General features: G+C 52.2%; 54 protein-coding genes (1 of these 54 running past the window's edge). 30 read left to right on the plus strand and 24 right to left on the minus strand.

Annotated elements, in window-relative coordinates; genetic code table 11:
- Window positions 1-228: 228 nt before the first annotated feature.
- Window positions 229-924 (minus strand): alpha/beta fold hydrolase, encoded by a 696-nt coding sequence (locus AC2FD9_RS16365; protein WP_496837888.1) that lies wholly within the window; start codon window positions 922-924, stop codon window positions 229-231.
- A gap of 381 nt (window positions 925-1,305) precedes the next feature.
- On the opposite strand from AC2FD9_RS16365, the gene AC2FD9_RS16370 reads away from it, so the two are divergent.
- Together AC2FD9_RS16370 and AC2FD9_RS16375 are read left to right on the plus strand one after the other, a co-directional pair.
- On the plus strand, window positions 1,306-2,778 hold the full coding sequence (locus tag AC2FD9_RS16370; protein ID WP_496837891.1) for a L,D-transpeptidase family protein: 1,473 nt from the start codon (window positions 1,306-1,308) through the stop codon (window positions 2,776-2,778).
- Between the two features lie 112 nt (window positions 2,779-2,890).
- On the plus strand, window positions 2,891-5,635 hold the full coding sequence (locus tag AC2FD9_RS16375; protein WP_496837893.1) for an AsmA family protein: 2,745 nt from the start codon (window positions 2,891-2,893) through the stop codon (window positions 5,633-5,635).
- A gap of 11 nt (window positions 5,636-5,646) precedes the next feature.
- On the opposite strand, the gene AC2FD9_RS16380 is transcribed toward AC2FD9_RS16375, so the two are convergent.
- The 7 genes from AC2FD9_RS16380 to AC2FD9_RS16410 form a co-directional block, all read right to left on the minus strand.
- Window positions 5,647-6,147, minus strand: coding sequence for a hypothetical protein (locus AC2FD9_RS16380; RefSeq protein ID WP_496837894.1), 501 nt, complete (start codon window positions 6,145-6,147; stop codon window positions 5,647-5,649).
- 124 nt (window positions 6,148-6,271) lie between these two features.
- Entirely contained in the window at window positions 6,272-7,885 is a 1,614-nt protein-coding gene (locus tag AC2FD9_RS16385) for a mechanosensitive ion channel family protein (RefSeq protein ID WP_282121340.1), read from the minus strand.
- On the minus strand, window positions 7,882-9,204 hold the full coding sequence (locus tag AC2FD9_RS16390) for a mechanosensitive ion channel family protein (protein ID WP_496837897.1): 1,323 nt from the start codon (window positions 9,202-9,204) through the stop codon (window positions 7,882-7,884). Before AC2FD9_RS16390 ends, AC2FD9_RS16385 begins: the two co-directional genes overlap by 4 nt.
- Before the next feature lie 151 nt (window positions 9,205-9,355).
- Window positions 9,356-10,579: a carbohydrate porin gene (locus AC2FD9_RS16395; protein ID WP_282022549.1), complete on the minus strand. Its 1,224-nt coding sequence runs from the start codon at window positions 10,577-10,579 to the stop codon at window positions 9,356-9,358.
- Window positions 10,580-10,641: 62 nt separating this feature from the next.
- Window positions 10,642-11,043, minus strand: coding sequence for a hypothetical protein (locus AC2FD9_RS16400; protein ID WP_282022548.1), 402 nt, complete (start codon window positions 11,041-11,043; stop codon window positions 10,642-10,644).
- 72 nt (window positions 11,044-11,115) lie between these two features.
- On the minus strand, window positions 11,116-12,468 hold the full coding sequence (locus AC2FD9_RS16405) for a metal-dependent hydrolase family protein (protein ID WP_282171050.1): 1,353 nt from the start codon (window positions 12,466-12,468) through the stop codon (window positions 11,116-11,118).
- A gap of 62 nt (window positions 12,469-12,530) precedes the next feature.
- Entirely contained in the window at window positions 12,531-13,922 is a 1,392-nt protein-coding gene (locus AC2FD9_RS16410) for a metal-dependent hydrolase family protein (RefSeq protein ID WP_496705788.1), read from the minus strand.
- Between the two features lie 180 nt (window positions 13,923-14,102).
- Here AC2FD9_RS16410 and AC2FD9_RS16415 point away from each other — a divergent pair, with 180 nt between their 5' ends.
- The 5 genes from AC2FD9_RS16415 to AC2FD9_RS16435 all read left to right on the plus strand — a co-directional run bounded on the left by AC2FD9_RS16415 (window position 14,103) and on the right by AC2FD9_RS16435 (window position 19,028).
- Window positions 14,103-15,128 (plus strand): helix-turn-helix domain-containing protein, encoded by a 1,026-nt coding sequence (locus AC2FD9_RS16415; RefSeq protein WP_496837900.1) that lies wholly within the window; start codon window positions 14,103-14,105, stop codon window positions 15,126-15,128.
- Entirely contained in the window at window positions 15,077-15,496 is a 420-nt protein-coding gene (locus AC2FD9_RS16420; protein ID WP_282022544.1) for a DoxX family protein, read from the plus strand. The genes AC2FD9_RS16415 and AC2FD9_RS16420 overlap by 52 nt, the downstream gene beginning before the upstream one ends.
- Window positions 15,497-15,938: 442 nt before the next feature.
- Window positions 15,939-16,193, plus strand: a complete 255-nt coding sequence (locus AC2FD9_RS16425) for a hypothetical protein (RefSeq protein ID WP_496837901.1) — start codon at window positions 15,939-15,941, stop codon at window positions 16,191-16,193.
- A 67-nt stretch (window positions 16,194-16,260) separates the two neighbouring features.
- Window positions 16,261-17,100: an SDR family NAD(P)-dependent oxidoreductase gene (locus tag AC2FD9_RS16430; RefSeq protein WP_496837903.1), complete on the plus strand. Its 840-nt coding sequence runs from the start codon at window positions 16,261-16,263 to the stop codon at window positions 17,098-17,100.
- Between the two features lie 224 nt (window positions 17,101-17,324).
- Window positions 17,325-19,028: an alkaline phosphatase family protein gene (locus tag AC2FD9_RS16435; protein WP_496837905.1), complete on the plus strand. Its 1,704-nt coding sequence runs from the start codon at window positions 17,325-17,327 to the stop codon at window positions 19,026-19,028.
- Window positions 19,029-19,182: 154 nt separating this feature from the next.
- Here the strand turns inward: AC2FD9_RS16435 and AC2FD9_RS16440 are convergent, their stop codons facing one another.
- Complete coding sequence (locus AC2FD9_RS16440; protein WP_496837907.1) at window positions 19,183-19,599, minus strand: cytochrome c; 417 nt, start codon at window positions 19,597-19,599, stop codon at window positions 19,183-19,185.
- A gap of 419 nt (window positions 19,600-20,018) precedes the next feature.
- Complete coding sequence (locus AC2FD9_RS16445) at window positions 20,019-20,447, minus strand: c-type cytochrome (RefSeq protein ID WP_496837909.1); 429 nt, start codon at window positions 20,445-20,447, stop codon at window positions 20,019-20,021.
- Between the two features lie 229 nt (window positions 20,448-20,676).
- Between AC2FD9_RS16445 and AC2FD9_RS16450 the strand changes: the two genes are divergently transcribed.
- The 6 genes from AC2FD9_RS16450 to AC2FD9_RS16475 all read left to right on the plus strand — a co-directional run bounded on the left by AC2FD9_RS16450 (window position 20,677) and on the right by AC2FD9_RS16475 (window position 26,285).
- The gene (locus AC2FD9_RS16450) at window positions 20,677-21,216 is read left to right on the plus strand and encodes a DUF6512 family protein (protein ID WP_496837911.1); all 540 of its coding nucleotides are present in this window, start codon (window positions 20,677-20,679) and stop codon (window positions 21,214-21,216) included.
- 103 nt (window positions 21,217-21,319) lie between these two features.
- The gene (locus tag AC2FD9_RS16455) at window positions 21,320-22,360 is read left to right on the plus strand and encodes a PLP-dependent cysteine synthase family protein (protein WP_496837912.1); all 1,041 of its coding nucleotides are present in this window, start codon (window positions 21,320-21,322) and stop codon (window positions 22,358-22,360) included.
- 20 nt (window positions 22,361-22,380) lie between these two features.
- Complete coding sequence (locus AC2FD9_RS16460; RefSeq protein ID WP_299641617.1) at window positions 22,381-22,860, plus strand: hypothetical protein; 480 nt, start codon at window positions 22,381-22,383, stop codon at window positions 22,858-22,860.
- Window positions 22,861-23,128: 268 nt separating this feature from the next.
- Window positions 23,129-23,410 carry a hypothetical protein gene (locus tag AC2FD9_RS16465; RefSeq protein ID WP_496837914.1) on the plus strand — a complete coding sequence of 94 codons (282 nt, stop codon included), beginning with the start codon at window positions 23,129-23,131 and terminating at the stop codon, window positions 23,408-23,410.
- A gap of 142 nt (window positions 23,411-23,552) precedes the next feature.
- Entirely contained in the window at window positions 23,553-24,383 is an 831-nt protein-coding gene (locus AC2FD9_RS16470) for a class I SAM-dependent methyltransferase (protein WP_299641613.1), read from the plus strand.
- Between the two features lie 186 nt (window positions 24,384-24,569).
- On the plus strand, window positions 24,570-26,285 hold the full coding sequence (locus tag AC2FD9_RS16475) for an adenylate/guanylate cyclase domain-containing protein (protein WP_496837916.1): 1,716 nt from the start codon (window positions 24,570-24,572) through the stop codon (window positions 26,283-26,285).
- A gap of 244 nt (window positions 26,286-26,529) precedes the next feature.
- Here AC2FD9_RS16475 and AC2FD9_RS16480 read toward each other — a convergent pair whose 3' ends face one another.
- Window positions 26,530-26,724, minus strand: coding sequence for a DUF1059 domain-containing protein (locus AC2FD9_RS16480; protein ID WP_299641609.1), 195 nt, complete (start codon window positions 26,722-26,724; stop codon window positions 26,530-26,532).
- 31 nt (window positions 26,725-26,755) lie between these two features.
- A complete protein-coding gene (locus AC2FD9_RS16485) occupies window positions 26,756-27,187 on the minus strand; it encodes a GFA family protein (protein ID WP_496837918.1) in 432 nt (143 codons plus the stop codon).
- Window positions 27,188-27,349: 162 nt separating this feature from the next.
- Here AC2FD9_RS16485 and AC2FD9_RS16490 point away from each other — a divergent pair, with 162 nt between their 5' ends.
- The gene (locus tag AC2FD9_RS16490; RefSeq protein WP_282170807.1) at window positions 27,350-28,222 is read left to right on the plus strand and encodes a LysR family transcriptional regulator; all 873 of its coding nucleotides are present in this window, start codon (window positions 27,350-27,352) and stop codon (window positions 28,220-28,222) included.
- A gap of 57 nt (window positions 28,223-28,279) precedes the next feature.
- Here the strand turns inward: AC2FD9_RS16490 and AC2FD9_RS16495 are convergent, their stop codons facing one another.
- From AC2FD9_RS16495 to AC2FD9_RS16505, 3 genes are all read right to left on the minus strand, one after another.
- The gene (locus tag AC2FD9_RS16495) at window positions 28,280-28,675 is read right to left on the minus strand and encodes a rhodanese-like domain-containing protein (protein WP_170594474.1); all 396 of its coding nucleotides are present in this window, start codon (window positions 28,673-28,675) and stop codon (window positions 28,280-28,282) included.
- Between the two features lie 186 nt (window positions 28,676-28,861).
- Window positions 28,862-30,508, minus strand: coding sequence for a hypothetical protein (locus AC2FD9_RS16500; RefSeq protein WP_299641601.1), 1,647 nt, complete (start codon window positions 30,506-30,508; stop codon window positions 28,862-28,864).
- A gap of 385 nt (window positions 30,509-30,893) precedes the next feature.
- Window positions 30,894-32,174, minus strand: coding sequence for a tetratricopeptide repeat protein (locus tag AC2FD9_RS16505; RefSeq protein ID WP_496837920.1), 1,281 nt, complete (start codon window positions 32,172-32,174; stop codon window positions 30,894-30,896).
- Window positions 32,175-32,440: 266 nt separating this feature from the next.
- Between AC2FD9_RS16505 and AC2FD9_RS16510 the strand changes: the two genes are divergently transcribed.
- From AC2FD9_RS16510 to AC2FD9_RS16520, 3 genes are all read left to right on the plus strand, one after another.
- Window positions 32,441-33,361 carry a sulfurtransferase gene (locus AC2FD9_RS16510; protein ID WP_496699541.1) on the plus strand — a complete coding sequence of 307 codons (921 nt, stop codon included), beginning with the start codon at window positions 32,441-32,443 and terminating at the stop codon, window positions 33,359-33,361.
- Window positions 33,362-33,425: 64 nt separating this feature from the next.
- Window positions 33,426-34,217, plus strand: a complete 792-nt coding sequence (locus tag AC2FD9_RS16515; RefSeq protein WP_299641593.1) for a class I SAM-dependent methyltransferase — start codon at window positions 33,426-33,428, stop codon at window positions 34,215-34,217.
- A 66-nt stretch (window positions 34,218-34,283) separates the two neighbouring features.
- Window positions 34,284-34,793 (plus strand): MaoC family dehydratase, encoded by a 510-nt coding sequence (locus AC2FD9_RS16520; RefSeq protein ID WP_353390967.1) that lies wholly within the window; start codon window positions 34,284-34,286, stop codon window positions 34,791-34,793.
- A 164-nt stretch (window positions 34,794-34,957) separates the two neighbouring features.
- On the opposite strand, the gene AC2FD9_RS16525 is transcribed toward AC2FD9_RS16520, so the two are convergent.
- The 3 genes from AC2FD9_RS16525 to AC2FD9_RS16535 form a co-directional block, all read right to left on the minus strand.
- Window positions 34,958-35,971 (minus strand): LysR family transcriptional regulator, encoded by a 1,014-nt coding sequence (locus AC2FD9_RS16525; RefSeq protein WP_299902368.1) that lies wholly within the window; start codon window positions 35,969-35,971, stop codon window positions 34,958-34,960.
- 489 nt (window positions 35,972-36,460) lie between these two features.
- Entirely contained in the window at window positions 36,461-37,246 is a 786-nt protein-coding gene (locus AC2FD9_RS16530) for a hypothetical protein (RefSeq protein WP_299637035.1), read from the minus strand.
- Window positions 37,247-37,437: 191 nt separating this feature from the next.
- Window positions 37,438-39,279 carry an adenylate/guanylate cyclase domain-containing protein gene (locus AC2FD9_RS16535; protein WP_496837923.1) on the minus strand — a complete coding sequence of 614 codons (1,842 nt, stop codon included), beginning with the start codon at window positions 39,277-39,279 and terminating at the stop codon, window positions 37,438-37,440.
- Between the two features lie 212 nt (window positions 39,280-39,491).
- On the opposite strand from AC2FD9_RS16535, the gene AC2FD9_RS16540 reads away from it, so the two are divergent.
- Together AC2FD9_RS16540 and AC2FD9_RS16545 are read left to right on the plus strand one after the other, a co-directional pair.
- Complete coding sequence (locus AC2FD9_RS16540) at window positions 39,492-40,346, plus strand: CE1 family esterase (protein WP_299637033.1); 855 nt, start codon at window positions 39,492-39,494, stop codon at window positions 40,344-40,346.
- A 251-nt stretch (window positions 40,347-40,597) separates the two neighbouring features.
- Window positions 40,598-40,765 carry an SAM-dependent methyltransferase gene (locus tag AC2FD9_RS16545; RefSeq protein WP_353390963.1) on the plus strand — a complete coding sequence of 56 codons (168 nt, stop codon included), beginning with the start codon at window positions 40,598-40,600 and terminating at the stop codon, window positions 40,763-40,765.
- A gap of 12 nt (window positions 40,766-40,777) precedes the next feature.
- Here AC2FD9_RS16545 and AC2FD9_RS16550 read toward each other — a convergent pair whose 3' ends face one another.
- From AC2FD9_RS16550 to AC2FD9_RS16565, 4 genes are all read right to left on the minus strand, one after another.
- Window positions 40,778-41,350, minus strand: a complete 573-nt coding sequence (locus AC2FD9_RS16550; protein ID WP_496837926.1) for a carboxymuconolactone decarboxylase family protein — start codon at window positions 41,348-41,350, stop codon at window positions 40,778-40,780.
- Between the two features lie 187 nt (window positions 41,351-41,537).
- On the minus strand, window positions 41,538-42,074 hold the full coding sequence (locus AC2FD9_RS16555; RefSeq protein ID WP_299637031.1) for a hypothetical protein: 537 nt from the start codon (window positions 42,072-42,074) through the stop codon (window positions 41,538-41,540).
- The gene (locus AC2FD9_RS16560; RefSeq protein WP_496837928.1) at window positions 42,058-42,828 is read right to left on the minus strand and encodes a hypothetical protein; all 771 of its coding nucleotides are present in this window, start codon (window positions 42,826-42,828) and stop codon (window positions 42,058-42,060) included. Before AC2FD9_RS16560 ends, AC2FD9_RS16555 begins: the two co-directional genes overlap by 17 nt.
- 72 nt (window positions 42,829-42,900) lie before the next feature.
- The gene (locus AC2FD9_RS16565; RefSeq protein WP_496837930.1) at window positions 42,901-43,416 is read right to left on the minus strand and encodes a DUF805 domain-containing protein; all 516 of its coding nucleotides are present in this window, start codon (window positions 43,414-43,416) and stop codon (window positions 42,901-42,903) included.
- A 549-nt stretch (window positions 43,417-43,965) separates the two neighbouring features.
- Between AC2FD9_RS16565 and AC2FD9_RS16570 the strand changes: the two genes are divergently transcribed.
- The 6 genes from AC2FD9_RS16570 (at window position 43,966) to AC2FD9_RS16595 (ending at window position 49,322) form a co-directional block, all read left to right on the plus strand.
- Window positions 43,966-44,265: a hypothetical protein gene (locus AC2FD9_RS16570; RefSeq protein ID WP_496837932.1), complete on the plus strand. Its 300-nt coding sequence runs from the start codon at window positions 43,966-43,968 to the stop codon at window positions 44,263-44,265.
- A 202-nt stretch (window positions 44,266-44,467) separates the two neighbouring features.
- Complete coding sequence (locus tag AC2FD9_RS16575; protein WP_496837934.1) at window positions 44,468-44,929, plus strand: hypothetical protein; 462 nt, start codon at window positions 44,468-44,470, stop codon at window positions 44,927-44,929.
- Between the two features lie 55 nt (window positions 44,930-44,984).
- The gene (locus tag AC2FD9_RS16580; RefSeq protein ID WP_281996018.1) at window positions 44,985-45,599 is read left to right on the plus strand and encodes a hypothetical protein; all 615 of its coding nucleotides are present in this window, start codon (window positions 44,985-44,987) and stop codon (window positions 45,597-45,599) included.
- Window positions 45,600-45,999: 400 nt separating this feature from the next.
- Complete coding sequence (locus AC2FD9_RS16585) at window positions 46,000-46,173, plus strand: hypothetical protein (protein ID WP_157054209.1); 174 nt, start codon at window positions 46,000-46,002, stop codon at window positions 46,171-46,173.
- A gap of 784 nt (window positions 46,174-46,957) precedes the next feature.
- Window positions 46,958-48,391 carry a hypothetical protein gene (locus AC2FD9_RS16590; RefSeq protein ID WP_299637027.1) on the plus strand — a complete coding sequence of 478 codons (1,434 nt, stop codon included), beginning with the start codon at window positions 46,958-46,960 and terminating at the stop codon, window positions 48,389-48,391.
- A complete protein-coding gene (locus tag AC2FD9_RS16595; protein ID WP_496837936.1) occupies window positions 48,381-49,322 on the plus strand; it encodes a metallophosphoesterase family protein in 942 nt (313 codons plus the stop codon). The genes AC2FD9_RS16590 and AC2FD9_RS16595 overlap by 11 nt, the downstream gene beginning before the upstream one ends.
- Here AC2FD9_RS16595 and AC2FD9_RS16600 read toward each other — a convergent pair whose 3' ends face one another.
- Entirely contained in the window at window positions 49,323-50,081 is a 759-nt protein-coding gene (locus AC2FD9_RS16600) for a DUF4956 domain-containing protein (protein ID WP_496837938.1), read from the minus strand.
- 182 nt (window positions 50,082-50,263) lie between these two features.
- On the opposite strand from AC2FD9_RS16600, the gene AC2FD9_RS16605 reads away from it, so the two are divergent.
- The 5 genes from AC2FD9_RS16605 (at window position 50,264) to AC2FD9_RS16625 (ending at window position 56,756) form a co-directional block, all read left to right on the plus strand.
- A complete protein-coding gene (locus tag AC2FD9_RS16605) occupies window positions 50,264-51,196 on the plus strand; it encodes an SdiA-regulated domain-containing protein (protein WP_260024130.1) in 933 nt (310 codons plus the stop codon).
- 219 nt (window positions 51,197-51,415) lie between these two features.
- A complete protein-coding gene (locus AC2FD9_RS16610) occupies window positions 51,416-52,960 on the plus strand; it encodes a ShlB/FhaC/HecB family hemolysin secretion/activation protein (RefSeq protein WP_496837940.1) in 1,545 nt (514 codons plus the stop codon).
- A 922-nt stretch (window positions 52,961-53,882) separates the two neighbouring features.
- The gene (locus AC2FD9_RS16615; protein WP_282121536.1) at window positions 53,883-54,179 is read left to right on the plus strand and encodes a hypothetical protein; all 297 of its coding nucleotides are present in this window, start codon (window positions 53,883-53,885) and stop codon (window positions 54,177-54,179) included.
- 219 nt (window positions 54,180-54,398) lie between these two features.
- A complete protein-coding gene (locus AC2FD9_RS16620) occupies window positions 54,399-55,175 on the plus strand; it encodes a 2-keto-4-pentenoate hydratase (protein WP_271952844.1) in 777 nt (258 codons plus the stop codon).
- A 408-nt stretch (window positions 55,176-55,583) separates the two neighbouring features.
- A complete protein-coding gene (locus AC2FD9_RS16625) occupies window positions 55,584-56,756 on the plus strand; it encodes a DUF2779 domain-containing protein (RefSeq protein WP_282121535.1) in 1,173 nt (390 codons plus the stop codon).
- 85 nt (window positions 56,757-56,841) lie between these two features.
- Here AC2FD9_RS16625 and AC2FD9_RS16630 read toward each other — a convergent pair whose 3' ends face one another.
- On the minus strand, window positions 56,842-57,671 hold the 3' portion of the coding sequence (locus AC2FD9_RS16630) for an adenylate/guanylate cyclase domain-containing protein (RefSeq protein ID WP_282121534.1). 145 nt of this gene lie beyond the right edge of the window; the window shows 830 of its 975 coding nt (coding positions 146-975); its start codon lies beyond the right edge, outside the window; its stop codon occupies window positions 56,842-56,844.

A 57,671-nucleotide genomic window follows, 5' to 3' on the forward strand; every position in this document is an offset into this window, starting at 1 on the left:
GAGCATCCGAAAGTGACGGCGCCGAGATCGGTTGCCTGCCATTGAAGCTGAAGCTTCGGTTTGAGATCAATGCCAGCTGATCAGTCGAGACGCGGATTCACTTGCAGAGCTACGGCGCATCTCGCCCGAAGCGCTGATTGAAGTAGGACAATCGGGATAGAAGCAATAACTATTCCTATGCGGGCGATTTCGCTGTCCGCGCGCTCGTGCAGGATCCGGCGGCCAAATTCAAATCGCGGACATTAGCATTCGGGCCAAGTCGTCAGGCTTGTCGATCATCACGTAGTGCCCGAATGGCACCGAAATCGCCGTCCACCCCGACTGATACTGGTATCGCTCAAAAAACGGTTGGCCAAGCCCAGGGACCCAGCCGGTGGCATAGATGTAGGTCCGCTTTACCACCTCGGCTCCGCCGCTCACCAGTTGCATCGGTTGCTCAAATGTCTTGAGTGGTTGCGCGACATTTCGGCGGTCCACCCACGCACAGTTTGCTCCATTCACCGAAAAAGCCTCCGCTGGGCCCGGCGCGACTTTACCATCGGCGGCACTATCACGAAGCCCTGCCGCGATATCCGCAGGCAAAACATCCAAGGCCGCCTGCCCATCGCCCGGTACGAGCGCATCGAGGTACACAAGTGAGCGAATGTGGTCGGGCGCTCTATCCGCCACTCCGGTGACAACCATGCCGCCATAGCTATGACCGCACAAAACAATGTCAGAGAGTTCTTCGCACGTGATTACCCCTAGGACATCCTCGATATGCATGGCCAGATCGGTTTCGTCACTAACGAGGTGAGCACGTTCACCCAACCCTGTCAGTGTCGGGGTGAAAACGTCGTGGCCGTCCCTGCGCAGAAGGGCGGCTACGCGAGCCCAACACCATCCCCCTTGCCACGCTCCGTGGACCAATACAAATGTCGCCATAACCCGCCCAACTCCGTCGATACTGCAATGACAGTAGATTCAACAGGGCCGCCTCGTCCACAGGATCGTTTGGACGTTCAGCGTCAATCCCCTGCATATACACACAGCACTCGAACCCTCCAATCAAATGGCCATACTAAAATCATAAATTACGATTTGATTATACATTATGTATGAGTATCCTCCCACATAGAGACAGCATATAGCGCGAAGCCGCAGGAGGTATTGGTGGGTCACGTTAAGTCGTTAGTCGCGATTTCGCTAACTGCATTGGTAACAATATTCCCCAACCCCAGTGTCGCAAACGAGATATCAGAGCAGATTGCTTCTCTACTCGGTGCCAAGTTGGACGTGAGTAGCACGCTACCTGACAGAAAGAGCTTGGATGCTGAAATCCTAGTGCCGCGTTTCTACGAAGAGAGGGGCTTCACTCCTGCGTGGACACGCGATGAATTGGCAGACGAACTCTTGGAGGAGTTGGATGGCGCTATAGAACAGGGCTTCAGACCGGAAGATTTTGACTTAGCGGAGCTTCAAGCCGCATTTAAGGCCGCCCAAACTGGCGATGTTTCTAATCAAGCATTGTTCGATATTCTGGCAACGGACGCTGCGGTGAAACTGGTTCATCATTTGGTGTTTGGGAAAGTCGACCCAAATGCACTGGACGATGATTGGAACTTCTCAAAACCGGTAATTCAACAAGACCCAGCCGTTGCCCTGAATCAGTTTCTTCAAGGTGAAGGTTTTAGCGCGTTAATCGAACGCATCGATATCGACAATGCGCAGTATACGATGCTTGTCGAAGCACTGAGTAAGTATAGGGCCATTGCTTTACAGGGCGGTTGGACCAATGTTCCGGATGAAACCGTTCTTAAACCAGAGATGGTGGACCCTGCTGTCGCTAAGCTGCGCGAAAGGCTGGCGGCAGAAGGCTTCGTTGAAACAAGCGGTTCTTCTGAAGATGGTGAAAACGGCATAAACACAGCTTGGGTTTACGACGATAACTTGGTGAAATTAGTCAAATCTTTTCAGAGTCGGCATGGATTAGAAGCCGATGGGGTCATTGGCGGTAAGACGTTCGCATCGCTAAACAAACCGGTGGAAGATCGAATTAACAAGCTGCGTCTCAGCTTGGAACGTGGCCGCTGGCTTATGCGGGAAGTCGACGACGAATTCGTGCTGGTGAACATTGCAGGAGCCCGCACATATTTGGTCACATCGGATGGCACGCTTTGGACCACTAGATCAATCACAGGGTCAGCCTATCGAAAGACGCCAGTGTTCCGAGACGAAATCAAGTACATGGAATTCAATCCCACCTGGACCGTTCCCGCCTCGATTTTTCGTAAAGACAAACTTTCGCGCATCCGCAAGGATCCAGCCTATCTGACACGCAACAATTATGTCGTTCGGAACAAGGATGGCCAGACAATCCCAGCAAACGCTGTAAACTGGGGGGCGAAGAACCCCGGCGTGACCCTGGTTCAGCAACCGGGCCCAGACAATGCGCTGGGTTTGGTTAAGTTCATGTTTCCAAACAAATACGCTGTATACTTGCACGACACAAACGACAAAACTCTTTTTGACCGAAACGAGAGAAATCTCAGTTCCGGCTGCGTCCGCCTTGAGTATCCGTTCGAGTTCGCGAGCCTTCTGATGGAGGGAGAGCCAGATTGGAGCCGAAAGAAGATGCAGTCTATTTTGGATAGCGGAAAGACGACGCGCGTTGATCTACCTGAGCCAATGCCAGTTCTTTTGACATACTGGACAGCGTGGGTCGAAGACGGGGTCGTTCATTTCCGCGAGGACCCATACGAACGGGATGCCCGTATCCTGGCGGCTTTGGACCGATGAGCACGAAATGCGCGGCGCGCGCGAACCGAATTATGTGCCCATCTAGTCCAGCAGATTGGCGAACGCCGAATTGAACATAGAAAAAACGGCGTAGGCGACGACAGGGGGATGCATGAGGACTTGGCTGTTTAGAACAATTGGGATTGTCGTACTACTTGTGTTTGCAACAATCACACTTGTTTGGTTGCTACTTGCTGCGCCGCTATTCTCGGAGATGCGACGTGACCTAGTCGAAAAAGTCCTTTCTGAACAAATCGGACAACCGATTGTAGTCAACGACGATGTAAGTGTCGCGCTTGGACGCATTACCCGCATTTACGTCGGTGGTGTGGTTATCCCGAGCCAAACAATGCCGGAAACATCTCTTGCAGAATTGAACCTTCTGGAACTGGAATTGGATGTCGCTGCTTTGGCCAATCGACGTCTGCACTTTGACAACCTCGTCGTTGACGGTCTCCAGGCGAATTTCCTTACAGATGCTGACGGCACTACAAGTTGGCGAAAAGGCCGACCGACGCCAAAACCTGAACCTGAAAACGCCACGGAAGAAGACAATCAAGAGGCTATAACTGAGACAGGCGGGTCCAATGAGGGCGACCCAGAAGGTAGCGGGATCCTCTCATTCCTGAGCGACAAGAATGTAGCTTTCACATCCATTGGGTTGAACATTGATGATCAAACCTCTGGCTTTTCTTTCGTGTTTGACCTCCAGTCTCTCGCTCTGGAACAGGTAGAAGAAGGGCAAAGAACAAAGGTATCGGGGACCGGCTCCGTCAACGGTCAAAGTTTCGAAATCGAGGGAGACTATCCTCATAGTGCACCGTTTACGACGCGCGCCAATTTTGGCGAAATGACGGTGAGCTATGACGGCGAACCATTTTCGGAAAGCGAGGGAGGTGGCTATCGTGCTGTCTTGCAGATGGACACTGGTGAATTCGGTGACTTTCTTGAAGTCATTGGGCTGGAGCGAGTTCTGGAAGGGAATGGCCAGTTGCAAGCAGAGCTTGTTTCTCAGGATGCTCTGAAAATCGAGACCTTTACGACCACCGTAAACCTTGAGGACGGACAGCAACTTACAGCAGAAGGATCGATAGAAGACCTCTACACAGCTCGGGGCGTTGATCTGCTATTCGACGCGCGGCTTTATCCTGAGGGGCAGCCGCCGAACGCAGCAAAGAGTTTCCAGGAGCTGAAGTTCACAGCCTTTGAAATGCACATGATAGGATCACTTGCGTCTTTCGAGTTCGAGAAACTTCTGTTCCAAACTAACGCATTTGATCAAGGCCTGGACGTGATCGGGCCAGCCTCTATCGAACGCATTCGCCGCATGCCCGATGGTCGGCTTGCGATGCTGGGCATCGCCTTACAGGCTGGACCCGTAGAGGACCCAATTCTAAAGGCCGACGGCGAAATTCTCGACCTGCTTCAGCTTCAGGACGTGACTTTCGAAGGCACACTCAACGGGCCGGCCAAATTGATTTTGCCAAATATGGATGAAGATTTTGTCGATCAGCTCGGTGGCATAAATGCCGACTTCAGCTTGTCCAATGAAGGAGGGCCTGTTTCGCTCAACAGGTTTAATGCAACCACCTATGGCACAGATATTTGGGCGCTTGACCTCGCGCTATCGGTCAGCGAATTGAAAGGGCTGTCAGGCCTTGATTTTAACGTGGAACTGGATGTCAGCGACGGAGCTAGTTTTCTGACTGCGCTTAAATTGCAACCTGTCGAGATTGGCGCACTTGCCGTCGATGCAGTGACGTCGAAGCAGGGCGAGGACTTCACTGCCTCAATCGAGTTTGAAGCCGGTTCGACACACCTTCTGGCCGCTTTGGATGCAAAATTTCCCGAGGGCGCTTCTGTAATTCGCGGAAACGTTGCGAGTAAAAGGCTCGATTTAAACGATCTAAAAAACCTGACCGCTACGCTGGACCAGCTTAAAAGCTTGGTAGGCGACGCTTCAAAAGATCCTGAAACCGACGTACAGCCCTTGCTTCTACCGAAGGAAACCAACGTACAGCCCCTGGTTTTACCAAAGGAGAAAGGAAAGCCAGCCGATCTTCTGGATGTGCAGCGCGTACTGAGAGAGGCAGACGTCGAGGTACAGATCGACTTTAAGGAGATTGTTGGCCAACAAGGCGTAACTTCTGTTTCCAGCCAATTGTCTGCAAAAGAAGGGACCGTAGATTTTGGCCCGCTCCAGATGGCTTATGGCGGTGGAAACTTCAGCCTACGGGCAGTGATGGATCTGATTGACTCACCTGATTGGCTCTCCTTGTCGGGGTCAACCTCAGGATGGGAATTCGGAGAGATTCTCGATGAACTGGGTATCGGGATAGATGCCTATGGACGTTTGAGTGGTGAGTTTAACGTTTCAGGCAATACCGCGTCTGGCAAAGCGTTTGTGAATTCCATGCGCGGCACTGCTTCTTTATCGATGTCACAAGGCTATGTCAGCACCAGCCTTCTGGAGTTGGCAGGGCTTGGTATTTTCCCATGGCTGTTTTCAGAGGAACTCCGTCAAGGTTACACGGACATAACATGCGTTGTGGCACCAATTAGCATCGAAGCCGGCCGGGTAAGCTCAGACTCCATCGTGGTTGAAACGGGTTCTGTTCAATTGGTGGCCAAGGGCCAAGTGGATTGGGTCAAAGATACTATTGCGATCAGGGCAGAACCTCGTCGAGTTGGCAAACCGCTATCCCGTAGCGCGTGGCCGTTTGACGTGACTGGCCAACTTTCGTCACCGAAGTTCAAGTTGGATGTAGGTGGATCCAGAAACAAGGCTCCGGAAGGTGCTGATGCGATGCCAGCAGACAGGCAACCGTGCGTGCCAGACATGAATCAGCTTCAATAGTCGGTCACGACCTAGTTCTTTAGTGGTTCAGGCTGTTCTGCCTGGCATGCCAAAACGGCCTCGATGGCTTTTGAGGACCCACTTAGATCAAGTTCTACTTCGGCTCCACTTTCACCAATAATCGTGACGCTTTGGCGCTTGCCGAATTCGGTTACAAACGCAGGGTTGTCGAAAAAGGCGTAACCCCCGGGGACGCCATTTTTAAAAACACCTACGGCTTCGCCTTCAAACTTTGCGTCACCGAAATCGAAGTTCACGATACCGGTTGATCCGTCCTCAATCTGAACCCAGGCCGGATTGTAGGCGGCAAAGAAACCGCCAGCCTGATTGGGTGCGACACCAATTTCAACTGTCATGTCGTCTTCGAAGGGCTTCCACGCGAGGCAGCCGTTTCCTTTCTCGAGGTCGATCAAAATTGTCCAGTCGCCAGACTCACCCCACCGCTCCATACCAGCGGCAAGAGCGCCACTCGCGAGAAGCGTTACTATTGCGGTAAATGTCCAATTGATCATCTGGAACCCCAAAACGTTCTGAAAACTATTGCATTAATCCTACCCATTGCTCTGGATCAATCAAACTAATCCGACAACCTGCAAGGGCGGGGTTTAGTAGACCCAGAGTGGACTTGGTATTCTTTTACTCCGCTATATGAGCAAGCTTTCCATCCCATTCCTCAGTGGGAATCTTAGGACTTGGCGGGTCGGCCATGTAGGACGGTGTCATAATTTGCGTACCGTTCTCGTTGAACACTTCCACGATGTTTTGGTGTAGATCAGACAGAATCTTAGGCAAACTCGATCCTCGAGATGTGTATGCGTTAATTTCGTAATTGATGGCATAGTCAGCCAACTGTGTCCAAAGTACAAAGGGCTCCGGGTTTTTCTTCAAACTCTGTGTGCGATGAGCCGCCTCTATCAACATTGCCGTGATTTTTTTTGGCGGCTCCTCGTACCCGATCCCGACCGTCGTGTGCACGAGAAGGCCTCGACCATCGACTTTGCGCGAATAATTCACGACCTCTGAGTTCAACAACTGAGCGTTTGGAATACTGATCATTTCGTTTTTGATGGATTTGATAAGTGTTTCCATAAGCTTGATTTCGGTTACGTCCCCTATCTTGTCGCCAACCATTATTCGATCACCAACATTCGTGCTGCGCCGATAGATGACAAACAGACCTGCCATCATGTTCGATACAACTGTGTTAGATCCCAACGAGACCATGATACCGGCAAGAATTGTCAGGCCTTGAAACGCCCGGGAACCTGAGCCCGGAATGTATGGGTAGGCGAACACCAGTGCGATCACGATGATCAAAGCCCTGAACAGCATGTTCGTTGGCGCGATCCAGTGCGCCTCGAAATCTTTGATTTCGAATGCACCGTTCTCCAGGTTGTCAAAGAACAGATCGAGGCCGCGGATCGCAAATCGACATAAGGCTGCAATAATCACCAGCATGATCAGGTTTGGGATGTACCCAACGACAGCCAGCACAACATTTATCAATGGCTCACTAACGTACTTTAGAAGAACTTGAGCGATGGCCTGGGTTTCCGCGAAAGACAGCAAAACCAAGGACAGGTAGTAATAGAGAAAAAACAGAAACAGCACCCACATCAAAGCATGAATTGAATAAACGATGATAGACGCGATTGCCCTGCTTCGTAGGATTGACTTTGTAGCTTCCTCGACGCTTTCCGCTCTCTTTTCCAAGTTGTTTCTGACGTAGCCCAGAAACTTCTTCCGTTTGGCAAAGAAGAAGTATGACACCAGTGCAAACAACGCCGTCCAAGCGACAGCGGCCAAGGCGCTGTCAACGCGGCCTTCGCTGGATCGCGCTTCCCGGTACTTTAAAATGGCATTTTCGATGGCCTCTGCTTGCAGCCCGGCCAGAACTTCAATGTCCATCTGTTCGTGGTCGGCATCAGCCTGAGTGGTAATGGTGACCATATGGCCGTCGACGCGTACGAGTTGTCCAAATTCAGCCCGGGAGATTTGGATGTCGACCGTTTTGCTCTCTGATCTATCCGCGACTTGAGCAATTCTTTCTTCAATCTTTGCGGCCCTGTCCGTTGCGGGCAATGCGCTGGATCCGCGGACGACAAAAAGCTCATCCCCGTCGACAATGACCGGTGCTATGAATTCGGGATCTTCTCGCTCTTGCTGCGGCAGCAGTATTTCTTCTGACTGGGCCGAGGCTACACTGCAAAGAAGCAGAAAGGACATCATCCATATTACTAATGCTCTCATGTCTTTACTCCTTCCACTGGGATCAGGTGAACATCGCGCTGCGGGAACGGTATTGATATTCCCTCTTGGTCAAACCGCTCCTTGGCTTGTCCTGTGAGGTCCCAATAGACAGTCCAATAGTCGTCAGACTTGGACCACGGTCGACAAAAGATATTGACTGAATTGTCGCCAAGTTCACCAACAAATATTTCTGGATCAGGCGACTTCAGGCATAGTTCATGTCTTGCGACCAATTCCTTCAGAACATCGATTGCGTGAGCAGCGTTGTCTGAATACGCGATCCCAAAAACCAGATCGACGCGACGCTCATCAGATGCGCTGACATTTGTGATTACGTCACCCCAGATCTTACTATTCGGCACAATGATGATCTGGTTGTCGAAGGTTCGGATTTTTGTCGAAACGACCGACATCTCGTCAACAAAACCAGATGACCCGCCAACCTGAATATAGTCTCCGGTATCGAATGGCTTTAAAACCATGATCATCAGACCGCTGGCGAGATTGCCTAGCGTTTCCTGAAGCGCAAAGCCAAGAATGAAAGACAAACCACCAAATATTGCAAACAAAGGAGTGACGTTCACACCGAACAAGGCAAGTACAACCAGAATGCCGAGAATAAAGACCGCCCAAAACACTGCGGTCGCAATGAATTTCTTAAGCATCCGCGATATTGTTGGTATCTTTTCAAGACCGCGCTCAGTTAAACGACGCACCATTTTGGCTACAAACATCATAACCCAAACAGCAGCCAAAACACCCAACCCAGCCAATAGAAGACCAGCACCTCCCTCCCAGGAAACCAACCATTGGAGAGCGTTGTGAAATAAAGTCTGTAAATCCGTTGTTTTAAGCACGCCAGTTTTGAGCGCTAAAAGATAGTCGGTATGCGGTTTCAGGTCTTCTTCGGCGGCACCCTTTAGGGCCCATTCGTTCAAGATCAGTGTGTAATTATCCAAAATTACAGTGCCAGTGTCGTTTATCAAAGAAAGCTGTGATCTCAGGTCATCTTCTTGCGCTTCGTTTCCGTCCTGAAGGCTAAGATTGATACGGGCAATTTCTTCAAGTTGGTTGCGAACATGGTCTTGCCAGGCAACAGCAATTTCTGAAAGCTCATCAGTCGTCAGCGGAACAAGCAGTATCTCCAGGTCACCGGCAGAAATTGATTTGTCGGCAACCTGAGTTAAGAGATCTTCTTGCTGTACCTCGGCAGGTTCCTGTTCACTCGCCGCGTTCTGTGCGTACGCTGGAACAGCGTTTGACGTCGAAACCGCCGCAGCAAAGAGCAAAATAACCAAACCGTAGATGTATCGCGTCATGACACTAAAGCTCCCACATAAAGACTGAAGAGATCATAAGGAGACCGAAAAGGTCTGCCATCAAAAATAGTTGGGGGCGACCCACTCACTTGCCGCCCCCGCCCGTTCCGGCCAAAATGAAGCCCGAACGGAAACTGCTACCCGGCATTCATCAAAGATTGACCCTCAGTCTCAGTCCCAAGACCAGCGGGTCGTTCGAGTTTGATCCGGGATTTTTCAGGTATTGCACGTCTGCCGTCAGTGCCAGATTGTCGGCCAAGTCCAAACGGTAGAAAGCTTCAAGTGTCGTTTGATTGGGCAATCCTGGTGTCGTCAGGTCGGCAACAGTGGCCGCTATGCCAAGGAGATCATCATAGGGGCCAGGTCGCCACATCAAGCCTGCGTTGACTGCACGCTTGGCCAACGCACCGCCGCCATTGGACCATCCCAGCCGTCCGAAGATCATCAGTTGGTTGTCGAATGTATGGTTGGCAGAAAGTGTGGCTCCATATGTTTCCGGTACGCCAACTTGTTGGCGCGCATCCGTGTGAAACATCCCCAGATGAACGTTTGTCAGAAATCGTTTTGATTTTTCGGGCGTCCAGCCGATCTCGGCGTATTTGTAGAATTCGCTACCCCCGGAAAACCACTCAATGTCTGTGAGAGACCCATTGGCATCGCTGACCACCCCTAACGCATAAATTTGATCCGTCAGGTAGCCGCCGACCGTGACACCAAAACCGGGATCGGGGATTGGCAGCACCGGGCTAAACAGGATTGAATAGTTCGAAAAGGTCGTCCTTGGGTTCACGTAACCCAGAATGTCAGAGTAGTCGCCCGGATCGATCCGACCCGCCACCACTCCTCCTCGTCCGTTTGCGAAGGCTTGTTGCCAGTAAGCTACCGACAAGGTCGTGTTTGTGTCCCCAAACGTGACCGCGGTTGCCCCTTGATATCCAATTTGCGCAGGCAGTGCTGAGGGTGCAATGGACTGGCCCAACCGGTGTCGGTTCTCCAGAATAAAGACAAGGCTACCCGGGTTTTCACCACCCCGGTTTGCCAATTCCCACGTCCCAATCATCCTGAGCTGTCCGGATGCAGATTCGTCCTGCCCGGTCAGGCTGTGAGAACTGCGTTGGTATAGCGCTTGGTAATCAAAGCTGAGCGCCAATCCGGTGTTTTCCCTAAATCGACCCAAAGCGGTTTCGGTTGGATCAATGGCACGGTCCAAACCGGGCCATCGTGAGTCTTCAAGTCTGCGCAGCCTGTCTTGCTCCTGTTGCGCACTGGCTGATCCCGGGCCACCCAACGAAACCTGGGCTGCGGCCTCCAGTTTCGCCTGAGCAGCATTTTCCTGGGCATCAGCAGCACCACCAAATAGTGCAAAGGCGCTCAATAACGCGGCGGCAAGGGTCGGTCGTGATGGAAGATACGATCTCTGGCGCGACAAGCCTCCAATCACTTTACGTCATCCACAGCTTTGATTTCGGGAACACGTTCCAGCGCCACAGCCATGTCGGCGCTGCTCATCAATTCGATCATCTGGTAGTCATCCAACAAGCCGTCGCCGAGGCGGCTGACATAGAAGGCCTGGATAAAGGTTGGATCGTCTGGCAGGGAAACGGTGATGTAGTTCTTCCCGTTTCCAAGCCCCCAGTAATAGCTCAAAAGCTCTCCGCCGAGCGCTTCGATCCCGCCCTTCACCGAGGCTGCGCGATCCCCCGGATTGGCGATCTGCATTTCCCATGCGGTGCTATTGGACGTGCCAATGAACAAAAACGTACGCATGCTTTCGGCGTCTTCAGCAGCGGCAATTGAACCACAGATCGCCATAAAGACGCCAAGGCTGAGATGTTTCACCGTCTTTCCTTTCAGGGAAGGTTTCTTGGCTGACGTGTGGGGTTATCAAAGATAGACCACCCCACTTTCCTTTTATTCCAGCGTGTTCTTGTAGATCACGCCGTTTTTCATGATCAGATCGAAGTTGTTCTCGTAATCCGTCATGATCAGGGCATCCTCGACGGGGTTTCCATCGACCAGTAGAATGTCGGCATACGCACCTTCTGCAATCACACCGAGCTGGCCTTCGGGATAGGGGTTGAGTTTGCCTGACAGGGCCAACAATTCACCGGCTTTAGAGGTTGCTTGCATTAGAACTTCGTAGGATGACCATTGTTCGAGACGGTACTTGAACTCATCGTTCTGTTTGGTGAGAGCCGCAGGATCCCCAATAATGTCGGTTGAAAAGGCGACTTTTTCGATCCCGAATTCTTTCAGCAACCGCATCTGGTTTCTCGCTCCGCCCTGAACCTCGAGGAACTTGGGCGCTGCCAACGGGCCAAGCGCCTTGGAGACTGTTTCGGCATCCAGCCCCAGAAGCGAGAAGAATGGCACAACCCAAACATCTGCGTCCTTGATCGCCTGCGCCGACACCTCGGTCATCAATTGTGCATGATCGATGCTCTGCACACCTGCCTCGATGGACCGCAGAATGCTCTCGTCGTTGTAGACGTGCACCAGAACGTAGGTATCCCAATCTGCCGCAGCTTTGACAGCAGCTTCCAGTTCTTCCGGTAAGAATTGAACCGTGTGTAATGGGTCTACGCTGGAAGACACACCTCCGCCAGCCATGACCTTAATTTGCGATGCGCCCAGACGCAGTGCTTCCCGCGTCGCGCGCAGAACTTCTGGAACACCGTCGGCTAGAAACTCAACGTGCTGATTAAAAAACGACGGCGACGCCCCTTCGAAGTTTGGGTGCGGTTCTGTGTAGTGCCGATGTTCACCATGCCCGGACGTCTGTGAGATCACTGGCCCGGACGGGTAAATACGGGGGCCAATTGCTTTACCCCGGTCGATGGCTTTTTGAAGCCCCATCGCCGGCCCACCCGCATCACGGACGGAAGTAAAGCCGCGCAACAGCATCTTTTCTGCTTCGATCGTGGAAACGGCCCCCCAGTACATCCAATCAAAATTGTCCCTGAGATCCGCAACCGGCTCCGTGATCGCCATGTGCACATGCGCATCAATCAACCCCGGCATCAATGTGCGACCACCTCCATCCACAACCGTCGCGCCAGGCGCGTCGATGGCCTCGGTGGAAACTTCTTTGATCAAGTTGCCTTCAACCAGAACGCTGGCGTTCTCGATCCGCGCCTCATTTACTCCGTCAAAGACATGGACGTTGGTGAACAGGGTTTGCGGCAGGGTATCCTGTGCAAATGCGGCAGTGGCCGTGCAAAAAACGAGGCTCGCGACGGCAGCCGTCTTTGTCGAAATACTCATGTCCTTCTCTCCCTTAAAATTTAGTGCGCGGGGCGCCGAGGTAAGTTCACCCCACGCGACACTCAGTCGAGTGTGTTCTTGTAGATCACGCCATCTTTCATGATGATCTTCAGATTGGTGTCGGGATCGGATAGCAGCAGGATGTCCTCCAGCGGGTTCCCGTCGACCAATAGAAGATCGGCGTATGCACCCACTTCGACCACACCCAGCGGGCCGTCCTGATAAGGATTGTTCAAACCAGTAAGACGGTTCATGCGCGCGCCGTTTGAAGTTGCGATGCGCAATATGTCGAAGGGTGTGAAATTCGCTTCAAGCAGGTATTTGAACTCGTCGCTCATCTTCTTGTCCTGCTCTAGCGTTTGGTCCCAGTTGTTGATGAGGTCAGTGCCCAGGGTATAGAGGTCGATCATGCCTGGCGTGGTTTGAATTACTTCAATCATGTTGGCCGCGGCATCCCGCACCGTCTTCCACTTCGCAAACGACGCTGGTGTGTAAAATGCTTCGGCCTGCTCGGTGGAGACCGAGTAGACCGGAGCCACGGCGGTCGCAAACATGATCTGTTTTTGAACCATGACCTCGGCCACTTCCGGAGTCAGAAACGGGATGTGTTCGACGGTCTTCGCGCCATTGTCGATACAGTTTCGGATCGCCTGTTCAGTGAACACATGGCAGGTCACATATGTGCCCCACTGTTCGGCGGTTTTGACTGCCATCTGGATTTCATCGGCTTGGTACTGAAGCGAATGCAGGGGGTCGAACTCGGACGTAACACCGCCGCTGACCATAATTTTGATCTGGGTTGCCCCGCGGCGCAGGTTCTCGCGTACGGCCATCCGGATCTGATCCGGCCCATCGGCTATAAAGCTCATTTCACTTTCGACCCAATGTGATGGTCCTTGCCCAGACAGTGTGGGATGCCGGTCGTTCAGTTTACGGAAGTCCGCGTGCCCGGATGTCTGGGTGATGAAGGCTTCAGAGGAGTAAATGCGCGGCCCGGGAAACATGCCGGAATCTATAATGCGAGCGATGGATTTTGCTGGTCCGCCTAGGTCCCGGACAGTGGTGAACCCATTCATCAGGATGCGTTCAGACCGAATTGTCGCGACGCCGCCAAGATGAAAGGGTGTGATATTCTGGCGCAAACCATCGCTGAGAGGGTTGAACACGGTAAGATGCACGTGTTGATCATGCATTCCGGGCATCAGTGTGCGCCCACCGCCCTCGATGATTTGCGCATTGGCAACGACAAGCGGCTCAGTCGAGACCTCGGCGATCAGGTTATCGACGACCAAAACATTTGCGTTCTCGATCCGCGCCTCGTTCACCCCGTCAAAGACATGAACATTTGTGAAAAGGATCGGGAAACTTTCTTCCTGTGAAGCGGCATGAGTTGGAAACAGATGGCTCGCAGCCAGTACTGCGGGCACAAGTATGCGCATCAGGCATCCGTTCATTAGGGCTCCAATCTTCAAGAATCGCAAAAGGCGCAATTAGGAGTCATTATAGAATTCGAATAGCTTGATGCCTGACAGATTACCGGTTCGAGAAAAATAGTTTTGGGAAACTGTAAGGTTTCATAACTTTATTGTGGGAATTTCCTACACTCGGGAATATTGCGAATTTCTGGAGAAGAGATGACAAGAAGACTTGGTAATAACACGGATCAGTCGCTGCCACTCGTCAGGGCTTCAGTTGCGGGTCCGGTTGTCGCAGCGCTTCGCAGCGTGGGGGTCGAACCCGCGTTTGTTCTTGATCCTCTGGGGTTAAACGAAGCGCAGGTAATGGACCCGAAGAACTTCCTGCGCCACGATACCGTCTACCAGATCTATCAGGCCGTGGCAGAAGCCACTTCAACGGATTTTTGCGCACGGGTCGGGCAATCCGTTGACCTTGTCAAATTTCTCCCGCTCGGCGATATGCTGGCAGAAGCCCTTACATTGGGAGACTTCTTTACCAGGTTCACACAAGCGGTTTCCAAAGAATCCAATGCCGTTACGCAATCCCTCTTTGTCGAAGGTGAGCACGCGTATTTCAGTGCCAAAAGGAACTTCCAAATTTCGGTTTCTCCCAGCCAAACCGATGCGTTTCTGACGAGTATTTGGATATCCCTGTTGCACCGTGTCCTGGATTTCAGGTGGGACCCCAACCAGGTCATTCTTCGCGTCAGTGACCCGGATGCGCTGCCCGGTCAGTTTCACGGCGTTCGGGCTATCAAGTGCAATCCTCAAGGTTTTTCGATCAGGTTTCCCTCCAGCTGGTTAAATTACAGATTACGACCAGAGGCACTGGAGAACCCGCCAGACTACAGGGTTATGGATGAGGATCTGGCCGCCCCGCAGGATTTCCTTGCGGGACTGGAAGGCCTGATCAGGGTCCATCTTGCGGATTCAGGATTTGGTGTGGATGAGCTTGCGGACCTTTGCGGTTTTCATCAGGAAACACTGAACAACCGGCTGAAACCTTACGGTCAAACGTCATCCCAAGTGATCGCGCGCATTAAGCAGGAAGAAGCCGAACGCCTGCTGGCAAAAGACAATAAATCCGTTGGCGAGACAGCGCAAAGGCTTGGCTATGCCGACCCAACCGCCTTCTCCAGAGCATTTCGTAAATGGACGGGCGTATCTCCGGCAGCCTACAAGAAATCAAACCGGAAGGACTAGCATTGCTCCTGAACATCGCCATCGGTCTTCTATCTGCATTTTTTCTCTTTGCTTCATCCATTAAGATTTTTGGGTGGCAAAAGAAGGTCTTTGAAATCCAGTTGGGCATGTTCGAAAGCTACGGCCTCAACAGGCAGATCATGTTCCTCGTCGGATGCGGGGAACTTTTCGGGGCAATTGCCATCTGGTTTCAATCGTCGTGGATCGGGCCGCTAGGAGCACTTGCGTTGCTCTGCACATCTGTCGGAGCGATATTCTGCCATCTAGTGTTCGATACCTGGAAGCAGGGTATACCGGCGACGATAACAGGGACACTTGCGGCTCTTGTTTTGAACGCTGGGTATTCGAAGCTTCTAAACATACTGTAACAACGGCCACCCGACCGATACCAGAAAATCCCAGGACAGCGATGGAACGTCCACAACGGGCCTTTATTCTCGACTTTGCAAAGTCCGCTTTCTGCGCGTCGCAGACCTTCGCGAGAATCCTAGGTTCCTTAGGGAGGCCCTTTGCGGGATTGAGCAATGCAAAGGGCCATAACCGCAACGACTAAGCCATACACTGATTGAATTCGTCCTAATGCAGAGAAACGCGCAGCGCAAAACTATGGGCAAACTACGCAAACTTATGGGGTGCGCGAGGTGTTATGCGCAAACCTACAAAATCTGTAGGTGCGCGCATAACACTGCATTTCCATCATTGATTTTGTTCAGAAAATCCGGGTGTCTTTGCGCATAATATCGCACAGCATTTGCGCGTAATTTTGCACGTTTTGCCCATAAGTTTGCACCGTTCGCTATACGCCCTCAATTGTCGATTGTCGTAGCATGGCTTGATCAACTTGAACGCACCAAAACTCAATCAAAAGTGCATTCTAATTGGCAAAACTCAACCCATACGGCGCCTAGGCAGCGGAAGTTCCGCAGTGAAGTGGACAAGAGCGGCATCGCAGACCCTGTCATTCCGATAAGCGTACAAGCGGAAACGACAACCGAGGGGCTATTCACCGCCTACGGTATGGAAGGTATGATGAAGCTGAAGACTAACGTTGCCGACGCTGCCTAATATCAACAGGCCGTTCTGGATTTTCCGGACCTTTCGATCCAACACAGGCTTAGGAGGAGCTTAGCCGATGACACACCCCGCATTCACCTCGGACTCTGTGGCCGTGATTACCGGGGGTGCTTCCGGCATTGGCCTCGCCGCAGCAGTGAAGTTCGCTCAGATGGGCATGCGCATTGTTATTGTTGATCGAGACACTGAGAAACTGGCTACCGCGGCAAACTTGGTGTTAGCCGCTGGCGCGGCCGATATGACGACTTCTGAGACAGATGTCAGTGATCGCGCGCAGTTAGAGACGTTGGAACGGATGGTAGCAGACCGCCACGGCGGGGCAGACATCTTAATGAACAACGCTGGTGTCGGCGGCAAATCATCGACCATTGGGGACGCCACGGCTTGGGATAAGATGCTGGGCGTGAACCTTTGGGGTCCGATCCATGGCACCCAGGTCTTCGCGCCAAACATGATCGCCCGTGGCAGACCAGGCGCAATTATCAATACAGGGTCCAAACAAGGCATAACTACCCCGCCAGGTAACCCGGCTTACAATGTCTCAAAGGCGGCTCTCAAAGCCTTTACCGAGGCACTGTCCCACGAGCTCAGAACGGGTCCAGGCCATCAGATTACCGCGCATCTTCTGGTCCCTGGATTCGTCTATACCGGCATGATCTCCGCGCCCGAGAAGCCTGCCTCTGCCTGGACCGCTGAGCAGACTGTCGACTTCTTTGTTGAAAGCGTGAACCGCGGGGATTTCTACATCCTCTGCCCCGACAATGACGTTTCACGCGATACTGATGAGAAACGCATTGCTTGGAGCTTGGGAGACATCATTGAAAATCGCCCACCTCTCAGCCGATGGCATCCAGACTATAAGGAAGCGTTCGCGGATTTCATGGCGAAGTCTGGCTGATCATCGCCATAGCCAAAAAATCATGAAAAGTTGACGATTGAAGACTAACGGCAGCTTTACTGGTTTCCGGAACACCGGTTTGGGTGTTGCAGGCTATTTCACGATAGGTCGGAAGAAGTAGACGTGAAGCGTTTTTGCTATCAGTTTGGTATTGAAGAGGGTTGTTCTAGCACGCAATTGCGGTCGCGACAGACCTGCTGCGCAATACAGCGAAAGGAAGCATTATGACCAAATCACTGAGAGCTTGTTTTTCTTTGTGGTTGGCTGCAATCGCTCCTGCGTATGCGCAAGAACCTCCTCGTCTTGTTTTGCAGCTGACCGTTGACGCGTTGCGGGGCGATCTGCCGACACGTTACTTTGAGAATCTTGGGGAGGGTGGCCTTAAGAATTTACTTGAAAACGGTGTACACTATGTGGACGCCCATCATTGCCATGCCAATACAGAGACTGTTGTCGGGCACGCCACATTGGCGACCGGGGCAACACCGGCAGTGCACGGGATGATCGGAAACATATGGTTCGACAGAACCTTGGACCGCGTTGTTTACAACGTTGAAGACAGCACCGCTCCGCTTCTTGGAGATGGCGCTGGCGTCAATGACGATATTGAAATTGACCCAACACAGGCGGCAGCTGGCACAGATGGGCGGTCACCACGCGCTATGCTTGTTACGACGCTTTCGGACGAATTAAACGCTTCCACTGCTGGAGCGGCCAAGGTCTTTGGAGTTTCAATCAAAGACCGTGGGGCTATTACAATGGCGGGACAAAGCGGCAAAGCCTTCTGGTTCTCGAAAGCCGCAAATCGTTTCGTCACAAGCTCGTATTATTACGACAAATACCCTGATTGGGTTTCTGTCTGGAATGACGCATCGCCGAGTGCCTCCTTTGAAGGAACCTCTTGGGAATTGATGCACCCAAAGGAAGCCTATCTCTTTGGCGACCGTGACAACCAGCCATGGGAGACGGATGTCGCCGGGTTCGGCATAACCTTTCCTCATCGCTATTCTTCGATGCAAAATGGGTTTGACCCGCTAGAAAATCCCTACTTTACGACCTTTTTAACGCTTAGTCCCGCTGGCGACGATCTGACGGCGCAATTTGCCAAACGATTGATTGATGCCGAGGATATCGGGCAAGACGCGGTAACGGATTATCTGGCGATTAGCTTCTCGTCCGTGGATTACGTCAACCATGTGTTTGGCCCCTCCAGTCTTGAAGCCGAGGACACGATATACCGCCTCGATCAGACTCTCATGAATCTCTTCGCGTTTATCGACGAACGGATTGGGCTGGAAAACGTTTTGATCGTTCTATCGGCGGACCACGGCACCACCGATGCGCCGGGCTATTTGGAGAGTGTTGGCATCCAAACTGGCCTTGTTGCTCCGGACACATGGGACCCGACGGAACAGATAGCCAGGCTTAAGGAGCGGTTTGGGATCACCGGGAAATTGCTTGAGGGTTATAATCACCCCTATCTCAATATCGCCCCCGAAGTATTGGCTCGCCGTGATATTGATTTACCCACGCTGGAGTCAGCTGTTGCAGAAGAGCTTCTATCCTTTCCCGATGTGGCATTCGCCGTCCCCAGTACGGCTATCGAAGCAAACCTCCTGCCCGATACCGACATCATGCGCTTGATCCGCAACAACTATCATCCGACCCGATCCGGGAACATATACGTAGTCTTCAAACCCGGCTGGTTCATCGCAGACTTCGATGGTCTGTCCGTCACATCCACCCACGGGTCACCGTGGCGCGGTGACACACATGTGCCGATTATCTTTGCTGGACCGAACTTAAAACCGCAACGGGTCGCACGCCGTGTTTGCACGACTGCACTCGCATCCACACTGTCTGCATTATTGAGCACGGCGCGTCCCAATGGTGCGAGCGGTGAAGTGTTGCAAGAAGTCTTGGATTAGACCGCTGTGAAGCGCGAGTCCTGATATTGAAGCAAGCTAGGCCAGACCGCGACGGCATCGTCCACAACGCGATCCTCATATTCGTTGCTTCTTGGCAACTACGGAAACCGCCCAACGCAGCACTCTTTAGCGTACACAAATGCGGAGCAGAACTTCACGGAACATATCGTTCCGGCTTCGGAGACTGAATACTCTCCAAATACTCAGCAATTTCGATAAGTCTGGAAGGAATTTGCGTAACCAAACCGTTGCCCGTATCGAATTCGACAGCAGGGCCGTCATTCAATTCGGTGATTATCGGCATGTCATCGCGAGGTTCTTGTACTTTCAAGTAACCGTCTAAGATCGACATGACCTCCAACATGGGCCACACACCCCCTCTGCGTTCGGAAATCTTTGTTAAATCAGCAGGCACTGTTTTCAAATCAGTGGCGTCAGGCCCATTTCCTGTCGCATCGACTCCGTGACACCTGGTGCAATGCTCGAAAAAAAGGTCTTTCCCAAAGTCCAAAAGCTCGTCGGCCGCAGATATCGTTGGAACCGAAGAAATTACTATGCTTGCAACGATCATAAAGTACCTCATAAGTTGGAGGTCCTTTGCCAAACGAGAGTTTATTACAACAGAAATGGACCGACATCTTCCCCCGGTCAACGTCGGTCCTTTACCATATAACACTTGCTATCCTATGGCCCAAAACCGATTGATGGGGACAGGCAGCAACGAGCTCAGAACAGCTTCACCATTTAACATTCGAAATTTAGCATGTGAAAGCGCTCGGCTCTTTGACATAAATCATATGTCACTTCGCAGTCTGCCAGAATTGGACTCGACACGCCAATTCGGCCAAATGATTTTGAATGACTGCTTACGCCTAGCAGAGCACGGCGCTTCACAATGCTAGGCCTGGAATTGTCACCGGGTCAAAAAAAGGTGCAGGTCCAGAACACCGGCAAACGATCAATTGCTGACCTAGCGCCAAAAACACTAATCTACTGTTGGATGCTTTCTAAGAAAAACAATAACCCTGCTAACTCGCGCGGGGTGGGCGTCAAAACACCCTCGATTTCAACCGGAACTAGGTCTTCCGCCATTTCCCCGCCAAATTCCGGCATAACCCGAGCAAGATGGCTGTTTCCCGGGTCGCCATAGATGTAGCTTAGGACCCGTGCTTGAGGGAAAGTGCCTGCGTTCTTCGCGCTCAATGTTGTCAAATCTGTTGGCTCAACGGAAAGACCGCTGCTTGCCGGGCCACCGCCTCTACCATCCACACCATGACAAGAAGTACAGTTTTCTGAGAAAAAGGCTGCCCCATCAGCGCGAGTGGGCATGACATCGGCGTCAGGATACAAATCTGTACACGACGCTGTGGCTAGAGCGATAGATCCAGCCGATAAAATAACCCACCTTGTAGCGTGCATGCTCTACCCCGTTTTTTATTCAGCCTACGGTCCAATTTAGAACATGGCAATGACAGCAACTGGGGTTAAAAATCAGGAAGGGTCAACTTTACAGACTCTTACAAGAACTTGGACATTGCCGCTCACCAAGGGGGGGTGAAAGTTATTTCTAGACCTTCTATGTCTGCGGGCATTTCACTTTTGAGAATCTAAGCAGAGTATTCAACAATCAGGATTGGGAGATCCAAACATGCTGAAAGCTTCGTCCCGAATAGTTTGGCTCGAAGCGATAGGGGCGATCCTAATGATCCTACTTGGGTCCGGGCTGCACTTTGCATTTGTTTTGCTTGGAAGTTGGACGCCAATGGCGCTTGTGGCAGCTGTCAACGAGTCATTTTGGGAACACTTAAAGCTGGCTTTTTGGCCAGGATTGTTTTGGGCCTGCCTAATGCCGCTTCCACCCCGACTTACAAGAAGGGACGTATTTAGCGCTAAGGGATTTAGCCTTGCAATTACTGCTATTTTGATTGTGACAGTGTACACAGCGATACTTGAGCGCAACTTTTTGGTTTTTGATATTGGAATATTTGTTGCTGCAATTTGCATCGGCCAGATCGTGTCAATTCTCATGCTTGTTTATGAAGATCGAATGCGTGAACTCATCCAGGTATTCGGCCTGGTTCTCCTTGGGGTTCAAGTCGTCGCCTATAGTACCTTAACATTTTTCCCTCTTAATCATTGGCTGTTCATTGAAACACGTTCTGGCACGATAGGCATTCCTGCCCATTAGATGGACAGTTTGATCAATTGGTGGCGCATGCTTGCATCCCCATGAATCCAAAGACGATTTTCCCAAGCTTGACGGGTGCTAAGCAAGGCGATTGAGTAGAAGTATGGACTGTTGGATTTCGGCGTCGATTGCCAAGATCAATGCAGATGCTCACCGCTCTGCCGATACGCACCTTTTCAAGCTTCCCGTCCGGGGGCTGAAGGGCGTAGACATCTATCTCAAGGATGAAAGTACACATCCCACTGGCAGCCTCAAGCACAGGCTGGCACGCTCGCTTTTCCTTTATGCGCTTGTAAACGGGAAAATATGGGAAGAGACACGTGTAATCGAAGCCTCGTCTGGCAGCACTGCCGTTTCAGAAGCTTACTTCGCCCGTATGATCGGAGTGCCTTTTACCGCGGTTCTCCCAAAATCTACCGCCAAGAGCAAAATCGACCTAATCCGGTTCCAAGGTGGGGAAATCCACTTCGTCGATGCGGCGCCGGACATGCACCAGGCCTCGGTTGAACTGGCAGCTGAAGTCGGTGGCTACTTCATGGATCAGTTTACGTACGCCGAGCGGGCGACGGATTGGAGAGGAAACAACAACATTGCAGAAAGCCTTTTTCGCCAGATGGAACGAGAGCCACATCCAATTCCATCGGTAATTGTGATGAGCGCGGGAACTGGCGGAACTTCAGCAACGCTGGGGCGGTACATTCGCTACAAGGGCTTTAAAAGTGAGTTGGTTGTTGTGGACCCCGAAAACTCAGTGTTTTTTGAAAGCTTTCGAACTGGAGACAGGACCCTGACCCGCCCCTGTTCAAGTCGTATTGAAGGTATCGGACGTCCCAGGGTGGAGAAGTCATTTTTGGCAGATGTAATCGACCGTATGATCCAAGTGCCCGATGCGGCAAGCATTGCGACTATGCTCTGGCTTGAAGATCGGATCAGGCGGCGGGCAGGCCCATCAACAGGCACAAACCTTTGGGGGGCTTTGCAAATTGCGCAAGAGATGGAGGCTGCCGGACGATCTGGCTCCATTGTCACTATTCTTTGTGACGACGGAAATCGTTATCTCGACACCTACTACGATCCGGAATGGGTGATGGAAAACTTCGGCGGAACCACCTCTTACGATGCTATTTTGGCGGGATATCACTGAATTCAAACGAAGAGGACAGCATGAAAAGGGTGAAATTTGTATTTGCAACGCTTCTGGCATCAATGGTCGCCGTGATGCTTTGCGCCACAACAGTTTTGGCCTCCTCTCAGGAAGCACAACGGATCATCGAAAGCGCAGCTGCTGATTGCAAAGACTTCGAGAATGGAGAGTTTGATCAGGGTGACGCTGTGACCGAGATCGAGCTGCGCTCCCAGTTTGGCACGGTTAAGGCTGAACTCGTAGATGAAAGCCAGTATTCCTGTTCTTCTGCTGCCTCTATGTACTGCGGAACAGGGGGGTGCATGCTCAATCTTATCGTCGACGGTGAGATCATGTCGTGGCAGGTAACGGGTTGGCGTCTTTTTGACTGGGGGCCTGACCGTATACTGCTTATTGGACGAGACGGTGGTTGGTGCGGAGGCGCAGGAGCCGAGGTTTGTTACGAGGCGCTAGTTTGGAGCAATGGGAAAATTTTAACCGTTGGTTCGGCGCCAGAGTAAGCCCGCGCAGCGCTAGCGGTTGTTTTACGCGCCTAGCCTAATGGCCCAGAACTTTTGGATCGAGCTTTATCTGTTCGACGGCGATTACCCAAAGTTTCGATTTATGACCGAAACAAAAACTTTGTCGCGAGGGCGATGGCGGACATAAAGATGATAAAGCACCTGTCATAACGGGTCGCGACCCCTGAACTGGTCACATCAGGTTTTGGACGCATCTCCAATCAACCTTTCGACGGCTCCACCTGCCGTGGATGTTGCAAGCCAGGTTTTGGGCATCATCGACCAATGCCCGGCGGGTTGGATCTATTCAGATTCTTCTTCAACGTCAGGACTACTGGAGCGCTTGCTGGCAAAAGCAGATGTTGAATACGTTCAAAAAGTCGATGTGCTCCGTGCGGACCAGATCATACAGGATGATGCATCTCGTCGAGCGATGAAACAGCAGCTGAATTCACACAAGCGGTCCAGTGACGATCCGCTCGATGAGGTGGAGCGGTTGTGGACCTGCTACCAAGCAGCGAAGGCCTCGAAGGAAGGAGATGAGCGATGATTTTGGCGGACGATGCCTGGCGTAGATAGTCAGCCCTAGACAGACATTCGCAACTGGACTTTTCAAATCCGGATAAGCGGACGGAGCTGACATTCAAGATCACCGTGTCTACCATAGAGGCATAAGTTAGGGAGGCTTCAACATGACCGATCCCAATGAAGTCGCGCACCACTACCACTCTGGTCACTTGCTAAAGCGAATTTCTGATGGTTGCGCAGCACTGGACTTGACCCCACCGATTTCTCGCGACGCTTTGGCGCCGGTTGACGAGTTTCACATTGGCGGACGCCTTGCGACCGAACCTTTTGTGAAGGCTTTAGACCTTTCGCCCCAAAGTCGGGTTGTCGATTTTGGATGTGGCCTCGGTGGTCCTGCCCGCTATGTAGCAGCGGCCACTGGGGCTCATGTGACCGGCATCGATTTAACCGCCGAGTTTGTGGAAACAGGACGCGCCCTTACAGAATGGACGGGCATGTCGGATCGGGTTCAACTCATCGAAGGAAGCGTACTTAATCTGCCGTTAGAATCTGACTCGATGGACGCTGCTTACATGATCCACGTCGGCATGAACATTGCGGACAAAGTTGGCATCGCGCGGGAGGCAATGCGTGTGCTTAAACCAGGGGGTATTTTTGCGATTTACGATGTGATGCAAGTCGGCGAGGGCAATATGGATTATCCAGCGCCTTGGGCTTCGACTTCGGATCAGAGTGCGCTTGCACCACCAGAGACATATGAGGCGGCTTTGAAGTCCGTTGGTTTCGAATTGACCGATAGGATCGACCGCACCGTGTTTGCCAAACAATTCTTTGAAGATTTGGCGGCTGCGCAAAGCCGTGCGGATGGTCCTCCACATCTTGGCCTGCATCTGATCATGGGCGACGACACAGCGCTAAAGGTCCAAAACATGGTGCGAAACATAGAAGGCGGATTGATAGCCCCGATTGAGATCCACGCCCGTCTGCCCATCTAACTTTGCGTCCGCACTGGGCTCGAATTAATCATTCTCTGCGGTGTGCGGATGGGCCGATGGCAGCCCGAAGCAGACAATCACAGTCACGCTTTTCAGTTTTGCACCAAGCCATCCAATAGGACATGCGCGACGTTCAGGAAATCATGTTGTCTTTTCCAAGCAGCGTAATTTGCGCTACCAATAGACATGAATGGAGACCGCAGACTTTCCGCAGTACTCTCGGCCGATGTAGTAAACTACTCAGGCCAGATTAAGGCAGATGAAAATAGGACTCTCGGCGAACTTCGTGTTCTACGTCGAGAGTTATTTGATCCTTTGGTTAGCGATCATCGCGGTAATGTCGTTAAGAGGATGGGTGATGGATGGATAGTCGAGTTTAACTCGGTATCTGATGCAGTACGATGCGCCCTTGATCTTCAAAGCCAGGTGTTAACTCAGTCCTCATTGAAACTACGAGTGGGTGTGCATCTTGGAGATGTCGTATTCGACGAAGATGACATTTTCGGCGATGGCATCAATCTATCCGCACGTCTACAAGAGGCTTCCAACGAAGGGGCTGTGTTAATTTCAGATGTCGTCCATCGCAGCCTTGACGAGCGCCTCGCTGAGCAATTTTATCGCGCTGGAGAGCGACAGTTTAAGAACGCGCCGTCACCAATAGAAGTTTTCCAATGGTCGCCGCCAGGTTCTGCCCCACCGCGAGTAACTCCGGCTAGCCATACAAAGTCTCTGCTAATCGGCGTCTTACCTTTCGATAATCTTTCTTCTGACCCCGATCAGGAGTTTTTTGCAGATGGAATTACCGAAGAGATCATCACCACTTTATCAAAACTCCCGAATTTACTGGTCGTCGCGCGTAACTCTACATTCGTCTACAAAGGTCGCTCCGTTGACGTGAAACAGGTCGGTCTGGAGCAGGGTGTCGATCTTGTTCTTGAGGGAAGTGTCCGTCAAAGCGGGAACCGGGTGAGGATCACAGCACAGCTAATCGATGCAAAGTCCGGTACGCACATTTGGGCAGACCGCTATGATCGCCTCATTGAAGATGTATTCGAAGTTCAGGATGAACTCGCACTTAGGATTGCAACCGAGTTACAAGTCGAACTTTTGGCGGGAGAAATGGCTCGTTTCAGAGGATCCGGCACGAAAAACCTAGGCGCGTGGACCGCTCAACTAAAGGCCGTGGAGGCTTCGCGCAGAATTGCTAGGGAAGCTCAGGCCGACGCTCGCCGATTTGCACAACAGGCAATTGCACTCGACCCGGGTTACTCGGCTCCGTATTGTACTTTGGGATTCATTTGCACTGTCGAAGCACGACATGGATTTGTTGCTGACCGGCGTGCCGCGCTAGCGGAGGCTCGTGACTGCGCTCAGTGGGCTCTGGAAATAGACAGCTACAACCCAGAGGCTCACGCTATTGCGGGTTTTGCAGATGCAATCGATGGCAAGCTGGTTTCGGCTATCGATAAGTTCAACGAGGCACTAGCGCTAAATCCAAACCACGCTGACGTGGCTGCCAGACTGTCAATCACCCTAGCTTTCAATGGCCAGGCAAATGAAGCGATCCAAGTCGCACAACAAGCCATTACCCTGAACCCTCACTATCCAGGTTGGTATGCAGGCGTTCTGGGTTTAGCCCTTCGACTTGACGGTCAATACGAGGAAGCCAAGAAAGCATTCACCGAATATGGTCAAAGGGTTGAAGGCTTTGGTCACCTCGACCTCGTAATCGTCCATGTAGAGACAGAAAACCTTGAGGCCGCTCGCGATGAAGCACGGAATGTGATGAAATACCGCCCTCAGTTTTCCATATCGGACTGGGCGAAAACTCAACTTTTCTCTGACAGAAAAAGGCTGGAGAAAGACTGTGCGTCTTTGCGACTAGCCGGTTTGCCTGAATAAGAGCAGGGTTTCGCTGTAGCAGGTTGGTTTGTGATGGAAACCGATCTCACACATTTCCGATTTGGGTTCGTGATGGCCTTGCGCTTCTAGGTGCCTTGGCGGTGGGCCGCAGCCCAAACCGGATACTCACAAATGGGCCCAGCAATTTCCCAGTTGCAGAGGAAAGCTGCCCTTCGCGGTTAAACAAACCAAGCCGAAAATTTTGGCCGATTATCCCTAGGAATTTGAGGCCTAATTTATTTGATCACGCGGGCTTTATCAGTTTTTCCAGATATTCTCGAGTGTCGGCGTCCCACGAGCTGGGGTCCTCTCCATGGGCGACCACCGCGTGCAGTTCCATAAGCTTCCAGACTTCGTCCTTGGTCGCAGCAACTACTTTACCTGGGCAGGCCTCCATGCCTTCGCAATCCTTGCAGGCATATGAGTATGCAGTGTTCATCGCTTTCTCCTCCGTGCGCTCGGAAAGTTGGTTAGAACTCAAGAAACGTCGGTAGCCCGTCGTCGAGTTTTATCCATGGCTGCTGATGTGAAACGAAGACATGGGCTTTTGGCTGAGTAATCGATGGGTCGTCCAACGTCACAGCAGAAAACCACGCGTCAGCGCTCCAGTCTTGGCCCTCAACTTCATTTAGGACGGCATAGGTCAACGTCGTTCCACAGTCCCGACAAAATCCGCGGCGAATACCCGGAGTTTTCTCAATGTGTTGGATTTCGCCTTTGATAACGGCGAAGTCTTCGGCGGCTACCTTAGCCCAAGTTACAAAGGCACCGCCAAGGGCCATTTGGCATGAACGACAATGGCAATGTCCCGACCAGACAGGTGGTGTCGCGATCTGGTATCGAACCGCACCACAGTAGCATCCACCTTGAATTTTTCCCATCGTATCAAGATCTCCCGGCATGCGGCTAGGCTGACATCCGTGACGAATCCTATACCTACTTTTCTTGGAGCTTATAAACAGATTTCGATATGAATATTGTCAAGAAAACCGATATCATGCGACTCAAATAGTCTAACAAAACATTAGAAAATCTACAGTATGGATTGGTTGCACCTTCCCCCGATGAACGCTTTGCGCGCCTTCTCAGCGGTTGCGGAAGCAGGGAGTTACACCGTCGCGGCTGAACGCTTGAACGTAACCCAAGCGGCTGTCAGCCAGCAGGTGAAATCGTTGGAAAGGCATTTGGGTGTAGCTCTCGTTGCCAGACGTGGGCGCAGCATTGAATTGACAGAGCCAGGCATCATTCTTGCACGTGAACTGGGTATCGGCTTCGAAATTATCGGAAGGGGTGTCGAACGACTGGCGGAACATGCAGCGCACCGTCCCGTTCAAGTGACCATGTCACCCGCATTCGCAGTAGAGTGGCTATTGCCAAGAATGGCAGAGTTTCAACGACAACATCCAGAGATCACTTTGATGCTGAACCCAACCTCGGAGCTGGTTCAGATAAAGCCAGGTGGTATCGACGTCGCCATTCGGTATCACGATAGACGCATGCCAAGAAAAGAAGAGGATACTGTCCTTGTTTCCGACATGGTCGTGATCGGAGCACCTTCACTGGTGGAAGGCCAAGATCTGCGTGACCCGGCCTCTTTAACGAAGCTTCCCTGGTTGCAGGAACTGGGCACCAACGAGGCGGCCGACTGGTTCACCTATCATGGGGTCGTACCTCCCGAGCCATTGACCATAAATCACATGCCGGGGAACCTGATCATGACTGCGGTTCGCCGGGGTGACGGTATCACGTATTCTGCCAGAGCTTTTTTTGAGGACGATCTGTCATCTGGTCGGATGATTGAGTTGTTCTCTGAGCCACTCTTCGGCGTCTACTACATCCAGACTCAAGCAGAATTTCAGCGTCCCGAGGCTAAGGTGTTCGTCAACTGGCTTAAGTCTCAGTCGCAAGTCGTATCGAGACACAACTCTGGAAGCTGAGAAGTATCTATTTACTCACCTGCTCTGTTTGCTCAAGACCGTTGGTTTCGCCGTTTTTTAAGGCTGCTTTGTGGAGGAGCCAGCTGCGATCAGAGCCGCCATCCCTCCATCGATGAACTGCACGTTTTGAAAACCCATCGCTGTTAATACATTTGCCGCTGCCGCGCCTCGGTAGCTCGGAGCTCCGCCACAAGTGGTGAAAATTCGCCTTCCACGATCCTGTAACTCTTGAGATCTGTATTCACTTTCAAGGTCTGCCATCCAAGCGACGGCGCGACCAGGAGCCGGAATTGCTCTAGGGCTGATACCTGTAGCCGCCATTTCAGCGCTATCCCTCACGTCCACTACAAGTGCGTTGGGGTCTTCGATCAGTACTGCCAGCGCGTCAGTTGCTGAAATCGGATTTGCTTTGGATATTTCCTGAGCTTCCATTTGTGCGAATGTTAAGACCATATTGCCCCCCGACTGCAAATCCTGCGCTATGCTACCATGCGGCTGATTTACCGCAAATCGGCACCGAAGCGATGCTTGGCAGTCTTGTCGTCGTCCAGACTGTTGCCATCAACGAAGTTAAATAAGTCCCGGTCAACGGCAGAAGCGGGCCTCGCAAATACCCCGGCCATTGCTGTTGATCAGTGATTACTGGGCGGCCAAAGCCTTCTGCCTGCAATAACACGATGCCTTGATCGGCACCTCGGCGCGAGCAGTGGCCTTGTCCAGTTGTGTCTTAATGTGGGCGGCTTCGACCGTTTTACCGCGCTGGGTGAGACATTCGTGCAAGCCATGCAGGCTCCAGACGTTGCCCGGATGCTGACAGGCCCGGCTAAGCGTTGCATCCAGGCCAAGGTCTGCACGGTAAACAGCTTCGGCTTCCTCCATCTGGCCCTGCTCAAGAAGAAGAGCACCCAGCGCATGACGGGTGGGTTGCATCCAGCCCCAGGGCTCGTCGTATGGCAAGTTGTCGTCGATCTCGACTGACTTTCGCAGGTGGTCAAAGGCCGTTTCGTGCTCTCCTGCGTGATAGGCCAACTCACCCAGCATCATTTGCTCAGCGACCTTCAGAATATCCCGGCATGTGTTGTTGAACAGCATTCGGGTCTCAGGAACTCTGGCCAGAGCATCATAGAACTTAGCTTTTTCACTCTCGGCTTCGGCGACCCTGTGTAGGTTGGCTAAGGCAACCGTCCTTGCATACCGCATCATAGCAATGGTCACGCTGTAAAGCTCTTCATCCTCTGGCAGATCCTGATCGAGAATATCTTGCCAGAGACCAAACCTGATCAGCACATGTTGCTTCATTGGAATGAAGCCTTCAAACCAGTCCGCCATAGGCCGAAGAGTGTCTGACGGCAAGGTGTCGATCAGCTCATCGGCGGCTTCGATTGCTGCCGATGGTTGCCCCAAGAACATCGCACCGTATATTTTAAAGTGATAGTTGTGGCACCGATAGACGGAGTAGAAATTGTCAGGGCCTTCGCGCTTCAGAAACTTGCGATCTGCCAATATGGCTTTGTGATTGCGCAGTACCACGTTCATGTAGTCTCCGCACAACACGTCGATATGGGTCGGCATGTGCAACAAATGCCCGGCCTCAGGCACCAGCGTGCTGAGCACATCGCCGTGACGCAGTGCCCGTTCGGGGTGGGGCGACATTTCCATCAGGTGAATGTACATGTGCAATAGTCCTGCGTGCTCCCATGCTCCGGAAAGTGTATCGAACGCATTTTCAAGCACGGATATTGCCTCGAGCGTATCGGCCCCTTCGGCGGGCTTTCCGGTCGGCAAATCCCAAAGCTGCCAAGGTGTCCGGTTCATGAGCGACTCGGCCAGAATCGCAGACACGTCCAGGTCCTGATCGAATTCGGTGTGAACCTTTCGCATCGCATCAGCGAAGGCATCATTCCACGGGCTGAAATCCTCAATATCCGATGAGGATGGATAACGCGCTGGAATGGCATCGATTAGCGCGCGTTCAACAGGCGTCAGCCGGTCCTTTAACGACGCAGCAGCCTCGATTGACGCTTTCGCCAAAGCGATACAGTCAGGCTTTTCGTCTTCTTCGAATGTTTCCCAGGGCTTGTTGTAGTTCGGCCCAATACAATACGCGATGCCCCAGTGCGCCATTGCGCAATTTGGATCCGCAGCCACAGCATTCTGAAAGCATACAATCGCTTCTTCGTGGTTGTACGCGTAAGTCCAAGCCAAACCACGATCAAACCAAAGCTCGGCTTCGTCCGACGAGGTTGTGATCTTTCGGCTGTAGCTACCGAGATCATAGTATTCCATCACAATAACCCCCTAATTAAAGGTAGGAGGTTACCACAATGGGCTGTTTCTCGATACTGGCGACATCAAAGCCGACCCAAGGCATAGACCCGTCTTATATGAGCCCCATTTGATCGAAGCACTCTTCTTGGCGACTGATCAACTTGTCGGCCGCGTGAGTGACGCGCCGTCCAATCCCTCCACTGTAGCCCACCGACAAGACCACAAACACCGCTCGCACACACCTAAGACGGGCTTTTGAGAAAGCTGATGTCAGCAGTCAGATTGGTCTTTTCCGCCAACTAACACTTTTGGGGCCTGGTAGCGTCGTGCGACAGCTTCCGTTCTAAGTGGTGTTGAAAACGTGTAATTTGGGCTCATTGCGGGCGTCAAAAATTCAGGCACCCTATCCTTCTAGCGTGGCAACTGCATGGTCATGAGAGGTATGGGGTCGATGCATGTTGAGAATGCGTCGAGCTTCATTCGATTGTCCCGAAATTGCCAGCGCATGCGCCAATGAAAACTCAATTAAGTCGCGTTGCGCCCGGCTGCCGCCTAGGCGTTCGTGCTCAGACATGACACCTACAAATTTCTCAATCGCTTCATCCGCGTTTCCATCCGCCAACGCACGGAATGCGCCTGCGACCGAAGCAACGGTGGGGCCTGCGGGGCCCTTTGCGCCGTCAATGGTTGTTTCCAGACGCTCTCTGTTTCCAGCCATCGCATGCGCAAGAGCAGCGTGAACATCCGCAAAAGCCAAGCCAGGTGAAGGAAAGAACTGAACAGCATAGTCGCTGAGTTGTTGCCAACGCTCCTGAGGAATTTGCTCACCAGCCAAAAAGGCGCGGTGAACAATTGCCACACTATCAGTCAGAACGTTCAGTGGTGGCGCAGGAGGTCGGTCGGGGGAAACATAATCATCGAACAGCTTCCACATACCCGCCACATCGCCGCTTTCAAGCGCCCACAGAGCAACGTGCCAACTGAGATGGCAGTGCAGATACGCCGTGAAGGGATAGTCTTGCCAGAACTCGCGCAGATAAACGTAGCCAGCGCCCGTCTCCCCGTTCTCATAGTAGAGATGGGCCCTGACATGTGCACTGTGTGCGCTGTCTGGCTTCAATTCAAGCGCGCGCTCAATGTTTTCAGCGGCCAGGCCAATCTGTCCGGCCTCCATCTGGGCAAATGCATGCTGGCAGAGAAACCACCAGTCGTCGCCATAGTGTGGCTTTAACATGGTTGTGTACGCAAGCTGCTCCGCCTCGCGTCCAGCCTGACCTGAAAACCCTATTAAGCCAAATACGCTGGTACATGTCTGTGCAAGCAAAATATCTCGTGGATGGTCTGCGACGTGATCTCGGATGCGCCTGTAGGCCTGCGGTGCACGCCCCTCAATGAGATCGCTGATAATGTCGATCTGGGCGGCTTCGCGCGGGCTGACGCCATGCGAAAGTTCCTTTGCAACGGCTATTTCACGCTTTGCATCTTGTCCACGCCCGACAGTAACAAGGTAGCGTGCAAGCCCAACATGAGGCATAGCAAAACTATCATCTGCCCGCATTGCAGAACGGTAAGCGTCTTCAACATCATCAAAAGCGCCTAGAAAACGGTCGATGCCTTCAACGTAGGCGTCTCGCGCAGCTTGTGATATGGTCGTTAGCGGGCTTCCGTATCGATCTTCAAGCATCCAAACCTTCCACTATCTGTACCAAACCTGTCCGTCAGCGAGCTATATGAGCATGCCTAGCCATAAACGAGTCAAAGGAAATCGACGTTACGAGGCGCCATTATTTCAGCATCCGTTTCTTTCAGAAGCCTTATGAAATCAGCGAAATGCGGTTCAAACCATAGTTGCTTCATCAAATCCCGATTTCCTAAAATTGGACTCCGAAAGCAATTTTGGGGATTATTCCATACGGCCCGACCCGCGTCCGGTTAGAGGAGAACGTAGGTATGACAACCCAAACTCGCCCGCTTATTGATACGGCTTGGTTGGCAGATAACCTGACTGACCCGAAACTACGCATCATTGATGTTCGCTGGAAGTTTAGGGAGGAAAACGGCAAGGGCTTGGCCTATGACGATAGGAGCGAGTTCCAAGCCGAGCACATTCCCGGCGCCGTGTATGTTGGCATGTCGACAGAGCTTGCAGACAGCAATCAGAACGTTCCCGATATGATGCTCGGGCCAGAGGATTTTGGGAAAAAGATGCGCGAGTTGGGTGTTTCCAAAGACAGTCATGTCTTGGTCTACGATGATTCCGGGCTTCCGTTGGCTTCAGCGCGTCTTTGGTGGGCACTTTCGCACTATGGCCATAAAAACGTGCAGGTCTTGGACGGCGGCTTGCAGCAATGGAAACTCGAAGGTCGACCCACTGAAACTGGCGATCCATCCGTTGAGCCTGGCGACTTCGCTCCCAAGGTGCAGAGCAATTGGATTGCCAGCAAAACTGACGTTCTGGACGCGATAGGTATGCTTGAGGTCAGAGTTGTGGACTTTCTGCCAAACGACCTCTTCCGAGGCGACGGTGTTCACACATGGGGAGGTCGCTCGGGACATATCCCCGGTGCAGTTAACATACCGGCGATATCGAACATCGATCCGGATTTGGCACACACACCCATTGCTGAGCGGGCAGCGAAACTAAAGGAACGAGGCTCATTCAGGTTGGCGGATCGCCTCCGCCTCCTTCAGCACTATCAGGACAAGGGAATTCAAACCGACGACGAGGTTATCGCGTATTGCGGTCGCGGTATTGCCGCCTCTTGCGGTCTCCTTGCGCTTCGCCACATGGGGTTCGACAAGTCGCGCCTCTATGATGGTTCCTGGGCTGAGTGGAGCGCCGATGAGAACCTTCCGGTTGAAACCTCGTGAGACTACGATTTTGGGTCACTTTGGGTGATCCAATTATTGACGCGTTGCTAGGAGGATATTTTTGATGACGGACAATTTCCGGCTGACCAAAGAAGCTGCGCAGAAGTACAACAACCATAGTGTGCCTGCGATGTTCGGCCCATTGGCTGAAGCAACAATGCAGAAGGTTCAGCTTCGAAGCGGCACTTGTGTTATCGACATTGCATGCGGCACCGGGGCTTTGACGCGAGAGATTGCAAGGAAACTGACGGGCGAAGGCCGGGTTGTTGGCGTAGATCTGAACGAAACCATGATTGAGGTCGCGCAGTCCAATCAGCTGGATTGTCGTCATGTGCTCGAGTGGTATGCAGCAGATGTAACCGAGTTACCTTTCGGAGATGCTACGTTTGACTATGCCTTCATACAACAGGGGCTTCAGTTCTTCCCCGACAAATCCGCCGCGTTGAAAGAAGTTCATAGGATCTTGCGCAATGACGGTCAGCTGTTTTTAACATGTTGGCGCGCTGTGTCGCCCTTCAATGGAGCACTTGCAAAAGCTCTCGAACAGCATGTTGGAACAGATGCCGCAGTCAAGGCCAGAGCGCCTTTTTCGTTTCGAGATGGGGACCTCATTTCGAACTTGTTGGTCGATGCAGGCTTCAAGATAGCTCGTCACGAGCCATTGGTACTAGAGCGAAGATTTATTGACCTTCGTGCGCAAATCATGGCGCTGCCAATCGAAACTGATCTTAGGGATGCAGGTGATGACGTCACCAACAAGGTCGTGGAAGAGGTTGCAGACGCTTTGTCTAGATATGACAATGAAGGCGTATTGCACGTACCGCAAGAAGCGCACCTTTTTGTCGCCGCGGCATAGGTCAACGACCACTGGCTCAGTTCTCAATTACGATCTTTGCCATGGTCGAAAGACAATGCGGCATTAGTGGCTGCCGAGCGTGACTCCGCGTTGACGGTTGAGTGTGCATCAAACTATACTTTTGCCATGGCCAGCGGAAAATACATCGACGATTTGTCGGTTGGCGAAACTTTCGAAACCGGTGGCGTTACGCTGACCGAGGGAGCGATTGTTGACTTCGCACTGGTTCATGACCCGCAGCCCTTCCACGTTAACAAAGTGGCTGCCGCAGAGTCGATTTTCGGCGGTCTCATCGCCAGTGGATTTCAAACAATAGCGCTTACTTTCAGGTTGTTCCGCGACACTGGTGTACTTACCGGCACCAATCTGGGTGGACATGGTATGGACGAGGTACGGTGGCTGGCTCCGGTGTATTCCGGTGACACGATCAGCGTGCGCGTCACGGTTGAAGCAATTACACCATCACGTTCGAAGCCAGACCGGGGAACGGTCAAATTCCGATACCAGACATTTAACCAGAACGATGTTGAAGTTCTTAACCTGGTCATGCACCACGTGATGGCATGTCGGAGTTAAGGCGGTTTGCAGCGACTTGGGCGCGGCGATCAATTCGACCTCCCTTTGTCATCTTCAAGAGTATCCTTGGGCTCGCCACATAAAGCTTCTATTCGCAATTGCGGTCGTGGCGTACATGCAAACTAGCTTGTTCGCGTGTTCTCAATCCTTTTTTGCCTAAATAACTACTTGTAGATTGCCGCATAACGAGGTGCGAAGAACTTAACGAAGGCTCTAACCTCTGGCCGACGATAGGCTTCCGGCGAAATGAGCATTAGGTGCGGCACCGCAAGTTCGGGGATTTCGTCGAAACATCGGATAAAAGACATGTCTGTTTCCACCAGCTTGACATTGCTGATTCCAAGGCCTTGCCCTGACCTGATCGCCGCATGCATTAGCTCCAGTTCAGTGAAAGACATGACGATCTGGTCCGGCTCCACGTGATTGGTCAACCATTCGTGGAATACATTTGGTACGTCGTCCCGCTGAAAGGTAACAAACTGATGCCCGGCCAGATCATTCGTTGACCCCGGTAAGCCAAATTTGTCCGCGTAATTTCTGCTGCCGAACAAAGACCAGCGGGCCGTGCTGATCTTACGACAGATCAGGTCAGGATCAGGTTCAGTTCTTGCAAGGCGCAAAGCAATGTCGGCCTCGCCCGCCATCAGGTCCAGCGCCCGAACGCTGGACAAAAACTCGAATGCGACATCCTGATTGTCGGCGGAAAACTCGTTTACGATTTCAATCATGCGTGCAGAGAAGTTTGCTGAGTAAGCGGTGATTCGGATGGGTTGTGTCGACGTCAATTCTTTCGCGCAATCGGCAAATTCAAGGACTGAAGTCTCGATTGCTTCGGCGAGGGGAACGAGGCGAAGGGCTTCTGGGGTCGGTTTGAACCCGTGCGTACCGCGCTCAAAAAGCGTCAAGCCTGTTTCTCTTTCGAGAACATCAATGCGTCGGGCAACCGTTGGTTGGGAGACCTTTAGCTTTCTGGAGGCCGCAAGCGTCGACCCTTCTCTGAAGACAGAGAGGAACACACGAATATCCGACCAATTTCGGAACCCGTTCTTCATTTTTGTAGAACAGCACAATTTTGTGCCGGATACCAGAAAAACGGGTGAACAGTTACTCTTGTTGCGACAGCGCAAGTAACTCGAAAAGGACCATGAGATGGCTTCCCATACAATGTCACCCAGCATCTGGACCGTATTTGATGGACTGTTCGGTTGGACCAAAAGAGCCTGCCCCGAAACCCGGAAGCCGCGGCCTACAGCCAACGATCTTCACGCGGAACGCGACTATATTAATGACGTGATCTGGAGTAGTCCCGCTGCGTTTTCGAGTGAACTTGACGTGCAGAACATGATGAGTCTGTATCCAGGAAGGTTCTGACGACACTTGGTGACAATCGGCCGAACAAGGCGATTAGATCACGCCAAATTCAGCTGCAAGCTGGAAGTGACAGCCACGCACCTGTGTTGTAGCCATTGAGTAAGTACCAACACGAGACCTTCTCGTGCAACCTGGCGCCTTGTTTGACGATATTGAAGTGAGCCACCTGCTGGCAAAGGTCACTCACCTCACCTCACCTCCGCATGTTCGTCGTTTGGTGAAAGGCAATTTCCTTTGATCCGTTCTCGTAAATTTGCAAAGTCCGAAATGCTAACCGAACAGACCTTTGTCCGAGACTACACCCGATACCAGTTTTCAACTTCTCGGGCGGCTTCTTCGGCTGTAAAAGTATTCTCTACCTCTGCGATTGCGTACTTTACTTCGTCTGAGCTAGCACTGAGTTCTAAGGCGTCCGCATCCAGATCATGGGCTGACCCTGCATTTGAATAGATCGTATCGACCCCAATTCTGATGGCGTGTCGGAGTTGCAGCAGGTGCTCAAAAAACCGCACATAAATCATCTCCTCGTACGGAGAATGAATATCCGCTTCAGAGATCAAGCCCAATTCTGCGGCCTTGGCACACGTCAAACGCCAAGCCAGTTCCATTGTGGATGGTGGCGCGTCCCTGGCCTCTTCAGGATGTCCGGGGTTCGCAAACGTAGATCTTCGAATAGCTTCGAGATTGGCACGTAAGCCCTTTGTGGGAACCGGATAGATGAATTTGGTTTCCTCGGAAGCTAAGGCAGGCTCAATCTGATCCGGCTGCGCCTGGATGAACTCTGAAAACCTGTTTCCGATGATAGGGACTTCGCCCACAATCATGTCTGTGGGATCGGAATTCTCCACCTGCCATCGCGCTAAGGTTCTCCGGCCCCACAATCCGGCGGCCCTTCGGATCAACGGATGAGTTCCATCCGAAACATCTGGATACTTTGTTAGTATGTCTTCGGTCTGAAACGCCGCGAGCCCCTTATCCCAACGCATGATATGCACGCGACGTCCCAAGGAGATCGCAATGGATATTTGCTGGCGCAATAGGAATGACTTTCCAGATGCCGGCAATCCAGTGAAGAAAACCATGCGGCAACGACGTGCAGCGTCCGCTAGGTGTCTTCCAATTTCTGCGTCCGCAAAACTGTCCTTAGAAATTACGAATCTCCTTATTCGGTGTCGGCAACAGCGTTAGGTAGCAAACGCAACTTGGTTCCAGAGCCGCTACAAACATTCTACGCCCGCCATTCTGAAAGCGATGTTTGCAAGCAATCGCGGCGTTAGTTCTCTGAAACTTCAATACCGGCAATGCGAAGCCCATCCATTATCTTTTCGATCAGCTCCGTTGGCATTCCACGCGCTCGATACGGTGAGCGTGGATCGTCAAGAAACTCCGGGTGTTCGTTTTGCAAGCGTCGCGCCATCTCTTGCGCCTTTTGTTGCTCGCCGTCCAAAGCATAGCTTGCAGTCAGGGTTGCCATCGACATGGTGGATTTCGGCGTACCCCAGCTCAAGATGACTTTTTGTGCCTCATCATAATTGCCTCGCAAGATCGCGTGCAGCACCCAAGCGTTATTGTAGCCAGGATGAAGTTTGGGGTTGAGGTCTTTTGCGCGGGAAATCCACTCTTTACCTTTTTCAAACTCGCCGGAGTAAGCAAGAAAGATACCCAGATCCGCGAGGATCCAGGAATCATTGGGACTAAGCTCCGTGGCGTTCTTTGCGTGTTCAAAGAAGACCGCCTTGTCTTCTCCCGTCATTCTGCTGAGGATTGCCAGGGCGTAGTGCGCATCCGCATTGTCCGGGTCTTCCTCAAGTGCACGTGTGGCGGCGTCTCGGGCCTTATTTGCCCAATCCGGATCGGTGTCGAATGATCGTTTCTTAGACTCGAGATAGTTAAAGGCCAATCGCGACCAAGCAAGAGAGTAACCAGGTTCTTCCTTCACGGTTCGCAATAGACAGTCCCGAGCCTTGCGATGCGCTTCAATGCTGAAACTTTGATAAAACCAGAATCCCAACAGATAACATTCATAGGCTTCCAGGTTTTCCGGTGCCTTGTCGCGGATAGCCTGCTGTACAGAAGTGTTGAACAACGGGGCATCGCTTGAACCGATTTGCGAGGCGACCTTTCTTGCAATCTCAACCTGGATATCCAGGACATTTGCGATACTGAGGTCCATATCAAAGGGGCCCGGCGGTGTGAGTTGACGGCAAGTCCTTGCATTGATGAATGTAGTTGTCACCCGCAGTTTCGAGTCAGACCGTTGGGCCGTGCCGCCAAGTATGTAATCGGCCCCTAACGCATCCCTGATCGCTTCGCAATCTTTGTTACTGCTGAAGTCGGCTCCAGCTTCGGGAGCTATAACAAACAGGTTAGAGAACTTCGCCAACAAGGCGTTAAGATCACGCGTCAAACCTTCAGCGAAATACTCGTCTTCCTTGTTTTCCCCGATTGTTTCAAAAGGTGTAATGACAATCCGCGCACCTGACGGAAGGTCGCGCGGATCATCTCTTCCAAATACAAAAAAAGCTGAAATCGCGGTAGCTGTGGCGACAACAGCCGTCGCGGCAGTCCATCGGATCGCTGCGCTGCGCTTGGGTTTGACCGCAAGTTCCGGAGGCCAGGTCCAAACCTCGACCTTATTGGCGATATTCTTCAATTCATGGGCGCCAGCATGCGCAAATTCCGCGTCCACCTTTCCCGAAAGTTGATCGGCAACTGCTTTGGAAACACAAAGGCCTCCGGGCGGTGCGATTGCTTCCAACCGAGCCGCAATGTTGACACCGTCTCCCAGCAGGTTATCGCCATCTGCCACGACATCACTGAGATGTATTCCGATACGAAGGTTCATGCGCCCTTTTTCCGGCAGATCGAGGTTCCGGACCTTCAGCTCTCTTTGAATTTCCAATGCACAGCGGGACGCGTCCGTTGCACTTGTGAATTCAGCGATGACGCTGTCACCCGCGCTGCCGAACACGCGACCACCGTAGTTTGAGATGAGGCCATCAATGAGTTTTCGGTAGCCCTTTAGCGCTGTAATGGTGCCCTCTTCATCACGCTCGATCAAGCGTGAGAATCCCACAAAATCCGCAGCCATAATGGCAGTTAGACGGCGTTCCATAAGTCCCCCCGTACCACTTTAATGAAAGTTACCTGGGTTCTCGAACAAAATCTAAGTTCTTTCCCAAGCTCATAACTACTCATTTGGATAGAGATAGACCGGCCAACTTTGCCTAGACTTCAGATGGTTCACAAACGCTTGGCCGCTGCCTTCGGAGATGCGCAACGCTGTGCTATGATCTTCTGTGACCTAACCACAGAGGTACACTTTTGATGCGACCCGAAACGCGCAATCGCATTTTGACGCTCGGTATTGCCATTGCTGTTATTGCTGCGAAGCCGAACGCTGCCCTCGCTTCTGATGGAGAGTGTGGTGCGCCAGATGCACCGTGCACACTGGAAGGCGGTAAATACTACGTGGCCCTGCCAGAGGCTCCGGATGAACGACCTGCCGTCATTTGGTTGCACGGTTATGGACGGTCTGGCAAGGCGATGATCCAGAATTCCGCCTATGTTGACCCTTTCATCCGGCGTGGCTACGCGGTGATTATGCCGAGCGGGCAGCCCAGTATTAATGACAAAGACCTCGATTGGGGTGTGGCTGACGGATATGACCTGGCGCGCGATGATGTAGCCTTTATCGACGCCGTACGCGCCGACGCGGTGGAGCGCTTCGGAATTGACCCGTCGCGAATACTGATCGCAGGCTTCTCCCGCGGCGGCTCGATGGTCTGGGACATTGCGTGCCAAGCGCCAGAGATGGCAAGAGGTTTTGCCGCTGCGGCTGGGGCGTTCTGGGAGCCTATGACCACTGAGTGCGATGCGCCAGTTCACCTGTTTCACGTACACGGCTTCAAAGACAGAATGGTGCCGTTCGAAGGCCGAGAGCTGACATGGGAGGGTGTCGATTTTCACCAGGGTAATGTCATGAAGGGCTTGGACGTCTGGCGCCGAGAAAACGCCTGCTTAGGTAGCGCGGAAAACAGCTTTGGCGACGATGGTTCGATGCAGAAGGATTGGATGGACTGTGAGGCCGGCTCGATTCGGTTGAAGGTCACCAAAGGCGGACACGGCGTTCCGGAGGGCTGGCGGGACGCGGTGCTAGACTGGTTCGAAGCTCTACCTTGAGCACTCGAGTGCCTGCCGACCCTCCGCGAGTTTTGATCTGATGGGCATTCAGTAGCATTCAACATGATTGGTAAAAGGGGTTGAGAATGAGAGAGCAAGTTTCCGACTACTATGGTCCCAGCCGCAGGCTGATCGACCAGATAGCTGATAGCCTGAAGGCCGCGAGCATTGACCCGAAGAAACTACGCGCCGCGGATTTCTAACCAATCAATGAGTACCATTTCCGAGGCAGACAGACGACTTTACAGTTATTGGAGAAACTGAAGTTAACGACAGGCGCGAATGTACTTGATATTGGTAGTGGCTTGGGTGGGGTCACCAAAACAATTGCAGAAGAAGCAAGCGCTAAGGTTAGAGGCATTGATCTGACGCAAGAGTTTTGCGACGCAGCCAAAACCATTTCCGATTGGAAACGTTAGAACAACATCAATTCAAGGGATGTCGAGGCCGTTCTCTCGTCCGAAATCGGTATAGAAGCTGTCACTGCGGCATCGGTTTAAAGTGGCTTCGTCCGCTTCTCTTGGGTCGGTGCCAGGGCTTTGGACACCTGTTCCTTCTATGAAGCCATTCACGAGATTAAAGACACCGCAAACTTGGATAGCATCGAACAGCGCACTCTCCGACCAGCCTGCCGCGTAGACTGCTTTTGCGTCGGCTTCCGTCATTCGGGATGGTGAGACGGTGAGCTTTTCAATGTATGCCAGTAACGGTTTAAGTTGGTCTTCGACGGGTGCTGTATCGCGGTCTTCCATCAGTGCCTCGATTGTCTCGACCTCAATGCCGTAGGCTTTGGCGAAAACGATGTGCGCCCCATGGCAATACGCACAAGCATTCAAGCCAGAGACATAAGCTGCGATTAGTTCACGCTCAGCAACCGAGAGGTCGCTCTCGCCCCTCATAACCAGGCTTTCGTACGCGCAAAGCGGCGAAAGTTTGTCTGGAAAGGCTTGATAGACACTTCCAAGCGTCGCGTTCTCAGGCAGAGATGGAAACAGGCGTTTCATTCAATTCTCTTTCAGTCTTGCTTTGGATAGCTTTGTCTCAAAGTGAGGAACCTAACGGTGCATACGCAACCTTAAAGCAATTCTAGGATCCGCACAGAGCTTCTGTTGGAATACATCCGAAGGTAAGTTTGCCTAACAACACCCCAACGTGATCGTAGTTTGGCTATCTGCGGTGCCCAATTGCAGTTTACTCCCAATCGCCAGCAGACGAGCGCCACGTCTTAGCTTCCGCATCCCAAACACTGGCTGTTGTGCAAGGCGTCGGGTTTATTCCGTCACAATTGGTTCCGTGGACGTCAGCAAGGACAATGCGTTGACGCCCGAAGTCAACGACCGTCCAGCCCTGGTTGAGCAAGGAGTGAACCTCCTCTTCAATCAAGAAGTGCGACATGCATCCGCCAGTGCCGCAGTAAAGAGAAGCGGCGCTTGAACACGCAAAACCAGACTCATTCAGAACCCAGTCGCGTTGTAGATCTCCGTCAAGATCCACCCTTTCAACCGCGCCCCAATCTAAGTCAAACTGACCGTTGTTGAACTCTGCGCAGGCCTGTGCCGCCAGATCAACCTTCGCCCGCAAACCGGTTGGAAGTTGCGAACCGTCAGCCGCGAAAGCTGGTGAGGTCCAAACTAGACCCGAACCCAGCACAATCGAGGAAACCAAACATTTAAACTGGCTTACCAATTGGGAAATCGGTTGGAGGGGGGCATCAATTGCATTGATCATACCTATAGTCCCCGTATTCCAGCCAGTTTGCCGAGCCTTCGCTAAAAATCAGAAATTCGGACCTGTCTTCCCCAAGCAGGGCAACGACAAATCCGGTCGGCGGCTCAGAGTTTCCGAAGTAGCTGTAGGCCGTCATGGCTCTGATCGACTCGCCGTTAACCGTTACTCGCGCGTCCCACTCTCCCTCCGGGTTGTCCAAAATTACAGGTTCGATCACGCGCTCTATCGCCCCGCCACCACAATAGATGATGCCTTCGGGTGCTTCGTAGGAGGCCCCCTGGCTAGTATCTGAATCGCAGGCGGAACGAAGGGACCGAATTGCCGCGCTGGAACCTTTCAAGTCAATGATCCCATAGCTGACATCTTGATCAATCATCGACAGATTGACCGCCGCATTGGCCGCAAGCTGGTCCAGTACAAAACCATAGTCCTGCTGACTATCAAAACTGATCTCGACGGGATAATTGTCGACGATCTGCACGTCAGCGTTTTCTGCGCCAACCTGAAATGCCCCAACTTCGGTGGTGCCGTTCTTCAAAAATCGAATAGAAAGCCCCTGCTTTTCCACGATGTCCTGGCTATCCTCATACCCAGCCGGAGCAAAGCGGATACGATTACACTGAAGTTCCAGCGTCATGTTTCCGGTCTGAATAAATGCATTGGGATTGGGGCCGGAACTGAAGGACCACTCCGCCGATGCTGTGGTCGCCATTGCCATCATAAGCGTTCCAATGGAAATCGTCTTGAAACTCATTTTCTCTCTCCATGGTGTTGCGGTTCGCACTTTCATTCAGCAGAGATTCCGGCCGTTGCCCGGGCAACCAGGTCAGGAAACAGGTGCACCGTACTCGTTCGCTCCTTCTTCCGAAGGGCGCGTCAGCCACCAGATCATAAGGATGGACAGAACCAATTGAAGAATTGAGACAACAACAATACCGGTTACGCCCAGGACTGCCGCCGGTCCTCGCAATGCATCGGGGTTTTCCGTCCCTTGCTCCAATACCGAAAAGAACGCTACCCCACCCAGCATAACAAAAAGCGTTGTAATGCTGAGCGCCATCGGCAGCAGCAAGTACCAACCAGGTCGTCCCGTATCATGCAGCCGCCGCCAACCGGCGGCCAGCATAGGTATGATAACGGCCAGTTGGAAAACAGAGGACAGAACCCGAGATCCTTGCCCTGTTTCGGGGTCGGTCCCGAATATGATCGTATCCAGCACAGCTAAAGCGGCACTCACGAGAACCACAAACAAGAAGAACCACCAGTATTCTGAGCGCATGGCCCGACCGGAGAACTGGAAGTATTTCGAGAAACACGTTTTGACTGCTTCACCGAATCCCATCTTTCAATCCTTTCTTAGTTTCTGTGCGGCCCCAAAACGCTTCGCTCCTCTGGGTATTCCCACGAACCTTTTTGTTTGAAAGCAGAAGCCTATCGTAAGAAAGCGTAAAGAAGTTTGCGCGCGGAAAAAATGTTGATTTAATAATAATTAGATTTAAATATGCGAATTTGACACAACTTTATTTTTACCTCCGTTGTTGTCGCTGTCGCCAGATTTGTCGAACCCTTCCGGCTGCTGGAGCGAGTGCTGGCGGTCGGAAGGCTTTTTACAATCATCGAGCTTGGGAGGATGCGATGCTCAAACTTAAGGTACTGGCCCTCGCTCCAAAGTTCGCTCTAGCTTTTGCCGGTGATATTGCTTGGTCGTCACGCGTTGGTGGCGGCCCCGGTAATCAACTTAATTTCGTTCTGCCGCCGAAGCTCTCCACAGCAAGTATTTGGGAAAGGTAGGCACCGGATCGAGGTATGTTCGATTGGCTGCATAGACGCGAGAGCTTCAAAAAGTCGCCTCCAATTCCATTAAGATCAACGAACCCAGAGGGAGAAGAAAATGACTAACAAGGTGATGATGATTGCAGGCGCGACATGTTTCGCACTGCTTGCAGCCTGCGACGATACGAATACTTCAAGCGCATCCGCCGAGCTCACGCCCGCTCAGCAGGCGTGTTTGCGAGATGTAGCTAACACAACGAACAATTCGCAAGTCGTGGTGCTCTCATCCGCGTTTAGCGAGGCGGGAACACAGGTCACTGTAGGCGTTGGCGAAGATCGTGCTCCTTGGAATTGTATTGCTTACAGTGATGGCGCGACAGCTGGCATCGAGTTCCTGGGAGACGAAGGCGCATTGTGACCTGTTTGGTGCGTAGCTGAATACGGCTGCGCAGCACTGGCTCACCCTTTGGAAAGCTCGACTTGGCTTGTAGAATAACCACTATTTTATTCGCGATCCTTTACCTGTTAGCGTTGGTTGCGTTCTTAACGGGTACATTTGGTTGGCTGGGGCAAGAAAGAGACCCTTTGTCCGGGGTGTTCCTTCTGCCGTTGGGACTACCTTGGATACTCGTAGCGGACTTGCTCTCGGAATCGACAAAACCTTGGTTCGCGGCGCTCGCACCGGTTTTCAACCTGTTAGCGCTGGTCTTGATTTGCAGATGGGCACGCAGATTGCGCCTGTAGTGGTGGCTGAACTCTTTCTCACCAAAAGGGAGGAAAACATGGGAAAAGTGATCTTGGGTATCGTGATCGGGCTCGCCCTCGGCGTGGTTGGGGCGATGACCATGGGTGGCGGTGCCGCGATAGGTGTCGGCGTTGCGACTGGCTTGTCCGCCGGTGTCTGCACCACATTGAAAGGAGCACAAGCCGAGAACCTGATCACCGCCGAGCAAGCGGATCAGATCCTCAATCGCGTTAATTCCGAGATGGCGTCACTGCAAGGAATTGAAACGACAGGCGAGATCGTCGGCAGCGCACAGGCATGCGACGAGTTTCTGTCAAAGTTACGAGTAACTAAGTGAGGTTCCGCTTTGTAGGGAACAAAACTCTAAGGATTAGCCAGCAAGGGACCATCTGATGAAATTCGCTGTACTTAAATTCCTCGCACCGATGTTCGCAATCGCAGGCACGGCTTCGTTTGCAATGTCTGAAGCAGACGACGCGTGTATCGACCACTTGCGGCAGGTTGGTGGACCAGACGGTCAATCCGGAACGATTGAAAGCTCAGAGTTCTCAGAGGCGGGTACGCTCGTCATGCTGCGAGACGCAGGTGGAACACTTTGGCGCTGCATCGCGTACAAGGATGGAAACATCGGCGAGATGGCGGTTGTCGAGGCGATGGATGATGGCGGTGGAGCAGTGGCAGGCGCGGCCGGTTCTACCGGTAGCCAACGTGTCAAATTCGATGGTGGTTCCACCGGCGCCGAACTCGTTGGTGAACTCGCGCCCGGAGCGTCACAGCAATATGTTCTCGGTGCCAAAAGCGAACAGTTCCTTTACGTTCGCGTTGCTCCGCGAAATGGCTCCTTGGACTACGTTATTCGCAACCCCGATGGTTCTGAACTGTTGGGATTGATGTCGGCGGACAAGGAGTATCGAGGACAGCTTTGGCAATCTGGTGATCATGTTGTGGAGGTTATCAATCGCAGCAACTCTTCCGTCGACTACAACGTCATTTTCGGAATTGAATAGGTGATCAATCAGAAACCCTGGAACGCAAGTATAAAAAGAGAGGGAAAAACAGATGAAACCCAAGGTCCTATTGGTGATCGGCACGGCGTGTACTACTGCGCTTGCAGCATGCGACGACAGTGGCGGATCAGTGGATGCAAGTGCACCAACTGTGGGCAGCTCTAGCGATCTTTCGTCATTTGAAGGGGCAAGAGCGGGCCAAGCTGAAATGGGTATTCAAAGTCTCGGGTTTGAACTCATCCGAAGCGAGGGGCTAACCTCGTACTGGTTTAACAAGGATACCGGTGCATGCGCTCGGATCACGACCTCCGAGGGAAGGTACTCAGATGTAGCTATGCTGCCATCAGGTGACTGCTGACAGACTTCCATCAATCCCAAATCTGAAAGAAGGTGTTCAAACTTGCAATTCGACCTGGCACACGCGGCGGTCATCGTTGTCGCCTTAATCATCACTAACCTGGCATTGAAATCCGCTGGCGTGATCAATGAAGAAAACAAGCACCAATGGAACTGGAAAGTTGTTCTAGCTTACTTCGTAGTCGTCGTTATCATCAATCTGGTGTGGCCCATTTAATGTTTCACAGCGGAAAGCTAACTGCCCACTTGATATGGTTGTCGTGAACTAGCCTTTCCGAGAAACTATCAGGTCGCAAGAGTTTGAGCATCAAAGGTTCAAGTATAGAAAGGAGATGGCATGCGGTTTTTGGCGTCCCTCATATTCATTGGTGTTCTCGCAACCACTGCGAATTCTGACGTGACCAGTCGAAATGGCGGTCCAAGCAACAGTCAAATGCTGTCAAAGGGTGGTGACGGAGGCGTTGATGGTGTCGCTTTCTTTCGCCCAGTCTTAAGCGGAGTGTTGTATCGATCCGGTTTCAAGGGTGGCGACAAGGATCGAACTGGCCTAAGTGAGGGTCAACGCGAAACTCTGTGCGGTGAAGGGTTTTCAACCGGGTTTTATGCCGACTTTGGCAAAAACACTGAATACGGTCGCACCAGTTGTGGAAACGGATCCTTTGACTATCAAAGTGCCAGATCCTCCCGACCCAGTGCTGTCATGGCTTCCATACACGAGGTGATTCAAAACCCTGGAAAAGGCCCTGTCCTGGTGCACTGCATGTGGGGTGTTCATTCCTCGGGGGCATTGTCGGCAATGGCGCTCGTTCAGTTTTGCGGTTGGACGGAAGAAAGGGCCAAGGAATATTGGAATGATGCCCGAAACGGGGCCCCTTGTTCAGGCGGGTGCGACCAGTGGATTGACTCAAAATTCTCCAACTTCAGCGTTGACCCCAAGTTGAAAATCTCCACCGAACAACAGGCAGCGATTTGCCCTAAATGATACCGGGAGGACTATCCAAATGAAGTTCAATCTTCTGGGGTCACTTGCTCTCATTGCACCCACTGCCTTGTGGGCGAGCGACGATGTTCTAGGTGAAGCCACGACATTTGATAGTCCCAACGGCATTACTGAACGCTGCATTCGGATCGAAAAAGTTCCAACGGGCGAGTACAAGAACAGCGATCTTGAAGAAGAAACTGCCTATTGCGAGATCGATTTTTATGCCTCCGAAATTGCGATTTGCCCAAAAACTTGGAGCACCAGCCCAGGAATGGCCGTCTACGATATTTCGGAAGGACCCTACACGGGGAACCGTTCCGAATTCGAGAGAAACGCTTGCAAAGAGGGGAAGGCAGCAAAAGATCTGGCCAAGGACAGGGTGGCTAAGTTCAAGTCCACCATGAACCAAAAGGGCACCAGTGGAACGTTTTCAACCTCGTCGCTGCTTTACTATCATTTCTCCAGATATTTCGACACGACTGTCAAAGTTCCAGTCGCCGTTTGGCGTAGCATGGACGCCCAGGCGCATTTTTCCGAGGTCGCAGAGCCTGGCCTTGCGATTTCTGGCGGCTCTCATGGCGGGCGCATGAACCATGAAGGCTGGCGGGTCTTCGCAGCTGCGGATGCCGACCCGAACTCATACCAACCGACAGATGATCTGTTCACATCGGATCGAACGCAAATATACGGTGTGCTGCTTGATAGCCCTGGGCATCGATACGGCTCGGAAATCAACGGCACCCGTAAATCTGGTTGGGGGAAAGGTCAGAACCGCGATTTTCAGGAAACGCCCGCTTTCTTAGCTTTGCGGTCTTCAAAACCATTGTCAGAGGCAATCGCAGAGGGCGTCAGAGAAGGTCGAAGAGACCGGATGATCAACAAGGATCTCGGCCCCGATGTCAGCGACCAACAGATGGCATTTTGGATGCAAGAACTTACCGAGATTGTTCTCCTAGATTTCATCTTTAGCCAGCAGGACCGCGTAGGAAACATAGACTTCACACCCTATTGGTATTGGGTCGAAGACGGAGACCTGAAGCATAGGAAGGCCAAGCACCATCAGCCAAACGATGGAGACGTTCCCGCCGACGCATTATTGATCCGTCGCAGCAATCTAAACGACAACGATGCTGGTGGGCGTATCGAGTATGCCAACTTCGCAAAATCTACTCAAATGCTAGAGAAAATGCGGCATTTCTCTCCAAGCACATACCGACGCTTGGTTGCTTTGAATAATGATCTTCAATCTCAAGGTCCCGCCTACGGCTGGTTGTCGCAGAGCCTTGGATTGTCAGATAAGCAAATTTCACAAGTTATAATTAACACCGCGCTTGCAACATCCATCCTCCAGGACAATTGTTCTAATGGTGATTTGATGTTCGACTTGGATCCTGTCGCTTTCTTTGTGAGAAACGACACCGTAGTGGAGGCCGTGAACTGTAGTGACCCGTAAGCTTTCTATGCTTTTTGCGGCGTTCATTTGGACCGCTCTGCTCACCTGCAAAGCGGCGGCATTGGATGTAATCGTCATATCGGATCTGAACGGAAGCTATGGTTCGGCAAGATACGATGCCCGCGTCGACAAAGCGATTGAGCGCATAATCGAGATTGATCCCGATTTGGTGATTTCGACCGGAGATATGGTTGCGGGACAGCGCATCCCCAACTTATCCGACAAACAGGTCAGGGAGATGTGGAAGGCGTTTCACGAGGCCGTATCAGATCCTTTAGAGGCTGCCGGCATTCCATTTGCGGTCACGCCTGGGAACCATGATGCCTCCGCCTACCGTGGGTTCGAGCGTGAAAGAAAAATATACGCAGAGGAATGGGCACCAAGAAAACCAGACGTCGACTTCCTGGTTTCGGATGACTACCCGTTCTTCTACGCGTTTGAGATGCAGGGCGTAACGTTTGCATCTTTGGATGCTACGACCTTAGGGCCGCTATCCGGTGATCAACAGGACCGACTTGTGGAACTGGGTGCAAATGGAAATCCGGTTGTCACTTTCAGTCACCTCCCACTTTGGCCCTTCGCGATCCAGCGCGAACGCGAAATCATCGGTGACCCAACACTTGAAATGATCTACCTGGAAAGCGGTGTTGTTCTGCATCTGTCAGGCCACCATCATGCCTTCTACCCCGGCTGGAAAGACGGTGTGGCTTATGTCTCTCAAGCTTGTTTGGGAGGTGGTCCGCGGCGGCTTATTGGCGATAGCGCCAGATCACCTCACAGCTTCACTCATGTTACGTTCCAGCCGAACGGAGAGTTTGGGATAGCAGTATATCGAGGGCCCGATTTCGAAAGGTCGATAAACTTCAAGTTGCTCCCGAAAGAGATCAGATCTCCGAATGCAGTGTTGAAACGCTTAGACCTTGTGAAATGACTAGAGGTTGAGTTTCAGTTCAACTTTTTCAGGAACCAGATCGTTTATCATCTCTTCTATGCGGGCTTCTGAAAGTCCACCCGAGGTGATGAAAAGCAATGAAACGCGAGATTTTCCAGGGACGTGGTGTTTTCTGACCAGCTTCCAGCCAGCGTCTGTGGCCATAGCTTCAATGGCGCCGCTGACGTTCAATGAGTGCTCTTCGTCTGAGGCCTTGAGGGAAACTTCGACACCCTTGTTGCGCCCACCGAGCCAAATGAAACACCAACAAACAACCGCCACCAGTGTGGCCATCAGCGGCAAGCCCAGACCGACCGCAAGACCAAGAACAGTCACGATTATCATTTCGACTGTATCGACCGGATCATCCAGATTGGAGCGGAACCTGAGCAACGCGCCGATGCCAAAGATAACGAAACCGATCATTGAGCCGTGCTGAACTACCAGAAAACCTACCGCCATGCCGATAAGCGCATACAGAAAGAAAAGCCTTGGCATAACTATGTCGCGGACGCTTCTACGGGCTTTACGTCTCACCGGATGATAGACGATCAAACCAGCCAGAATGATCGTGACGATCACATCGAGAGTGAAGAAATACAGTTCCTGTTTGCCACGAAACTGCGTCCACCGGCGTTCGATAACGATTTCCGACCCCGAAGCCCCGGCCAGCATCGTCGCAGGGTCGACTTGTGACACCGCAACACCTGGCAACAGCAGCATCAACAACACGGTCACAGATGTGAGGGTCGTATTCAACTTGTCTTCCTTCCTGCTCACGCCAAAGGCTTGCGCTTCACCAAAGGCACATCGTGCCTTATTCAATTCAATCGCAACAACCGGGATCAGGTAAAGAGATTACAGTGCATTCTTCGGACATCGTATCCGGACTGTGATACGAACGCTGATACAGGGATGTGGTCCAAGCGCGAGAGAATCCAATGACAGAAAACAGACTGTTTTCGTCAAAAGCTGAAATTTCACGGTGTTTCTGCAAACTTAGACGACTCGCATTTACGGCCAGCTTGGTTGCGGCAGCCTTCTTGCCTTGGACCGATTTAGCCTACGCCGAAAGTGCTGGTTTGGTTCTGGTCGATAAATTCAAGGTGGCAGACAAATCAGAGGGATTTTCAGAGCCTTCCGGTTTGGCAATGTCTAACGCTGAAGGCTTCTTGTGGTCTGTAAGTGATGCCGAACCTAAACTGCACCTACTCGGTGTCGACGGGGTATTAGGAAACTCTTTCAAGTTGCCAGCATTGGCAGGATCAGATTTGGAGGGTGTTGCACCTCGAAAGGATGGGTCTGTTTTGGTGCTTCAAGAAACTGACCGATCAATCCTAGTCGTTCACCCAACTGACCCCATTCAACTGACGACAATACCTCTCGCATCTCTTAAAGGTTACCCGACCGCCGCTGAATTACTCGTCGGCAACCCTTTGAATAAGGGACCCGAAGGTATCGCCGTTGACCCGGAATCCGGGCGGGTCTTCGTTGGCATTGAGGGACAACCAAGGTTGTTAATGGTGTTATCGCCAGAGCTAGACGAAATTATTGAGATCATTCCTTTAGCCCGCGATGCAGGTTTTATCTCCGAGCGTGTAGATGATGATGAACTAGATTTGAGCGGCCTAGCATGGTCCCGGTCCTCGCGTTCTCTTTGGATTGTGAGTGACAAAGGTCGTCAGATCTTCATCTACAATCCAGAATCCAAGTCCGTAAAGTCTATCAGTTTGACGTTCACAGAAGATGGAAAACAAAAAGAAGTTAAACATCCCGAAGGGATCGCTCTCGATGAGATCAGAGGGCTTCTCTATATCCTGACAGATGATGCCAAGAAATCGCGGCTTTATGTTTTTGAGCAACCGGAGTTGTGAGGACTGTCCTACTAGTTCTCTACTCTGCGTGGTTGAAAAGCGGGGTTGTGTAAATGAGTGCCGTCTTATGTGCAGCATATTAAGTAAATCTGCGCTCTGTTCGATATGTTTCTAAAAAACATCACCCATCAATATATTCGAATAGCGTCAGGTTCACACATGCGAACCATGTAATAACGTTGGGCTTCAACATGCTCAGTCACCTTAAGGTTATCGATAATGACCGTATCCAATTCGATTGTAATTGCGATCATTTGCACTTTAGTGGCCTTTGTTGCAGTTCCAAAATACAGCATTGCCCAAACCTGGGACATCGCATCACAGCACTCTGTCAGCGGCGTAACGGTATATGATACGGATGAGCTGTTAACGTTTGCCGGTCAGTTGGCTTTTGATCGGTCGGGGCGCATCACAGCAGTGGATGTCGCATCAACGATCACGCAGATCTACCGAGAAGACGGTTACTTCTTGGCTGAGGCCTGGCCCGGCCCCGATGGGCAGAGCATAATTGTTGATGAAGGGCGCATTCAAACCATCGAAATTGAAGGTGTAGATACGCGCACGTTCCAAACCCTAGAGAAGATTTTTCAGCCCCTCACCACCTCCTATCCCATAACGCTGAAACGATTTGAGCGGGCGGTTATGCTAGCCGAGGACATACCTGACTTGGAGTTGTCGACCGAACTTGATTACCCGGATCAGGCTGGTGCTCGGCTGAGAGTATTGGGAGAGCCACTGCGAAAACAAGCCGGTAGTGCGACACTCGACAACCCTCCGCGTGAGCTTGGAGAAGCGCTCAGCTTCTATGTCGTGCAAGAGTTTTATTCAACGCTGACCGTCGGGGATTTGCTGCGATTTGAGGGCTCAGGCAATTACAATTGGGACAAAGACGATGAGCACTCTTTATGGGGCGCTCTTACCTATCGCACGCCGCTGAACAGCAATGGTCTGTACGGTGAGATCTTCTACGGGAACATAAACGCAAAACGTGACCTCTCAGGGGACTTTGCGAGAACAGATATTGACGGCGAGAACTTCACAGTCGCGATGGGTTACCCCGTGATCCGAGATGTGGCCCGTTATGGATATCTTCTGCTGGACTATCGCCTTTCAAAAGCGGATTCAGTCAGTGGTGGCGTACCACTATCCAGTGACGCGAGTGTCGTTGGCCTTACATATCTTTATGGGCAAAACTATCCAAATGGACAAGCTCTGGAAGCGGGGCTAACCTTATCTTTTGGTGACAATGACAACGACACGACAGACGCGAATTTTGACGACGGGGACTCTTCGTTCTGGCATCTACGAGGCGGCATCGGATACGAAAGCCCACTAACGGGCTTGTCGCCCAACACAGCTTGGCGCACCGAGATTTGGGGGCAGTACACAACAGACCGGCTGCCCTCTGTCGAAGAGTACTTCCTTGGTGATCGTTATGCTTTGCGCGGATATCGTTTTGACGAAGTGGATGGTGATTCCGGGATTTCCGCGATTTTCGAAGTGTCTCATTCCTACTTCCCCAGTTCCCAGAGCATACATCGCTTAACGCCCTTTGCCTTTTTCGACGTGGGTTACATCTCGAACAATGACCCTGCGAGTTTTGAAGTTGACAATGCTACACTGGCATCGACAGGTCTTGGGTTGGACATTGAGTTTAAGCAAAATCTATTCCTGTCCGGATATGTCGGTGTCCCTTTGAGAGACGGTCCGTTGACCGACTCAGGCGATCCTGGCGCGTATCTTGCTCTGACAACAAGTTGGTGAGGATGTTATGAAACTGAACCGAATTGCTGTACTTACCGCAACTTGTCTAATTGCAGAACTGGCCGCTACACAGGTCGTTGCCGGCGGAAATCAGTACGGGTGGTGCCGTGGCGTGGGGAATCCTCACCAGTCAAGCCAAGGATGCGGGCAGGCCGGTGGGCAAGGAACAGGTAATCAAATTACCGGCCCAACTCAGCCGGTAGCAAATCAGTTGCCGCCTAAGGGAACCCAGCAAACGCCCACATCCGTTACTGTTCCAGTCCTTGCGCCGGGCGCGGTTCCGAACGCAATTCCCGGTCAGGTTCCTATCGCGACACCAATAGCGGTTCCCGGTCAGGTTCCCACGCCGGTAGTAGCGCCGACCCTAGCTCCGCCTTTGACTCCAAATGCGACTCCAAACCGGGTTCCGACAGCCGTTCCAAATCAGGTTCCGCCAATGGCTACCGGGCCTACCGCGGTGCCGCCGCAAGTTCCGACTGCAACTCCCAATCAAGTTCCGATAGCTATCCCTGGCCAGGTTCCGCCTCAACCTACCGGCCCAACAGCGGTGCCGCCACTTGTGCCCACCGCGACACCAAACCAAATACCAGTCGCAGTTCCTGGTCAGGTCCCGCCTCAGCCCACCGGTCAAACTGCTGTGCCACCGCTCGTCCCGACTGCAACACCAAACCAAATTCCGGTCGCAGTGCCCGGCCGTGTTCCGCAACCCAGCGGTACTACGGCGACGCCACCGCTTGTACCAACCGCAACCCCCAATCAGGTTCCCACGGCGGTTCCTGGCCAGGTTCCACAGTTGACACCAAAACCGACGGCAACTCACGTGGCAGTCCCAGGACATCCGAAACCACAAGGCGTCGTGACAATCATGCGCCCTAAGCCGAGGCCGACGACCGGTACTGTCCAGCGACCTGGAACAACTCAAGTGACCCACCATATAACCCACCAAAGCAATGCGAAGAAACACGATCACGTCGCAGCAACACCTGGGCGGCATGATCCGCACGACCTACCGAGATTCCGCAACGCGGCGGCCAAGGAAGACTGGGAATGCGTTGCCAGCGGATTTGGGCAACGTCGGTATGATGCCGGGCGCGGCGTGTTGCTGAACAGCGGGGCACTACGACACCTTGGAAATGTGGATGCGATGGCTCGTGATGTACCAGCACGGCACCCGAAGCATTCCGGATGCATTATCTCGGTCAAACGAAAGCGGCAGTAGCGCCAGGCACATCTTGAAGCCTTAGAGGAATTCTTCCGAGTGGGAAGCTGGTTTCCAACCAAGGTTAAGTTGAAGAATAGACATCAACCGAAGGTGTCATCTCTCAGAAGGTTAATGAGGCATATCCACACTTTCATTGCAAGCCTTTGAGTTTCCGACGATGGCCCTTCAAAACCTCGCTTGCATCGCAATCCAGCCGTCGGAGCGTATAATGCGAATATGACAAGAGATATTGAATCTAACGCTCAGACAATTGCTGATGCCCTGACCTCTGCCCAGCAGATACCTAAACTGTCTTCAGAGGCAGGACAGCTATCGCTGGATGACGCTTATTCGATTGCTAGTCGTGTCCGCGAGATTCTGGACAAAGAAAGAGTTGGCAGAAAAGTCGGCTTCACGAACCGCACGATTTGGCCTGTTTACGGTGTGGATCAACCCATTTGGGGAGAGGTCCACGCAGATGGGCTGTTTTCGACTGATCAGCCGGTAAACTTGGCAAGGTATTCAGAACCGAGGATTGAACCAGAAATCGTACTCGGCCTTAGACATACACCGACGGCTGAAATGAACGATGAGCAGTTGGCAGGTTGCGTGGAGTGGGTCGCTCCAGGATTTGAAATCGTCCAATCGATTTATCCCAACTGGAAATTCTCGGTCGAAGACTCAATCGCAGCACAAGGATTGCACGGCTGCCTTGTTCTTGGCGACAAAATCGAGGCGACGCATGATATCTTGACCGGCTTGGCCGAAGTGCCACTAGCGTTGTTCAAGGGCACCGAGGCTATCGAGGCCGGCAAGGGTGAAAACGCGCTCGGCGGCCCAATTAAAGTCCTGGCTCATCTTGTGTCTCTGCTTTTCAAAGACGACCAGCTTCAGGGAGGCGAGCTAGTCACAACTGGCACATTGACAGACGCATGGCCAGTGTCTCCAGGTGAAGAATGGTCAGCTGGTTTTGGTGGCGTGATGGACGCCGAGCTATCGGTACGATTTACATGAGGCTTTGGTAGAGTGGTAACGCCGACTGCACCAAAGAAAAGTTACTCTCAATAGCTGACCATGATGGTCTTCCACTGGTTTCACCAATTCTGGAATGCAAATTACACGATGCTATCCAAATCAGACTACATGTTGTTTCTCAGGCACCCTGCCTGGCTCTGGATCAAGAAGCATGCCAGGCATCTGTTGCCGCCAATTGACCCTTCGTTGCAAGCACGCTTTGACGAGGGGCACGCCTTTGAACCATATGCAGAGGAGCTTTTTGGTGATCTCGTTCGCCTCGGTTTTTCAGATTTTTCAGAATACCAGGCTCTGCCCGCGCGTACTTTGGAGGCTTGGAGAAACGGTGCAAACGCAGTGGCGCAGGGACGCTATGAAGATGGAACCATAACTTGCATCTCCGACATCGTGAGCCGCAGTGATGATGGGTACGTTCTGACAGAGATCAAGAGCGGGACTTCTGCAAAACCCGAGCACACTTTTGATCTCGCATTCCAGCGTGTCGTGCTTGAGGCGGCCGGGTTCCCCATTACGCGCTGCGAAGTTGCACATGTGAACCGTGATTACGTCAGAAACGGCGAAATTAATCCGCAAGAGCTTGTCGGCATCACTGACATCACGGATGCGGTGACTGAGCAGCTCGAAAAAACACGCACGCTTATCGATCAGGCATTGAGCGTCGTTGCCAGCGGTACGATGCCTGATCCGTCCCCCGAACGTGCGCGCCTTAAATCCTATGGTGAATGGCTGGAGATCCGCGAAAAATTCGACCCACCTCTCGCGCATGACAGTATCCACCGCCTTCCGTTCATGAATGCGGAAAAAGCCTCGGAACTCATCGCAAATGGGATCACAAAGATTGACGAGATCAGTGATCCATCTGTGTTGGGCAAGTCGACACAGCGCTACTTGAGAACAGTGGCGAACGGTGAACGCACAATCGATCATCAGGAGTTAAGCAGGTTTCTGAGCGAGATTGTCTATCCGGTTCACTATTTTGACTACGAGACATCTCAGAGTTTGCTGCCACCCTGGGACGGAACGCGTCCCTATCAGCAAGTGGCTTTCCAGTATTCCTTGCATATCCAGCATGAGCCTGGCGGAGAAATTGAGCACAGGGAGTATCTCCACCGAGACGCCAGTAACCCAATGCCAGCCTTGCTGAAAAGGCTTCGTGAGGACATAGGAAACGTTGGCTCTGTAGTGGTTTGGTATGCTCCGTTCGAGAAATCGCGCAATACGGAAATGGCGGAAACTTATCCAGAGCATGCAGAGTTCCTGAAAGGCCTAAACGCCCGCGTTGTAGATCTTATGAAGCCGTTTGCGGATGAAGTGATCAACGATCCCGCGTTCAAGGGAAGCGCCTCTATCAAGGCCGTTCTTCCAGCGTTTTTGCCAGAACTTTCATACGATGATCTGGACATCAAAGAGGGGGCGAGCGCGTCTCGCCTTTGGAAGGACGTAACACTGACGGAACCGGATGATCCAGCGCGCGAGAAGGTATATGCTGATCTTGTGGCGTATTGCACGCGCGACACCTGGGCGATGGTCGCAATTCATCGGGAATTGCTGGCGATGTGAGGCGTGCTGCATAGCAAAAGACGTTTTGCGACTTTGCTCTGCTGGGTATCTGTGTGGTTTGTCGGCGTTAGAGCAGCCGCAATACTCAATCTTGCCACTCCAGCCGATATAAGACGTGGTGACCGCGTAGACCTTTCAGGAGTCTCGGCTCTATTTCAGAAAATGAGAAATCGGTTCGTCCTCCGACCATGGCGCGAGTCGCATCTGACACGAGTATCTCGCCTGCCGCACCAACGGTCGTTATCCGTGACGCTTTGTTGACCACAGTACCGAAGAAATCTCCACGAGATTGAACGACATCACCAGTGTGAATCCCAATCCGAACACCGAAAGATGGCTCCACGGATGCCGATGCAATAGCCCCCTGAATCTTGATAGCTGCTGTTAGTGCTTCTTTCGCGGACGGAAAGACGGACAACGTTCCGTCTCCAAGAGACTTCACGAACTGGCCATGATACTTTTCAATGATCGCCGCCAAGACTTGGAAGTGGTTTTCGATCAGCATCGACCAATGCTGATCGCCCAAAGCCTCCGCCAACGTTGTACTGCCCTCAACATCAGTGAAAAGTACCGAAGCCAAACCTTCGGTTTGGATCAGCTCGGGTCCATCTTCGCGCGCAGCATCAACCAGCTTTTGGATGGCCAGCTGCTCTTTACCCACGAGTTCAATATTTGGAGTTGGCACTGAGGCGTGGCGATTGATGATCTTCCATGCCGCTCCCTCCAGGACAAAAATCAGGACGGTGCGGTAGAAGACGGGTTCATCAAAGCCGACAAACTGAATCTTGTGGACGAAGGATGACCATCCCGTTTCTCCGTTTTCGAAGGCCTCAGCTTCAACTTCTTCGAAAACGACGGGTGCCGGGATCTCCGCAAAAAAGCCGCTAACCCCATCGCGAACTGCTTGCCCGCTCC

The sequence above is a fragment of the Ruegeria sp. YTSC230 genome (genome assembly GCF_059609665.1).

What these genes read in the sequence shown, in the direction of transcription:
- AC2FD9_RS16365 (WP_496837888.1), bottom strand. Translation starts at nt 924, where the DNA reads ATGGCGACATTTGTATTGGTCCACGGAGCGTGGCAAGGGGGATGGTGT.
- AC2FD9_RS16375 (WP_496837893.1), top strand. Translation starts at nt 2,891, where the DNA reads ATGAGGACTTGGCTGTTTAGAACAATTGGGATTGTCGTACTACTTGTG.
- AC2FD9_RS16380 (WP_496837894.1), bottom strand. Translation starts at nt 6,147, where the DNA reads ATGATCAATTGGACATTTACCGCAATAGTAACGCTTCTCGCGAGTGGC.
- AC2FD9_RS16385 (WP_282121340.1), bottom strand. Translation starts at nt 7,885, where the DNA reads ATGAGAGCATTAGTAATATGGATGATGTCCTTTCTGCTTCTTTGCAGT.
- AC2FD9_RS16390 (WP_496837897.1), bottom strand. Translation starts at nt 9,204, where the DNA reads ATGACGCGATACATCTACGGTTTGGTTATTTTGCTCTTTGCTGCGGCG.
- AC2FD9_RS16405 (WP_282171050.1), bottom strand. Translation starts at nt 12,468, where the DNA reads ATGAGTATTTCGACAAAGACGGCTGCCGTCGCGAGCCTCGTTTTTTGC.
- AC2FD9_RS16410 (WP_496705788.1), bottom strand. Translation starts at nt 13,922, where the DNA reads ATGAACGGATGCCTGATGCGCATACTTGTGCCCGCAGTACTGGCTGCG.
- AC2FD9_RS16415 (WP_496837900.1), top strand. Translation starts at nt 14,103, where the DNA reads ATGACAAGAAGACTTGGTAATAACACGGATCAGTCGCTGCCACTCGTC.
- AC2FD9_RS16420 (WP_282022544.1), top strand. Translation starts at nt 15,077, where the DNA reads ATGGACGGGCGTATCTCCGGCAGCCTACAAGAAATCAAACCGGAAGGA.
- AC2FD9_RS16430 (WP_496837903.1), top strand. Translation starts at nt 16,261, where the DNA reads ATGACACACCCCGCATTCACCTCGGACTCTGTGGCCGTGATTACCGGG.
- AC2FD9_RS16435 (WP_496837905.1), top strand. Translation starts at nt 17,325, where the DNA reads ATGACCAAATCACTGAGAGCTTGTTTTTCTTTGTGGTTGGCTGCAATC.
- AC2FD9_RS16440 (WP_496837907.1), bottom strand. Translation starts at nt 19,599, where the DNA reads ATGATCGTTGCAAGCATAGTAATTTCTTCGGTTCCAACGATATCTGCG.
- AC2FD9_RS16445 (WP_496837909.1), bottom strand. Translation starts at nt 20,447, where the DNA reads ATGCACGCTACAAGGTGGGTTATTTTATCGGCTGGATCTATCGCTCTA.
- AC2FD9_RS16450 (WP_496837911.1), top strand. Translation starts at nt 20,677, where the DNA reads ATGCTGAAAGCTTCGTCCCGAATAGTTTGGCTCGAAGCGATAGGGGCG.
- AC2FD9_RS16455 (WP_496837912.1), top strand. Translation starts at nt 21,320, where the DNA reads ATGGACTGTTGGATTTCGGCGTCGATTGCCAAGATCAATGCAGATGCT.
- AC2FD9_RS16460 (WP_299641617.1), top strand. Translation starts at nt 22,381, where the DNA reads ATGAAAAGGGTGAAATTTGTATTTGCAACGCTTCTGGCATCAATGGTC.
- AC2FD9_RS16470 (WP_299641613.1), top strand. Translation starts at nt 23,553, where the DNA reads ATGACCGATCCCAATGAAGTCGCGCACCACTACCACTCTGGTCACTTG.
- AC2FD9_RS16475 (WP_496837916.1), top strand. Translation starts at nt 24,570, where the DNA reads ATGAATGGAGACCGCAGACTTTCCGCAGTACTCTCGGCCGATGTAGTA.
- AC2FD9_RS16480 (WP_299641609.1), bottom strand. Translation starts at nt 26,724, where the DNA reads ATGAACACTGCATACTCATATGCCTGCAAGGATTGCGAAGGCATGGAG.
- AC2FD9_RS16485 (WP_496837918.1), bottom strand. Translation starts at nt 27,187, where the DNA reads ATGCCGGGAGATCTTGATACGATGGGAAAAATTCAAGGTGGATGCTAC.
- AC2FD9_RS16490 (WP_282170807.1), top strand. Translation starts at nt 27,350, where the DNA reads ATGAACGCTTTGCGCGCCTTCTCAGCGGTTGCGGAAGCAGGGAGTTAC.
- AC2FD9_RS16495 (WP_170594474.1), bottom strand. Translation starts at nt 28,675, where the DNA reads ATGGTCTTAACATTCGCACAAATGGAAGCTCAGGAAATATCCAAAGCA.
- AC2FD9_RS16500 (WP_299641601.1), bottom strand. Translation starts at nt 30,508, where the DNA reads ATGGAATACTATGATCTCGGTAGCTACAGCCGAAAGATCACAACCTCG.
- AC2FD9_RS16505 (WP_496837920.1), bottom strand. Translation starts at nt 32,174, where the DNA reads ATGCTTGAAGATCGATACGGAAGCCCGCTAACGACCATATCACAAGCT.
- AC2FD9_RS16510 (WP_496699541.1), top strand. Translation starts at nt 32,441, where the DNA reads ATGACAACCCAAACTCGCCCGCTTATTGATACGGCTTGGTTGGCAGAT.
- AC2FD9_RS16515 (WP_299641593.1), top strand. Translation starts at nt 33,426, where the DNA reads ATGACGGACAATTTCCGGCTGACCAAAGAAGCTGCGCAGAAGTACAAC.
- AC2FD9_RS16525 (WP_299902368.1), bottom strand. Translation starts at nt 35,971, where the DNA reads ATGCTGGGTGACATTGTATGGGAAGCCATCTCATGGTCCTTTTCGAGT.
- AC2FD9_RS16530 (WP_299637035.1), bottom strand. Translation starts at nt 37,246, where the DNA reads ATGGTTTTCTTCACTGGATTGCCGGCATCTGGAAAGTCATTCCTATTG.
- AC2FD9_RS16535 (WP_496837923.1), bottom strand. Translation starts at nt 39,279, where the DNA reads ATGGAACGCCGTCTAACTGCCATTATGGCTGCGGATTTTGTGGGATTC.
- AC2FD9_RS16540 (WP_299637033.1), top strand. Translation starts at nt 39,492, where the DNA reads ATGCGACCCGAAACGCGCAATCGCATTTTGACGCTCGGTATTGCCATT.
- AC2FD9_RS16550 (WP_496837926.1), bottom strand. Translation starts at nt 41,350, where the DNA reads ATGAAACGCCTGTTTCCATCTCTGCCTGAGAACGCGACGCTTGGAAGT.
- AC2FD9_RS16555 (WP_299637031.1), bottom strand. Translation starts at nt 42,074, where the DNA reads ATGATCAATGCAATTGATGCCCCCCTCCAACCGATTTCCCAATTGGTA.
- AC2FD9_RS16560 (WP_496837928.1), bottom strand. Translation starts at nt 42,828, where the DNA reads ATGAGTTTCAAGACGATTTCCATTGGAACGCTTATGATGGCAATGGCG.
- AC2FD9_RS16565 (WP_496837930.1), bottom strand. Translation starts at nt 43,416, where the DNA reads ATGGGATTCGGTGAAGCAGTCAAAACGTGTTTCTCGAAATACTTCCAG.
- AC2FD9_RS16570 (WP_496837932.1), top strand. Translation starts at nt 43,966, where the DNA reads ATGACTAACAAGGTGATGATGATTGCAGGCGCGACATGTTTCGCACTG.
- AC2FD9_RS16580 (WP_281996018.1), top strand. Translation starts at nt 44,985, where the DNA reads ATGAAATTCGCTGTACTTAAATTCCTCGCACCGATGTTCGCAATCGCA.
- AC2FD9_RS16590 (WP_299637027.1), top strand. Translation starts at nt 46,958, where the DNA reads ATGAAGTTCAATCTTCTGGGGTCACTTGCTCTCATTGCACCCACTGCC.
- AC2FD9_RS16605 (WP_260024130.1), top strand. Translation starts at nt 50,264, where the DNA reads ATGACAGAAAACAGACTGTTTTCGTCAAAAGCTGAAATTTCACGGTGT.
- AC2FD9_RS16610 (WP_496837940.1), top strand. Translation starts at nt 51,416, where the DNA reads ATGACCGTATCCAATTCGATTGTAATTGCGATCATTTGCACTTTAGTG.
- AC2FD9_RS16620 (WP_271952844.1), top strand. Translation starts at nt 54,399, where the DNA reads ATGACAAGAGATATTGAATCTAACGCTCAGACAATTGCTGATGCCCTG.